Origin of the sequence: Pelagirhabdus alkalitolerans (genome assembly GCF_900096905.1) — a bacterium.
GTDB classification, from domain to species: domain Bacteria; phylum Bacillota; class Bacilli; order Bacillales; family Amphibacillaceae; genus Pelagirhabdus; species Pelagirhabdus alkalitolerans.
Window position 1 is genome coordinate 1 of sequence record NZ_FMYI01000001.1, and the last position, 57,671, is coordinate 57,671.

Annotated in this window: 46 protein-coding genes and 1 riboswitch (1 of these 47 running past the window's edge); of the genes, 14 read left to right on the forward strand and 32 right to left on the reverse strand. The window is 36.6% G+C overall.

Annotated elements, in window-relative coordinates; all coding sequences use genetic code 11:
* From BLR62_RS00005 to BLR62_RS00020, 4 genes are all read right to left on the reverse strand, one after another.
* Nucleotides 1-411, reverse strand: a 411-nt coding sequence (locus tag BLR62_RS00005) for a peptidoglycan-binding domain-containing protein (protein WP_143008332.1), incomplete at its 3' end; no start/stop codon positions are given.
* Nucleotides 412-619: 208 nt separating this feature from the next.
* A complete protein-coding gene (locus BLR62_RS00010; RefSeq protein WP_090791489.1) occupies nucleotides 620-3,586 on the reverse strand; it encodes a peptidoglycan-binding protein in 2,967 nt (988 codons plus the stop codon).
* Nucleotides 3,587-3,902: 316 nt separating this feature from the next.
* Entirely contained in the window at nucleotides 3,903-5,648 is a 1,746-nt protein-coding gene (locus BLR62_RS00015; RefSeq protein WP_090791491.1) for a methyl-accepting chemotaxis protein, read from the reverse strand.
* Nucleotides 5,649-5,678: 30 nt separating this feature from the next.
* A complete protein-coding gene (locus tag BLR62_RS00020) occupies nucleotides 5,679-6,662 on the reverse strand; it encodes an aldo/keto reductase (RefSeq protein WP_090791494.1) in 984 nt (327 codons plus the stop codon).
* A gap of 242 nt (nucleotides 6,663-6,904) precedes the next feature.
* On the opposite strand from BLR62_RS00020, the gene BLR62_RS00025 reads away from it, so the two are divergent.
* On the forward strand, nucleotides 6,905-8,125 hold the full coding sequence (locus tag BLR62_RS00025; RefSeq protein ID WP_090791497.1) for a dicarboxylate/amino acid:cation symporter: 1,221 nt from the start codon (nucleotides 6,905-6,907) through the stop codon (nucleotides 8,123-8,125).
* A gap of 42 nt (nucleotides 8,126-8,167) precedes the next feature.
* Here the strand turns inward: BLR62_RS00025 and BLR62_RS00030 are convergent, their stop codons facing one another.
* From BLR62_RS00030 to BLR62_RS00055, 6 genes are all read right to left on the reverse strand, one after another.
* Nucleotides 8,168-9,580 (reverse strand): sodium/glutamate symporter, encoded by a 1,413-nt coding sequence (locus BLR62_RS00030; RefSeq protein ID WP_090791500.1) that lies wholly within the window; start codon nucleotides 9,578-9,580, stop codon nucleotides 8,168-8,170.
* Between the two features lie 174 nt (nucleotides 9,581-9,754).
* Nucleotides 9,755-10,867 (reverse strand): glycerol dehydrogenase, encoded by a 1,113-nt coding sequence (locus BLR62_RS00035; protein ID WP_090791502.1) that lies wholly within the window; start codon nucleotides 10,865-10,867, stop codon nucleotides 9,755-9,757.
* Between the two features lie 87 nt (nucleotides 10,868-10,954).
* The gene (locus tag BLR62_RS00040; protein WP_090791505.1) at nucleotides 10,955-11,485 is read right to left on the reverse strand and encodes a DUF2628 domain-containing protein; all 531 of its coding nucleotides are present in this window, start codon (nucleotides 11,483-11,485) and stop codon (nucleotides 10,955-10,957) included.
* Between the two features lie 325 nt (nucleotides 11,486-11,810).
* Nucleotides 11,811-14,879 (reverse strand): efflux RND transporter permease subunit, encoded by a 3,069-nt coding sequence (locus BLR62_RS00045; protein ID WP_090791507.1) that lies wholly within the window; start codon nucleotides 14,877-14,879, stop codon nucleotides 11,811-11,813.
* Nucleotides 14,876-15,748 carry a biotin/lipoyl-containing protein gene (locus tag BLR62_RS00050; protein ID WP_090791509.1) on the reverse strand — a complete coding sequence of 291 codons (873 nt, stop codon included), beginning with the start codon at nucleotides 15,746-15,748 and terminating at the stop codon, nucleotides 14,876-14,878. Before BLR62_RS00050 ends, BLR62_RS00045 begins: the two co-directional genes overlap by 4 nt.
* Complete coding sequence (locus BLR62_RS00055; protein ID WP_090791512.1) at nucleotides 15,745-16,602, reverse strand: TetR/AcrR family transcriptional regulator; 858 nt, start codon at nucleotides 16,600-16,602, stop codon at nucleotides 15,745-15,747. Before BLR62_RS00055 ends, BLR62_RS00050 begins: the two co-directional genes overlap by 4 nt.
* 193 nt (nucleotides 16,603-16,795) lie before the next feature.
* Here BLR62_RS00055 and BLR62_RS00060 point away from each other — a divergent pair, with 193 nt between their 5' ends.
* The 4 genes from BLR62_RS00060 (at nucleotide 16,796) to BLR62_RS00075 (ending at nucleotide 22,006) form a co-directional block, all read left to right on the forward strand.
* The gene (locus tag BLR62_RS00060; protein ID WP_090791514.1) at nucleotides 16,796-17,275 is read left to right on the forward strand and encodes a competence protein ComK; all 480 of its coding nucleotides are present in this window, start codon (nucleotides 16,796-16,798) and stop codon (nucleotides 17,273-17,275) included.
* Nucleotides 17,276-17,377: 102 nt separating this feature from the next.
* Nucleotides 17,378-19,078: an ABC transporter ATP-binding protein gene (locus BLR62_RS00065; RefSeq protein WP_090791516.1), complete on the forward strand. Its 1,701-nt coding sequence runs from the start codon at nucleotides 17,378-17,380 to the stop codon at nucleotides 19,076-19,078.
* A gap of 11 nt (nucleotides 19,079-19,089) precedes the next feature.
* Nucleotides 19,090-20,871: an ABC transporter ATP-binding protein gene (locus BLR62_RS00070; protein WP_245719357.1), complete on the forward strand. Its 1,782-nt coding sequence runs from the start codon at nucleotides 19,090-19,092 to the stop codon at nucleotides 20,869-20,871.
* Nucleotides 20,872-20,932: 61 nt separating this feature from the next.
* Nucleotides 20,933-22,006: a hypothetical protein gene (locus BLR62_RS00075; RefSeq protein ID WP_090791519.1), complete on the forward strand. Its 1,074-nt coding sequence runs from the start codon at nucleotides 20,933-20,935 to the stop codon at nucleotides 22,004-22,006.
* A gap of 24 nt (nucleotides 22,007-22,030) precedes the next feature.
* Here the strand turns inward: BLR62_RS00075 and BLR62_RS00080 are convergent, their stop codons facing one another.
* The gene (locus tag BLR62_RS00080) at nucleotides 22,031-22,294 is read right to left on the reverse strand and encodes a hypothetical protein (RefSeq protein ID WP_090791522.1); all 264 of its coding nucleotides are present in this window, start codon (nucleotides 22,292-22,294) and stop codon (nucleotides 22,031-22,033) included.
* Between the two features lie 93 nt (nucleotides 22,295-22,387).
* Nucleotides 22,388-22,493: riboswitch (SAM riboswitch) on the reverse strand.
* A gap of 108 nt (nucleotides 22,494-22,601) precedes the next feature.
* Between BLR62_RS00080 and BLR62_RS00085 the strand changes: the two genes are divergently transcribed.
* The 4 genes from BLR62_RS00085 (at nucleotide 22,602) to BLR62_RS00100 (ending at nucleotide 25,108) form a co-directional block, all read left to right on the forward strand.
* Nucleotides 22,602-23,156, forward strand: a complete 555-nt coding sequence (locus BLR62_RS00085; protein WP_176759162.1) for a nuclease-related domain-containing protein — start codon at nucleotides 22,602-22,604, stop codon at nucleotides 23,154-23,156.
* Between the two features lie 97 nt (nucleotides 23,157-23,253).
* Nucleotides 23,254-23,979: a zinc ribbon domain-containing protein gene (locus tag BLR62_RS00090; RefSeq protein WP_090791526.1), complete on the forward strand. Its 726-nt coding sequence runs from the start codon at nucleotides 23,254-23,256 to the stop codon at nucleotides 23,977-23,979.
* A 53-nt stretch (nucleotides 23,980-24,032) separates the two neighbouring features.
* On the forward strand, nucleotides 24,033-24,776 hold the full coding sequence (locus BLR62_RS00095; protein WP_090791527.1) for a hypothetical protein: 744 nt from the start codon (nucleotides 24,033-24,035) through the stop codon (nucleotides 24,774-24,776).
* An 86-nt stretch (nucleotides 24,777-24,862) separates the two neighbouring features.
* Nucleotides 24,863-25,108: a hypothetical protein gene (locus tag BLR62_RS00100; RefSeq protein ID WP_090791530.1), complete on the forward strand. Its 246-nt coding sequence runs from the start codon at nucleotides 24,863-24,865 to the stop codon at nucleotides 25,106-25,108.
* 54 nt (nucleotides 25,109-25,162) lie between these two features.
* On the opposite strand, the gene BLR62_RS00105 is transcribed toward BLR62_RS00100, so the two are convergent.
* Together BLR62_RS00105 and BLR62_RS00110 are read right to left on the reverse strand one after the other, a co-directional pair.
* Nucleotides 25,163-25,996, reverse strand: coding sequence for an aldo/keto reductase (locus BLR62_RS00105; RefSeq protein WP_090791532.1), 834 nt, complete (start codon nucleotides 25,994-25,996; stop codon nucleotides 25,163-25,165).
* Nucleotides 25,997-26,065: 69 nt separating this feature from the next.
* Nucleotides 26,066-26,704: a hypothetical protein gene (locus BLR62_RS00110; protein ID WP_090791535.1), complete on the reverse strand. Its 639-nt coding sequence runs from the start codon at nucleotides 26,702-26,704 to the stop codon at nucleotides 26,066-26,068.
* Between the two features lie 220 nt (nucleotides 26,705-26,924).
* On the opposite strand from BLR62_RS00110, the gene BLR62_RS00115 reads away from it, so the two are divergent.
* Entirely contained in the window at nucleotides 26,925-27,674 is a 750-nt protein-coding gene (locus BLR62_RS00115) for an alpha/beta hydrolase (protein WP_090791537.1), read from the forward strand.
* A gap of 83 nt (nucleotides 27,675-27,757) precedes the next feature.
* Here BLR62_RS00115 and BLR62_RS00120 read toward each other — a convergent pair whose 3' ends face one another.
* The 3 genes from BLR62_RS00120 to BLR62_RS00130 all read right to left on the reverse strand — a co-directional run bounded on the left by BLR62_RS00120 (nucleotide 27,758) and on the right by BLR62_RS00130 (nucleotide 33,022).
* Nucleotides 27,758-28,084: a hypothetical protein gene (locus BLR62_RS00120; RefSeq protein ID WP_218119736.1), complete on the reverse strand. Its 327-nt coding sequence runs from the start codon at nucleotides 28,082-28,084 to the stop codon at nucleotides 27,758-27,760.
* A gap of 410 nt (nucleotides 28,085-28,494) precedes the next feature.
* Complete coding sequence (locus tag BLR62_RS00125) at nucleotides 28,495-32,595, reverse strand: leucine-rich repeat protein (RefSeq protein WP_245719373.1); 4,101 nt, start codon at nucleotides 32,593-32,595, stop codon at nucleotides 28,495-28,497.
* 28 nt (nucleotides 32,596-32,623) lie between these two features.
* The gene (locus BLR62_RS00130) at nucleotides 32,624-33,022 is read right to left on the reverse strand and encodes a DUF4870 domain-containing protein (protein WP_176759165.1); all 399 of its coding nucleotides are present in this window, start codon (nucleotides 33,020-33,022) and stop codon (nucleotides 32,624-32,626) included.
* A gap of 344 nt (nucleotides 33,023-33,366) precedes the next feature.
* Here BLR62_RS00130 and BLR62_RS00135 point away from each other — a divergent pair, with 344 nt between their 5' ends.
* Entirely contained in the window at nucleotides 33,367-34,056 is a 690-nt protein-coding gene (locus BLR62_RS00135) for a response regulator transcription factor (protein WP_245719358.1), read from the forward strand.
* 13 nt (nucleotides 34,057-34,069) lie between these two features.
* Entirely contained in the window at nucleotides 34,070-37,324 is a 3,255-nt protein-coding gene (locus tag BLR62_RS00140; RefSeq protein ID WP_176759166.1) for an ATP-binding protein, read from the forward strand.
* Between the two features lie 292 nt (nucleotides 37,325-37,616).
* Here BLR62_RS00140 and BLR62_RS00145 read toward each other — a convergent pair whose 3' ends face one another.
* The 4 genes from BLR62_RS00145 to BLR62_RS00160 are packed head-to-tail and all read right to left on the reverse strand — an operon-like array spanning nucleotide 37,617 to nucleotide 41,947.
* Nucleotides 37,617-38,312, reverse strand: coding sequence for a tryptophan synthase subunit alpha (locus BLR62_RS00145; RefSeq protein ID WP_090791546.1), 696 nt, complete (start codon nucleotides 38,310-38,312; stop codon nucleotides 37,617-37,619).
* Nucleotides 38,313-39,596: a PTS ascorbate transporter subunit IIC gene (locus tag BLR62_RS00150; RefSeq protein ID WP_090791548.1), complete on the reverse strand. Its 1,284-nt coding sequence runs from the start codon at nucleotides 39,594-39,596 to the stop codon at nucleotides 38,313-38,315.
* 4 nt (nucleotides 39,597-39,600) lie between these two features.
* Nucleotides 39,601-39,882 (reverse strand): PTS sugar transporter subunit IIB, encoded by a 282-nt coding sequence (locus BLR62_RS00155; RefSeq protein ID WP_090791550.1) that lies wholly within the window; start codon nucleotides 39,880-39,882, stop codon nucleotides 39,601-39,603.
* A gap of 1 nt (nucleotide 39,883) precedes the next feature.
* Nucleotides 39,884-41,947 carry a BglG family transcription antiterminator gene (locus tag BLR62_RS00160; protein ID WP_090791552.1) on the reverse strand — a complete coding sequence of 688 codons (2,064 nt, stop codon included), beginning with the start codon at nucleotides 41,945-41,947 and terminating at the stop codon, nucleotides 39,884-39,886.
* A 609-nt stretch (nucleotides 41,948-42,556) separates the two neighbouring features.
* Between BLR62_RS00160 and BLR62_RS00165 the strand changes: the two genes are divergently transcribed.
* Nucleotides 42,557-43,183 carry a response regulator transcription factor gene (locus BLR62_RS00165; protein ID WP_176759167.1) on the forward strand — a complete coding sequence of 209 codons (627 nt, stop codon included), beginning with the start codon at nucleotides 42,557-42,559 and terminating at the stop codon, nucleotides 43,181-43,183.
* A gap of 94 nt (nucleotides 43,184-43,277) precedes the next feature.
* Nucleotides 43,278-44,234: a glycosyltransferase family 2 protein gene (locus BLR62_RS00170; RefSeq protein WP_090791556.1), complete on the forward strand. Its 957-nt coding sequence runs from the start codon at nucleotides 43,278-43,280 to the stop codon at nucleotides 44,232-44,234.
* 61 nt (nucleotides 44,235-44,295) lie between these two features.
* On the opposite strand, the gene BLR62_RS00175 is transcribed toward BLR62_RS00170, so the two are convergent.
* From BLR62_RS00175 to BLR62_RS00230, 12 genes are all read right to left on the reverse strand, one after another.
* On the reverse strand, nucleotides 44,296-45,462 hold the full coding sequence (locus BLR62_RS00175) for a nucleotide sugar dehydrogenase (RefSeq protein ID WP_090791557.1): 1,167 nt from the start codon (nucleotides 45,460-45,462) through the stop codon (nucleotides 44,296-44,298).
* A gap of 15 nt (nucleotides 45,463-45,477) precedes the next feature.
* On the reverse strand, nucleotides 45,478-46,488 hold the full coding sequence (locus BLR62_RS00180) for an NAD-dependent epimerase (protein WP_090791560.1): 1,011 nt from the start codon (nucleotides 46,486-46,488) through the stop codon (nucleotides 45,478-45,480).
* Between the two features lie 31 nt (nucleotides 46,489-46,519).
* The gene (murB, locus tag BLR62_RS00185) at nucleotides 46,520-47,410 is read right to left on the reverse strand and encodes a UDP-N-acetylmuramate dehydrogenase (protein ID WP_090791563.1); all 891 of its coding nucleotides are present in this window, start codon (nucleotides 47,408-47,410) and stop codon (nucleotides 46,520-46,522) included.
* Nucleotides 47,411-47,435: 25 nt separating this feature from the next.
* Nucleotides 47,436-48,779, reverse strand: coding sequence for a UDP-N-acetylglucosamine 1-carboxyvinyltransferase (locus BLR62_RS00190; protein WP_090791565.1), 1,344 nt, complete (start codon nucleotides 48,777-48,779; stop codon nucleotides 47,436-47,438).
* 12 nt (nucleotides 48,780-48,791) lie between these two features.
* On the reverse strand, nucleotides 48,792-50,090 hold the full coding sequence (locus BLR62_RS00195; RefSeq protein WP_090791568.1) for a flippase: 1,299 nt from the start codon (nucleotides 50,088-50,090) through the stop codon (nucleotides 48,792-48,794).
* A complete protein-coding gene (locus BLR62_RS00200) occupies nucleotides 50,091-51,089 on the reverse strand; it encodes a glycosyltransferase (protein ID WP_090791571.1) in 999 nt (332 codons plus the stop codon). It lies immediately after the preceding gene.
* A 19-nt stretch (nucleotides 51,090-51,108) separates the two neighbouring features.
* Entirely contained in the window at nucleotides 51,109-52,149 is a 1,041-nt protein-coding gene (locus BLR62_RS00205; protein ID WP_090791573.1) for a glycosyltransferase family 2 protein, read from the reverse strand.
* 326 nt (nucleotides 52,150-52,475) lie between these two features.
* Nucleotides 52,476-53,738, reverse strand: a complete 1,263-nt coding sequence (locus tag BLR62_RS00210; RefSeq protein ID WP_090791577.1) for an O-antigen ligase family protein — start codon at nucleotides 53,736-53,738, stop codon at nucleotides 52,476-52,478.
* Between the two features lie 223 nt (nucleotides 53,739-53,961).
* A complete protein-coding gene (locus BLR62_RS00215; protein ID WP_090791580.1) occupies nucleotides 53,962-55,125 on the reverse strand; it encodes a glycosyltransferase family 4 protein in 1,164 nt (387 codons plus the stop codon).
* A 39-nt stretch (nucleotides 55,126-55,164) separates the two neighbouring features.
* Complete coding sequence (locus BLR62_RS00220; RefSeq protein WP_090791582.1) at nucleotides 55,165-56,250, reverse strand: glycosyltransferase family 4 protein; 1,086 nt, start codon at nucleotides 56,248-56,250, stop codon at nucleotides 55,165-55,167.
* Nucleotides 56,216-57,115: an NAD-dependent epimerase/dehydratase family protein gene (locus BLR62_RS00225; protein ID WP_090791584.1), complete on the reverse strand. Its 900-nt coding sequence runs from the start codon at nucleotides 57,113-57,115 to the stop codon at nucleotides 56,216-56,218. Before BLR62_RS00225 ends, BLR62_RS00220 begins: the two co-directional genes overlap by 35 nt.
* Nucleotides 57,112-57,671, reverse strand: partial view of a sugar transferase gene (locus BLR62_RS00230; protein WP_090791587.1) — the 3' portion only. It continues 73 nt past the right edge of the window; 560 of the gene's 633 nt are visible here — the last part of the coding sequence; its start codon lies off the right edge, out of view — the gene reads right to left on this strand; the stop codon is at nucleotides 57,112-57,114. Before BLR62_RS00230 ends, BLR62_RS00225 begins: the two co-directional genes overlap by 4 nt.

Sequence of the window (57,671 nt, forward strand, 5' to 3'; positions counted from 1 at the left end):
GCCATAGAACGAGTTGGGATTGGTAAAGTCCGTGTAACCTAAAATAGTTAACTGTTCCTTTAGTGCTATGGATTCTTCATGACGCTCACCATTTCTGAAAGGGGAGTTAATCAAAGCTTCTATTTTAGCCAGTGTATCCTCGTTCACAACTTCAGTATCTCCTATATTGAAAGTCTCATGAAAAGAATTAACTGCACTCTTTAAACTATCATCATAAGTTTCAGAATAATTATCAAAATTACCAAATCCTAAAGCTTCTAGATCTCTCTTTAGATCTACTACACTTTCATGTTCATCACCGGGTTTAATAGTAAATTCCTCTTCCGCAAACACCTTATCTGAACTAAAATGCATTGAGGTAAGTATAAAAATAATTAACACACTAATTATTAAGTTATATCTTTTATTCATTTTAGTTTCACCTCCCTTTTTTTACTAATACTATTCTATTATCTATAATTTTATAATTAATTTCAACACAATTATTAAAATATAATTATATTATCCCAAACAAAAAAGCTAGGTGAGAACCAATACTCCTAGCTTTTTGACTGGTATGAATACATACTCATCATCACATATAAATTAAACACTTCAATTTTTAGAAATGTCTGAGTTTTTATTTATTATTTTTTAAACCAAATGAATCAGCAATCGCTTCTGCTGTGATCTTACCTAGCCAATCACGATAAGAACGACTTTGCAGAAGTTCCGCATCCTCTGCATGATCAATAAATAAAAATTCTAATAGGATCGCAGGCATAGTTGTATTCCTTAAAACATTAAAATTGGCTTCCTTCATCCCACGATCATAAACATTCATTTGATCAATTAAATAACTATGAATGTTTTCTTGATGGCGTTTTGTCGCACTGGAAACATTTCCATTGAATATGAAACTTTCAAACCCGTGAGCTCGACCATTAAAAGCATTCGTATGAATACTAACAAAATAATCGGCTTCCCAATCATTTGCCATTTTAGATCTTTCAAGCAAATCCTCCGTTAAATCCTCTGCTAGTTCAACATCTGTTGTGCGTGACAGTTTAACATCTACACCACTATAATTATCAAGTAAATAATCTCTTGCACTCAATGATATATCTAACACAAGGTCTTTTTCTTTCATGCCATTTCCTACGCCACCCACAAAACGTCCTCCATGTCCGGGATCAATGAAGATTCGAAAAACATTATTTCCATACTCTTTTTCAAGTATATTAACCGTAGCTTCATCCAGAATACCACTAACAGGTAAGCCCATTTCTTCTTGGAAATCTCTAACGTTTTTTGTCGTGTTACTTCCAAAGTTAGGATTCCCCTTTCTGATACCTTCACCAAAGCCAAGATCAATTAACATATCTTTATAATCAGCAATTGCAGAACTTGACTCACCTTCTTGATATGGGCTATTTAAAATCTCTTCAATTTTATCCCACGTTGGTGAATCTGCAATACCATTAACAACTAAGCCAAAATGACCTTGAAATTCTTCGACAGCCTGCGTCGTACGAGAACCATAAAAACCATTAGGGTTTGAGAAAGATGAAAAACCAAGACGAGTCAAGTGTTCTTTTAATACTACAGATTCATCATGAGTCTCACCATTTCGAAATGGTGACTCAACCACTTCATCTAATTTCGCAAGAGTAGATTCACCTGCAATCCCATCTTCCGTTAGGCCATAGTAAGATTGAAATGCCTTTACTGTTGCCTCCGTTTGCGGACCAAAATAATTCGTTTTAGCAAATGAACCAAATCCTGCTGTTTCTAGTTTTTCCTTTAATAGCACTGCATCCTCTCGATACATTGGATTTCGTAACGGGCCTTCTGCTTTTTCTTGGATCAGCGATCGCGTTCTTTCATCTGCGATACCGGACTCTGGTAAGTCATGATCGCTTTGAAATTCTCGAACACCACGCTCAGTGCCTGATCCATAGAACGAATTGGGATTGGTAAAGTCCGTGTAACCTAAAATAGTTAACTGTTCCTTCAACACTACCGAGCCTTCATGACGCTCCCCATTTCTGAAAGGGGAGTTAACTAACGCTTCTATTTTAGCCAATGTCGCCTCGTCTGCCATGCCTGATTCATCTAAATCATAGTCACGTTGAAGCTTTAAAACACCTGCTTCAGTACCGGAACCATAAAAGTTATTCGGCGTCGTAAAATTAGTATAGCCTAGTAACGTTAAGTTTTCTTTTAGCTCTACTGCATCCTCTCGATACATTGGATTTCGTAACGGGCCTTCTGCTTTTTCTTGGATCAGCGACCGCGTTCTTTCGTCTGCGATACCAGACTCTGGTAAGTCATGATCGCTTTGAAATTCTCGAACGCCTCGCTCAGTGCCTGAGCCATAGAACGAGTTGGGATTGGTAAAGTCCGTGTAACCTAAAATAGTTAACTGTTCCTTTAATGCTATGGATTCTTCATGACGCTCACCATTTTGAAATGGCGACTCTATCACTTCATCTAATTTTGCAAGAGTGGATTCACCTGCGATGCCATCTTCCGTAAGACCATAGTAAGATTGAAATGCCTTTACTGTTGCCTCCGTTTGTGGACCAAAATAATTCGTTTTAGCAAATGAACCAAATCCTGCTGTTTCTAGTTTTTCCTTTAATAGCACTGCATCCTCTCGATACATTGGATTTCGTAACGGGCCTTCTGCTTTTTCTTGGATCAGCGATCGCGTTCTTTCATCTGCGATACCAGACTCTGGTAAGTCATGATCGCTTTGAAACTCTCGAACGCCTCGCTCAGTGCCTGAGCCATAGAACGAGTTGGGATTGGTAAAGTCCGTGTAACCTAAAATAGTTAACTGTTCCTTTAACGCTATGGATTCTTCATGACGCTCCCCATTTCTGAAAGGGGAGTTAACTAACGCTTCTATTTTAGCCAATGTCGCCTCGTCTGCCACGCCTGATTCATCTAAATCATAGTCACGTTGAAGCTTTAAAACACCTGCTTCAGTACCGGAACCATAAAAGTTATTCGGCGAGGTGAAATTAGTGTAGCCTAGTAACGTTAAGTTTTCTTTTAGCTCTACTGCATCCTCTCGATACATTGGATTTCGTAACGGGCCTTCTGCTTTTTCTTGGATCAGCGACCGCGTTCTTTCGTCTGCGATACCAGACTCTGGTAAGTCATGATCGCTTTGAAATTCTCGAACCCCTCGTTCAGTGCCTGAGCCATAGAACGAATTGGGGTTGGTAAAATCCGTGTAACCCAGAATAGTTAACTGTTCCTTCAGCGCTATCGAGCCTTCATGACGCTCACCATTTTGAAATGGCGACTCTACCACTTCATCTAATTTCGCAAGGGTGGATTCACCAGCAATTCCGTTTTCTTCTAATTGAAAATGTGCTTGAAATGCTTCAACTGCTTCCTCTGTTTGAGAATCAAAATAATCTGTCATTTCAAACGAATCAAAACCCAGATACTCTAAATTTTCTTTCAGTTCTATTACTTCATCATGATAAGTTCCATTGTCTAAAATATGATCTTGTTGATCATCGGCTAAGACAGAATTAGAACCTGAAACACTACCAAATGATAGAACTAATATTATAAAAAGATACTTCATTTTACTCTTTTCACCTCCTTAGTTCCTGTATTTGTAAGTATCTAAAATTCATTTGATTCACAAAAGATATTTTAGATATTTGATAAATAATGGTATCAAAAACAGCTATACTATTACTATCATTTATACATTGTATCAATTTTCCCTTGTAAGTAACATAGTTCAATAGTTCATTTTATCAAAATATATTCGTATAAAATTCATCTTTGTAAACATACCGTATGAAATTAAAAGTTAAAAAAATTCATACAGTATGTTTTGTTTTTACCAAAACTTATATATTTTTTGATTTGTGACTAATAAACTTTCATTTAAACTAAAGCTTAAATCGTTTCACGAGCTCATTCAATTCTTTAACTAAGCCAGATAATTCATTGGAACTTGTTGTAATCTCTTCCATTGAGCTATTAACCTCTTCACTAGAAGCAGACGTTTCTTCAACACCTGCCGCAGATTCTTGAGAAATCGATGCGATCTCTTCAACAGAATCTGAAAGTTTTTGACTATCAGTTAAAATCGTCGATAGAGATTCTGTCATTTGTGTTGCTTCTTTCGCCATGGATTCGATTGCTGATTCAATCGCATTAAACGTTTGACCGGTTGTTTCGATGTCCTCTGTTCCTTGCTTAACTTGAGCATAACCATCTTCTAAATCAGATGTTACTTGTTCTGAACCTTTTTGAATACCCGAAATAATCTTCGTAATATCTTGTACCGATGAACCGACTTGTTCTGCTAGTTTACGAACTTCATCCGCGACAACCGCAAAACCTTTCCCGTGTTCACCTGCTCTTGCAGCTTCAATTGATGCATTTAAAGCAAGTAGATTCGTTTGTTCAGAAATATCTTGAATGACATTCACAATATTTGAAATCTGTTTAGATTGGTCATTCAATTGGGTAACATTATCAACTGAACGCTTCACAACCTCATCAATATTATGCATTTGATTCACAGATTGATTCATTAGTTCTGCACCATCGGTTGATAGTTTACGAACATGATTCGATTCCCCAGCAACGGATTCACCCATTTTTTCAGCTTTTCCGACTGATTCAACGAATTCATTCATTCCTGTTGAAAGCGCACTTGCATGAGATGCTTGTTTTTCAGCACCCGTTGCAATTTCTTCCATTGTAACGGTAATCTGTTCAGCACCATCTGTCACTTCATCTGTGGTTGCTGTTAAGGACTGGGCGTGCGTACTAACCGTATCCGATACATTTTGAATTTCAACTAATAACTGTCGCATGTTTTCTGCCATTTGATGCGTCGCATTTGTTAACTGTCCAACTTCATCGCGGCGATTCGTTTCTTCTGTTTTTTCGGATAAATTACCTGAAGCAATCACATCAACTCGACGAGTTAAATCTTGTAATGGCTTCGAAATTTTTCTATTGGTAATAAAGGCAATTAAAATTCCAACGATTACAATAACAATCGAAGCAATTAAACTTATCATAAATACAGCATCACCAATTCCATATATTTCATGTGCTCGTCCATTCATATTCACTTCGCGCTCTCTTGACAGTGATTGAAAATCATCGACTAAAGAATTGCTAAGTGGCATAATCTGTTGTTCAAGTAGAATAAGCGCTTCTTCCTCATTGCCAGCACCATATGTAGAAAAGAATTCATTGGTTAATTCATGCCATTCTTGACGTTGTTCAACTAATGACTGCATTTCTTCCGATTCATCTAAGTCTAATGCTTCCCCTTCTAATGATTGACTGACATTAGCTCCGTCTGTAAACATAGCTTGATAAGCACCATTTCCAGTCAGACCATAAGCTTGGAGTAGATTTGTACGTTCTAGCATATCAGAAGCTAATTGATCACTTACTCGTAATACAGCTAAATCTTCTTCTATAATTTCTTCAGTATTATCATTAATCAAAGCAAGTGAGCTGATATTAAGTGCGCTTATACCCGTTGCAAGTAATAAAATAAGACCGAACCCAAGTATTAATCGGGTTCCGATTTTTTTCGTATTCAATAATTGTTTTTTCTGTGATTTATCCTTTTTTACCTTTTTAGGCTTTTGTTTCTTTTTCTTCATTATAATCCTCCTCCGGTAAAAGCGTTATGATCAATAAACGCCTCTAATGTAGTCGTGTACTTCTTGTTTATAAAACGTTTCTAACTGTTGTAATTCTTTTTCTGAGAATGGCTTAACATCAGTTGAACCTAAGTTGTTTTTAACTTGTTTAACATTTTTAAAGCCTGGAATAACGGTTGAAATACCTTCTTGTTGCATAATCCATTTTAATGCAGCTTGTGCCATGTCACCATGTTCTTCTGTGATCCATTTAAGCGCTTGGCTTAGTTCGACCCCTTTTTCAAAAGGTAATCCACCGAATGTTTCACCGACATTAAATGCTTCACCATCATGGTTAAATTGACGGTGATCATCTTCTTCAAATTGATGTGATTTATCAAACTTACCTGTTAAGAGCCCGCTCGCAAGTGGCACACGTGCAATCACACCGATATTTTGTTTTTTCGCTTCTGGTAAAAGTGTTTCAAGCGGTTTTTGGCGTAACATATTAAAGATGACTTGTAATGTACTCACATTGTCGTTTTCTAAGCAAAATAAACCTTCTTCAATTGTTTCAACACTCACACCGTAATGACGAATTTTTCCCTCTTGTTTTAAATCGTCAAGCACATTAAAGACATCACCTTGTTTTAAAATCTCAAGTGGTGGACAGTGGATTTGATATAAATCTAACGTGTTGCGTTCAAGTCTTTTTAAAGTATTATCTAAATAGTTCGTCACGGCTTCTTTTGAATAATTTTTAGGGTCGTGAATATCTCCAGCACGACAGAACTTAGATGCGATATAAATTTCGTCTTCTTTTCCTTTTGTCGCCTTAGCTAAAAGTTCTTCACTATGTCCATCACCGTAGACATCTGCTGTATCAAAAAAGTTAACCCCTTGATCCATTGCAACTTCAAGTGCTCGTAAGGATTCTTGATCATTCGTCTGCCCCCAAGCACCCCCAATGGCCCATGTACCAAAGCTTAATTCACTAATCTCATAACCCGTTTTTCCTAATGTTCTGTACTTCATGACGCACTCTCCTTTTTAAAAAATGATTGCGTTTTCAAAGACTATTTTACTATACTTAACCAAAAAACTCAGCCTAATTATTATAGACAATTCTCAAAAAAATTTGGCAATACATGTCGTCATATACTTAAATGGTTCGCTTCTGGATCGAAACAAGTCAATTGACAAATTGTTTTACAACACTTATTCTATGACTTATAATTCTTATTGATTTACTAAGCTTTAAACGAAAGGAAGATTAGATGAACCAAATTTGGACGCGTTACAAAGAGACATCTCTCGTCTTAAAAATAACGGTAGCACTCATTTTAGGTACACTTGTAGGGATCGTGTTTGATGAAAGAATTGAACCGATTCTGCAACCTTTTGGCGATTTAATGTTACGTCTATTAACATTTCTTATTTTACCGCTCATTTTATTTACATTGATCGTCGGCATTAATCAAACGAAAATGCGAGATATCGGTCGAATGGGCTCAAAAGTATTTGTCTATTACTTAATCACATCAGCCGTCGCAATCGTTGTCGGACTAGGTGTCAGTCAAATTTTCTCACCTGGTGAAGGAATGACACTCGACCAAGGCGAAACGATTGATGTTCCAGAAGACCCTGGCATCGTGAATGTAATTTTAGATATTGTGCCAGACAATATCGTCACAGCATTTAATGAGTTAAATTTACTTGGTATTATTTTTACAGCAATTGTGTTTGGTTTAGCGATTTTGGCACTGCGTTCGAGTGACGAGCACAAAGAAATTGGCGATCACTTGCACAAGGTCGTAGTCGGATTGAACGAAGCATCGTTTAAAATTATGGACATTATTTTACAATATGTTCCGATTGGTGTGTTTGCCATTATCGCGACAACTGTTGCTAATCAAGGGTTGGATACATTGATCTCACTCGGTGGATTTATTGGGGTCTTGTACATTGCTCTATTTGTACAATTTTTGCTTTACATGGTTTTTATGAAGTTAACGCGTGTTGACACAAAGCCATTCTTAAAAGCAGCGCGTGCACCGATGCTAACGGCGTTTGTTTCACAAAGCAGTACGGGGACTTTACCGCTAACGATCCATGCAGCTCAATCGTTAAATTTGAAGAAAAGCTTGTATAGTTTCAGCTTACCATTTGGTTCTACATTAAACATGGACGGTGCAGCGATTCGAATTGCTGTTTCGGCAGTATTTGCCGCGAATGTTGTGGGGGATCCTTTATCACTAACGCAAATGTTAACCGTCGTGATTATCGGAACACTCGCATCGGTTGGGACAGCTGGTGTACCAGGTGCAGGGATCGTGATGATCTCAACCGTATTCGTACAACTAGGGTTGCCTATGGAAGCCGTTGCTCTCTTAACAGCTGTTGATGCGCTTGTCGGTATGGGCTGTACAGCTCTAAATGTAACAGGTGACTTAACCGGAACGTGTGTCATCAATCAAACTGAAAAACGAGCAAGTTAATCTAAAAAGCGATACCCAGATCTTTCTGAGTATCGCTTTTGTTTATGATTTTTTTCGTCCGAAAAAGACGAGACCAAAAATTAAGAAGAAAACCTTTATAACACTTGAAATGACTAAAAACGTCACGGCTCCGAATTGATGAATAACAGGTAGAGAAGCCGCTGTTACTAAACCACCACCAACAAACGGTTCGAATAATAGTTGTTTATACCCGAAGCCTTCAAGGGCTGGTGTTTCATTATCAGGGTCTGCAATTTTCATTAATAATAACCCTGTTGCTGTCATACCTGTCGCTTGTCCTAAATCACCAACACCACGCTCAAACCAATACTCTGGAATCATACGAGGTGCAAGGACTAAGAAGGCAAACACATTCCAAAGAATAGCCACAATAGATAACAATAAAAACGGGACAATATTGTCACCAATTACGGCAAGTGATAAGGTTGATAACGCACTAACGAGCAAGACATCGAGTGCAAATCCCGAAATACGGTTAATAAGTCCACGATCGATATAGAGATCAATTTTTAAACGGTCAAATGCGAGCTGAATGAACATACCGCCGATCATCGCTAATGGGAAAAGCGGGACATATGGGAATAAGTAAGTCCCTGTCCAAGCGCCCCATGTAGAAGCTTCAAGACCAATCAACAATTGCTGGAGGATGTAACCAATACCAATCGCAAGACCGATTAAGGCTAAGTGGAAAGCTAAAGGCTCCATTGACGAGATTTCTTTCGTTTCTCGTTCAACATCATACCCATACGATTCACCAATTGCAGCACGTTCTTTATCCGAAAATTGAGCTTTTCCGCCGACATATTTTGCACGGTTCGTTCTGTGCCCCCAGTTAATGAGGATAATCCCAATCACAACACCTGAGAGAATACCGATTGTTGCCATACCTAAAGCTAAATCAGCACCTTCTGAGAATCCTAATTCGTTAAACGTACCAGATAAGCCAGCTGCCGTTCCGTGACCGCCAACAAAACTAATTTCAATTAGCGCACCCGATAGAGGACTCATACCAAATACCGGTCCTAAAACGAGCAATGCAAGCACAAGACCGACTACATACTGCCCCCATGATACCGTTTGACCCATCACAATTTGAGGGCCTGCGATCAACCAAATCTTCTTTAAATTTGGCACAACTTTTCCCAAGAAAAGCGCAGCGAACACAATATTAATAAACAAACTCGGTAATGTACTCCATACATCTAATACAAACTCAGGAATCAATCCTTGATGAAAAACTGAATCCGCATCAAGCCACTGACTCGTAAGTCGACCCAGGGCTTCAGGTCCAACAAACAAACCGATAAAACCTGCTATAATTGAACTCGGTAAAAATAAGTCCCGTAACGTTTTAACGTGCAAACGGACAACTTTACCAATCATTAAAAAGACACCAATTAATATAAAACTAAAACCAATCATTTCTGCTGACATAATAAATCCTCCATTTCCTAACCATCTAATGGTACCGACTGTTAAGTAGACGATGCCCACCTGATTATATAGAAAATGTGAAGGTTTCACAATACGAAACAATTAATTCCAAATTTTTAGATTATTTTCAATTTAAAAAGAGCAGCTATGCCTTAGCACAACTGCTCTTTACCTTTATGATACGTTGTATTTTTGTTTAAAACTTTTCACGTAAACATCGACTGCTTTAATCGCTTGAACAACATCATCTGCTGTCACATCAAATGGCATATTGGTCATCGTATCTTCAGGCTTGACCGCAGCTTCTGCCACTTTTCGTAAATCTTCATCACTTGCTTCATCTAAATGTAGATCCTTCATTGTAATTGGTAAGTCCAATTTCAACATGAAGTCTATATAGCGCTCGAGTTCTTCTTCAGAGCGATTTTCTAAAATTAACTGCGTCATGATGCCGTAAGCGACTTTTTGACCGTGCGTCATATTGTGGATTTCTCCATGTAAGGCTGTAAAACCGTTGTGGATTGCGTGCGCACCTGCAATACCACCATTTTCAAAGCCTAGGCCACTTAAAAGCGTATTTGCTTCAACCACCGCTTCTAAAGCAGGGGTCACGACTTTTTCTTTATTCGCTTCATAGGCTTGTACACCATGATCGAATAAAATTTGTTCACATTTTTCAGCAATCGCAAGACCTGCAATAGTGCCTTTTCCACCATGCATATTTTCACCATAGGCTTTGTGCGTTGCCGTGGCCTCGATGAGTGTCGCTAGCGCATCAGATATACCAGACGCCATCATATGCGGCGGCCCTTGTGAGATAACACGCGTATCATTTAAGACCATATCAGGGTTTTTATTATAGAACTGATACGTCTCGAATTCTCCGTCTTCTGTGTAAATAACAGATAGTGCAGATGTTGGCGCATCGGATGAAGCGAGTGTATTAAAGATGATCAACGACACGTCTAACTCAATCGCTACAGCTTTAGCCGTATCAATCGCTTTACCTGTCCCAACACCTAACACACCGTCAATATCATTCTCTTTTCCAATTTTCGTGATGCGCTCAATTTCTTTGAACGAACATTCACCACCAAAGGTTACTTTTTCTGTTTTATAATCATCATTTTCTAACTCAACGATTAAATCGTTAGCAACAATTTCCTGTACCGTTTCATCAGCCAACACAAGAAACTTAGTTCCATAAGGCTTAATATACTCACTGGTTCGACTAACGAGATCCTTACCTTGAACATAACGACTTGGACTTCCAAATACTTTATCCATTGCGTAATGCCTCCTTTAATTTTGGTAATATATTGAACCTAATTATGGTATACCCAGTGTGTGACATTTTAAACTAGTGGTGAAACGTTAAACAAAGGCACTAACAATCATCGTATGTAAAATAAGGTAGCCCATGAAGAGACCTAATGCGATCGCTATCCCTTTCGTACCTTGGTTATAATCGAACCTCTCATCGCGTTCGGCTAATTGCGATGCCTTTGACTTTGCTAATTGGTAATACAACCGATTCCCGTTCAATCCGATCCAAGCATAAATCCCAATCGTACTAACGTATTGGAGTGTTCCGGAAAAGTCATTTGGCCCGACGCCATAATCAATCAAATCAACGACTAAAAATAAGCCAAGTATAGCGATAATCGTTTTATATAACCCGCGATACCCGAGCCAAAAGACACCAAGGAAAAAAGCTGCCCAATTCCAGCTCAATGCTTTTTCAGGTTGATCCGTTTTAGACCATTGGTGTCGGTAATAGTTATAATTTTTTCCTACAAATCTTTTCATGGATGTGTCATCGGAACCTCTTTCAATCTGTGCACCGCAGTGCTTACAGAATGATGCGTTCGAATCAAGTTCGTATCCACATGATTCACAATACATGCGCCTCACCCTTTCGTGTTGATCGTTTTTTGTTCACTATATCATACAAAATATGTGTTTCGCGCGGTTATGATGATTTTTCGCGCAGTTAAGCATGATTTTCGCGCGCAAAATGAAAAAATCGCGCGCAGATTCCGTATTTCGAGCAGTCAGATTGGATTTTGCACACAAATTCACGATTTCGAACACAAATCTCATTTTTTGCACACAAATCTCATTTTTTTCACACAAATTCAAATTTTCGAACACAAACTCCAGATTTCGCACACAAACACAAAAAAGCCCACCAACTCTCACTTAAGTTGGTGGACTCTTCCTCATTCAATTATGCTTTTCTATTTTTCCATTTGGTTGAGACGTTATCTACGTACGTGTAAATAACCGGGATCAACACGAGTGTAAAGATACTTGCAATCGTTAGACCGAAGATCACGGTCACAGCCATTGGTTGCTGCATTTCTGCACCTTCACCTAATCCTAGGCCAAGTGGAATCATCGCAAGAACAGTTGTCAACGTCGTCATTAGAATCGGACGAAGTCGGCTTCTCCCTGCTTCAATAATCGCATCATAGCGATCGATCTCACGTCTTCTCAATATATTCGTATAGTCGACCAGCACGATCGCGTTGTTAACGACAATACCGGCAAGCATAATAATCCCGATAAACCCGACGATACTTAGTGGTGTACCTGTAATAAAGTAACCGAACAACACACCAATAATCGAAACGGGTAGCGAGAACATAATGATAAATGGCATCAAGAAGTTCTCAAATTGAACAGCCATGACAACATACACTAAGAATATGGAAAGAAGTAAGACGAGCGCGAGTTCACCGAACGCCTCTTCCATATCTTCTGCCTGACCACCAATTGAGTACGTATACTCATCTGGCCAATCCATTCCGTCGAGGCGTTCCTCGATTTCAGATGATACAGTACCAAGATCGGCACCCACCACATCAGACGAAATCGTCACAAGCGGCTGTTGATTACCACGCTGCAAGTTAGCAGGTGCTTGCGTATGCTCAAGCGATGCAATTTCATGAAGTGGTACTTGCATGCCCATTGGTGATTGAATCATCATATTGCGAATATCAGCAATCGTGTCGTAATCCTCTTCCGGATACTGCACGCGGACATCCATCTCATTTCCATCTTCTCGGTAGCGCATAACAGTTTGACTCGACATACGCGTTTCAACCTGATTCATCACGAGGGCATCAGCTAACCCGTATCGTGCGGCCACTTCTGAATCGACTTGGATATCAAGTTGTGGTTGCACTTCATCAATCGATGTTGATGGACTATAAATACCGTCAATTTCTTCAATTTCAGCTAATACATCCGTCGACAATTCATTTAACACATCATGCTCGGGTCCTTGTAATTCAATCGAGATCGGATCACCCATCTGCATATCATCCATCGCACTTACATTAATATCAGCACCTGCAATGTGCGTCGTGTTTTCCGATAACTCTTGAACGAGGTCTTCTGTTGTCATATCACGATCAGATGCGGGCACGAGTTCGAGCGTGAAGTTCGCGGAATTACCGCCTCCACCGCCCATGCCCATCATACCGGACATCATGTCACCGCCTGCGATGGAAAGGTTATTAATACGGATAATATCATCATACTCACTAATGACTTCATCCACTTCCATCGCAATCTCTTCGGTTCGTTCAGCTTGTGAACCTGCTGGCGTTTCAACATCTACACTAATTTGACCTTGATCCCCTTCAGGAATAAACTCAGAACCGATAAATGGTATAAGCAATAAACTTCCGACGAGTAAAAGCAAGGTGACGAATAACGTCGTCTTCCGTAGTCTAAGCGCTTGTTTTAACACTCGTTCATAACCATTTGCTAAACGTTCCAAGAACCGGTCAAACCAATAACGACGTTTGTTTGACTCTTGATTTACATCGACCAACAATTTAGACGACAACATCGGTACGAGTGTAATTGAAACAACAAGCGCTGCAATTAAAGCAAAGGCAACGGTTGTCGCAAGGGGAATAAACAACTCAGCAGCGATCCCTGACACAAATACCATCGGTAAAAATACAACTAATGTTGTCGTTGTCGATGCAATAACGGCTGGGGCAAGTTCAGATGCACCAAGTTTAGCCGCTTCAAATTTTGAATAGCCTCGTTGCCGGTAGGAGACAATATTTTCTAAAATAACAATCGAGCTATCAACCATCATCCCAATACCGAGGGCTAAACCACCCATTGTCAGAATGTTTAATGTCTCACCTGTAAAGTATATTAAGCTAAACGTTGCAATAATCGCAATTGGAATCGATACCCCAATAACAATCGTCGCACGTAAACTCTTTAAGAATAATAGCAAGACTAAAATTGCAAACAACCCACCTAAGAGAATGTTTTGTACAACGGAGTTAATCGATAGTCGAATAAACTCAGACGTATCATAAACAAGATCAAGCTCCACGTCTCCTGGTAAACTTGCTTCAATCTCATCCATGCTATCTAACACATTATCACTCACTTCAACCGTGTTCGTACCGGATTGACGCATAAGTGATAACACAACGGCATCTTGCCCGTTAACGAGTGTCGTATCAGGCGTTGTAAATGTATCCTCAACTGTTGCTAGATCAGACACATGCAATATAGAGCCTTGTTCGGTTTGAACAATCGTCTCTTCAATCTCTTCAACCGATTGATACGTCCCGTCAACACGCACTTGTAAGTTTTCATCACCACTTCTAACGGTACCTACAGATCCTGCTTGGTTCGCACCACCAAGTGATTCCATAACATCTTGAGCACTTACACCGTACTGCATCAACTTCGATTCATCTAATGTGACGTCAATAACGCGTGATTGCCCACCTTCCATCGTCACATCCGCAACACCGGATTGACGTTCTAAAGCTGGTATGACTTGATCATCAGCTAAATCTTGCAGTTGAACTAAATCCTCACCTGAAAGACTCACCGCCATAATCGGCATTTGGTTCGGGTTAAAACGCAGGACGTTCGCATCCCCTGCATCATCAGGTAACATCGGACGCACTTGATCAACCCGTTCTCTCACTTCAAGTAAAGCATTATCTAAATTCGTACCCATATCAAACATCATAATAACAGTTGATGAGCCGGTATTCGACTGTGTTTGAATTGAATCAATACCCTCAATCGTTCCAAGGGCTTGCTCTAGTGGTTCACTAATTTGGCGTTCCACATCTTCAGGCGCCGCTTCCTCATAACTGACCGATACAACAGCGACCGGTAAATCAATATCTGGCAGTAAATCAATGGCTAAGTTTTGAACAGATACAAATCCAGTCGCAATGATCGCCAGAACAATCATAATAACGCCGACTGGACGTTTAACGGATGTCTCGACTAACCTCACGATTCAACATCCTCCTCTTGGAATTCAACGGAATCCCCATCATCTAATGTTAATTGACCACTAGTCACGACCCACTCATCAACTTCAACGTCGCCATCAATTGCTGTGTAGTCAGACTGAATCAGTTCAGCTTCAACATCCACACGTTCTGCTACGTCATCTTCAATGCGGTAAACAAAATAACCTTCATCATCTTCATTTAAAGCTTGTGTTGGAATAAGGAGCGCATCTGTTAGTGTCTCTTCAGCTACATCAATGCGTGCGACAACGCCCACTTTCCAATCTGCTTCATTATCAATAGATAGACTGACTTCATACATCCCTGTCTCACCAGGTAAAACAGAGACATTTTCTACAGTTGCTGTTTGCACTTCATCATCATCTGAAATCGTGACATCGAATTCATCGTCTACTTCAAACAATTCACTTCTAAGTGCCGTCACTTCAACCGTCATATCTAATTCGGCTAAATCAACGATTAACATCGCTGGCTCTTCAGTTGAGGTAATATCGCCTTCTTCTAATTCTAAATCAGCGATACGCCCATCTTCATCAGCGGTTAATTCAACTTCCATCCCATTTTCCATCGATATCATTGTAATTAAAACATCATCTTCTTCAACAGAATCACCAACTGACACGTGCACTTCATCCACTTCACCAACAGCTGGTGCCATCACTGGCGTAACAGATACAGGCTCTGTTCGCCCGTAAAATGACTGATTAATCGTTAAATCGCCTTCTTCAACTTGCTCTGCTTCTACAGCTACGGTTTGATCTTCTTCCACTTGTTCTTCACTTCCATTGTCATCATTACAGGCAATGAGTACCATCATCATGACAATTAATAAACTAACGACCTTTTTCATTTGATTGTTCCCCCTAAATATCTATTTAATTTTTCAATTTTATCTTGCAATGAACCGATCGACTCTAACGACTGAATCAGTGAACGGATCATCACTTGATTCGGTTTATCTTTACTCAGTTCACACTTCAATAATTCTACAATTTCATATAATTCAACTTGTTTCTCTTCATCAATTTCTAAAGTGCTAATCGCTTCACTCAACTCATCAAATACATTTACACAACTTACTGACTGTTCGGTCAATTCAAGTTGATCCGGTGATAAAATCGGTGCTGGCAACTCTTTTAAAAGCGCGTCAATCATCGACTGAAAACGATGCACAATATAGTGAGATAAATCACCGACATCAATATCTGCTTCATAAAGGATAATCGTCTTCAAATAACCTTGCAAAATCCCATCATATAAAACAAAACAATCGGCTAAATACGGCCTGATTTGATCACCATACATTTCAAACAACCTAGATGTAATCGCTTGAAAGCTATGGTTATGTAAATCTTTGATCAAATGTTTAAACCCTTCACCGCCGTTTGTATGATCTCTAAGTGTCATAAACACATGCCCTTTGTGATCACTAACCGCCTGTAAAAAGAGCGCTGTTTGTTCAATCAATTTCGATTCTGGATCTTGATTCGATTGATTAATACGCGTCACTTCATCAAGCATTTGCTCAGCATAATATTGAACAATTTCTGAAGTGAGCGCCTGTTTCGATGAAAAATAAAGGTAAAAGGCGCCTTTTGATACACCACTACGCTCTGCAATGGCTTGAATTGATGTTTTGTGATAGCCTTTCTCAGCAAAAAGAGCGACACTACTTTCAATAATACGACGTTTTTTCTCTTCCATCTATGTCGCACCTCCAAATCTTTGACTGACCAGTCAGTCATTATCTACTTTCATAAATTAACACAATTTTAAGGAACCGACAACTGATTTGACTGCATCAAAATTAATTTCTAAGAATGATCATTTATGTCTAGTCATTTTGTCCTTTTTATGAGATATTTATTAAAAGACTGTAAATTGTTGACAAAAGGAGTTGAGTGAAATAGACAAACGTATCGCCTATTACCGAATAAACGACCTGACTTTGTATTTAGAAGATGCACGAAAGTTAGATGCTTCGACTCGTATAGAAGAACGTGATGCGACCTATGAATCGATCCACACATTAAAACAAATTATGGATCACAACTGCCTCATGAATGGTTCTTCTTTTGCAGGAAGAAAAGCAGCCATGCAAGCCATTTTTGACTTAAAACAAACCCCACCCATTGCCATTAACCCAGAAAAAGAATACTATGCGTTTTATGTTCAATTACCAAATGAATTTAAAGCGATTTGGATCTTAACGAAACAAATCAAAAACATTCAACAGCTCGATCACACAACGATCATTCACTTTCACCACGGTAAATCATACGCACTCAATATCTCACGTGCTCGTTCCAACCGCATTTTCGCCCATATGTATCGTTTACAAACCTATTTTACAAAACATAAGCATCCAATCGGCTAAACAGGTGACAACCGCCCCCTTTAATCTGTATACTTAAGAAACAGAAAAGTTCGAATAGAAAGATACATATTAAACAAAGTACAGAGAGAGGGGGATACTTCTATGAAAACATTACGTCCATACTTATCACGCTACCGGCTCATCATCGTACTTGCGCTTAGCTTGATGCTATTTGAACTCGTCGTTGAGCTCGCCTCTCCTTTATTACTCGCTCGATTAATAGATGATGGCATTTTAACCGAAGACTTAACAGTGATTACATACTATGGACTGATCATGATCGTTTTATCAGTTCTTGGGTTTATCGGTGGGATTATTAATTCCTTTTTATCGGCACATGTAGCACAAAGTGTCAGTTTTGACCTGAGACAAGATGCATTTCGGCAAATCATGAATTTTTCAAATAAAAATCACCACCGCTTCCCGGCATCATCACTCGTAACCCGGCTCACAAATGATATCCATCAATTCCATCGCTTTTTATTTATGTCGCTTCGGATTGCAGCACGTGCACCCCTTTTAATCATCGGGAGTGCTTTCATGGCAATTCGTGTCGATGGTGAATTAGCGCTGATTCTTGTAATTGCGATGCCGCTTCTCGTTTTATTTTTTATTTGGTTAATTAAAAAAGGGGTTCAATCGTTTAGAATCGTGCAACGTGCACTGGATCGTGTGAATTTAATTATGCGAGAGAATCTAGCACATATGCGACTCATTAAAGCCTTTTTAAGGCATTCGTTTGAAACATCGCGTTTTCATGATGCAAGTGACGTATTAAAAGACCGCACGATTCGTACGTTACGCTTTATGGAAATGGGCACGCCTGTCGTGCTATTCTTTATGAACTTATCGATCATTGTCATTCTTTTCTTAGCACGAGGACGCCTAGAGGCAGGTACAATTGAAGTCGGTGAGGTTGTTGCGATTGTGAATTATGCGACACGTATGATGTATGCAATATCGCTTCTTTCCTTTATTTTAATGGCCTTTAGTCGAGCGCGCGCATCGTATAGCCGTATGGAAGACGTCCTAACTGAACCGATTGATATCCTAAGTGGTGAAAAAGATATTCAAGTAACCGATGAGAATCTCATTCACTTTGATCACGTGTCGTTTTACTATCACGATCAAGATTATCCTGTGTTAAAAAATATTGAATTTACCATTCAGAAACACGAAACCGTCGCCTTAATTGGCTCAACGGGATCAGGGAAATCAACATTAATTGAGTTAATTTCACGACTTTATGATCCAACAGAAGGAACGATTTATTATGGCGATCAACCACTTCATACGTTAAAGCTTGACGAGCTACGATCACGAATCGGTTATGTCCCGCAAGAATCTCAGCTTTTTAGTGGCACGATTCGAGAAAACATCCGCTTCGCATCACCTGATGCAACAGATGAAATGATCAAAAAAGCATGCCGTGATGCCCAAATTGCTGAAACGATTGAAGCATTGCCTGATCAATATGATACCCATGTGACCCAGCGCGGGGTAAATCTCTCGGGCGGGCAAAAACAACGACTCGCCATTGCCCGTGCATTTATTTCAAATCCTGAATTACTCATTTTAGATGATGCGACCAGTGCGCTTGATTTAAAAACAGAGAAGAAACTGTTGGACGTCTTAGCATCGCTTGATGTGACCGTTCTTCTTGTCACTCAAAAGGTTTCCACCTTCACGTTGGCTGACCGGATTATTTTATTGGATAAGGGGGAAATAAAAGCGACAGGCACCCATCAATCATTACAAGAAGAAAGTAAGATCTATAGACAAATTGTTAAGTCCCAATCTTAATTTAAGAGGAGGTGGTTTCGATCGAACGACATAAACAAGAACCTGTAGATGTAAATAATATATGGCCGACGATTAAACGACTGATGCGCTACTTGAGTGCTTCACGTGTAAAAATCACACTTGTTATTTTTTTCGTTCTATCAAGCAGCGCGCTTTCTCTTTTGGCACCATTCTTATTAGGGTATGCGATTGATCAATTTTTAGAAGACTTACCTTTCGATCAGTTCACCTGGTTGTTAATTGGACTTGGTGTCGTGTATTTCTTCCATTCACTCACGATGTGGTTGCAGCATTTTGTCATGATTCAACTCGCACAAAACGCCGTTTATCAAATGCGACAAGATTTATTTGAAAAACTGCACCATTTACCGATTCCATTTTTTGATCGGAACACACATGGTGATTTGATGAGCCGGTTAACGAACGATTTAGAAAATGTTAGCCAAACGCTGAACACATCTGTGATTCAATTGTTATCGAGTGTCCTCACACTAACAGGGACGTTTATCTTTATGATTTACTTGAGTCCTCTCCTAACGCTTGTCACACTTTCTGTCGTTCCGATTTTGTATTTCGGGATGAACTGGATCACAAAGCGAACGCGTCTTTATTTTAAACAGCAACAACAAGAACTCGGTGAATTGAATGGTTATGTAGAAGAAATGATCACCAATCACACGGTCGTGTCTATTTTTACAAAAGAAGAAGAAGCGATTGATGAATTTACGACCATCAATCAACGGTTAAAAAAGGCTTCTTACTTAGCACAAAGTTATTCAGGTTTTATTCCTAAACTATTAAATGTCTTAAACAACTTAGGCTTTGCACTACTGGCATTAATTGGTGGTTTACTGGCGATCAATCAAATTGTTACGATTGGGTTAATTGTAACCTTTACTCAGTATTCACGACAGTTCACCCGCCCATTAAACGAATTGGCCAACCAATTTAACACCGTTCTATCCGCAGTTGCTGGTGCAAAGCGTGTCTTCGCCGTGTTAAATGAAGAAAACGAAGAAGATATAACAGACGATGACAGAACTTGGGATCGCATTGATGGACACTTAACGTTTGATCAGGTGAGCTTTAGTTATACACACGATCAACTGACACTGACTAATATCAATCTTGAAGCGAGTCCTGGTGAGATGATCGCATTTGTCGGGCCGACGGGGGCCGGCAAGACGACGATGATTAACTTGATCACCCGTTTTTACGACCCAGACGAAGGTGAAATACGAATAGATGGCACACCGATTCAATCCGTTAGTCGCCGCACATTAAGACAACACATTGGTTTTGTGTTGCAGGATCCATACCTATTTCAAGCAACGATTCGCGAAAATATTCGTTACGGGAAATTGGATGCAACCGATGAAGCGGTCGAACAAGCAGCGAAAGAAGCTAATGCTGACCCCTTTATTCGCACACTTCCACGTGGCTATGACACCGTCTTAGACCAAGATGGTGGCGGAATTAGTCAAGGTCAAAAACAACTCATCTCAATTGCACGAGCGATTCTTTCAGACCCTGATTTATTTATTTTAGATGAAGCTACAAGCAGTATTGATACAGTCACAGAAAGCTACATTCAAGATGCCTTAAACAACCTGATGAAAAATAGAACGAGTGTCGTGATCGCGCATAGACTAAATACAATTCAACAAGCCGATCAAATTTTCGTCTTTAATCACGGAGAAATTGTTGAATCCGGAAATCATGAAACACTTATTCATCAAGATGGTTTCTATAAAAGTATTTACCAATCACACTTTAAACCAAGCACCGCCTAGTTTAAAATGGAGCTCATTGTGGAAAATAATAAATAGACAGACCAAAAAGGGGTTTTTGGATATGAAACGACAAACAATTTTTGCGAGTATAGCAGGTGTTGTTCTACTCGTCGTTCTCGCTTTAATCACTGTACCGATGATGGATGATGACGCAACTTCACCTGCCGAAGACCATCCAGATGATCAAACAACTGAGCAAGAACAAGTAGAAGATGGCCCTGATTTAGCTAGAGAATTAGATGAAGAAACAGCCGATCAATTACTCTCAGATTACGAACAGGTCTTTCTTGACGTCGTGGACAATGTTGATGATGAGCAGTATGCAGTCGACTTCGATACTCAACAAGAAGTGCACGATCATTTCAAACAAGTGATGACACCATCTCAATCACAGACCATTTTTTTAAATTACTTTGAAGCTGATGACCAAGGTGTTTATGTCATCCCAATGGATGGGAAGACGTTTATTAACCCCGATGAGGATTATGAGTTGACTGAACGCGGTGATGAGCGTTACACGATCGAACAAACACAATCGAACCCCCAAATGGGAACCGTTACATTCCGTTATGACATTAGATATTCAAATGATCAAGAAGCTTGGCTAATCCGTGAAACAGAGAGTGAGCAAATTGAGGACACCGATGCTGAAGAAGTAGCCGAGAACGTCATTCACGCAATCGATGACCAGGATATGAGCGCCCTTGCCGATTGGACGCATACATCTCATGGCATTCTCTTCTCACCATATGTCAACGTCAGTGATGAGGATTTAATCTTTTCAGAAGCTGAGATTGCAAACTTTGATGAAGATGATGAGATTTATACGTGGGGTGTTTATGATGGCCGAGGCGACGACATCGACTTAACACCTGAAGATTATTTTGATGAATTCTTACCGACAAATCTCTTAATTGAACCAGATGACATTTATGTCAATGAATTCAGTCAACACGGAAATGTACTCAACAACATCGATGACTATTTCCCTGATGCGACAGTTGTTGAATACCATCACGAAGGTACCGACGAATACGACGGTATGGATTGGTTCAGTATTCACGTTGTTCTTGAAGAAAATGAGCATGGCCAATACCGCGTTGTCGCACTCGTATCCGATCAGTGGACCATTTAAAATCATTAGCTCCTGATCACTCGATCAGGAGCTTTTTTGCGCCTTAAATCTTTGCCTTCTAAATTGATCCCGAATATACCGTTCAATTGCGCCTTTCTTTCGTTTCATTAAGCGCTCCATTGTTCGTTTTTTCAAGACTAGAAAAATAAGTTCTCCCTGATCTGATCGAATCATAAGCTGATAAATCCCCTCTTTCTCGACTTGACGCAAATCAAAACGAACCCCTTCGTCAAACTCACCAATCAAGCGACTCGCAGCACTCAGTACTTCATGAAACACTAAATCCATATTGATCACTCCTATCAGACTGTCAACATACCTCAAAGAGTGAAAAAACCTCTCCCATCTAGAATGATGAAAGAGGTTTGTCGGTCTGTATCGACGTCATCATTCAAAGCATTTATAGCTTTGCTGGTTGGGGCACCTTACCAATAGCAGGTTGCCGTGGAGTCACTGAGCCAGATCTCTCGTCCACTCTTTATAGCGTATGTTGTTACCTAATAGTCTATCATAATGTTACAGATCTGTTAATGCATTATTTTCACAAATCTTTGTGTTAAAATAGACCTATTAACTGGATGTGAGGAGAATGAACATGTTTGAATTAGAAGGCTTTATCATCATCGCGGTCGTTGTCGGCTTAAGCATCTTATTAAATCGAATGCGTAACCGCGTGAGCCGTCAATATATTAAACAGATTTTAAGACACTTACCAAGTGATCATTACGAAGTTTTGACAAATGTTCCGCTAAAAGAAGGAACCGCGGATCACGTTGTCTTATCTGTCTATGGTGTTTTTGTCATTGACCAACAAAATGATACGGGAAAAGTCACCGGATCGCTAAAGGATGAAAACTGGACGCAACATTATAAAAAACGCACAAAACAGGTTCCTAACCCATTGTCCAAAACAAAGGCACAAGCAGAAACGATTCAAAAACATCTAAACCTAAAAAGTAAACATATCTTTCCCATTGTTGCGTTTAGTAATGCCACAACGATCAATGTAGACAAATCCTTAATCGACACGTATCAAGTCGTCAATTACGACGGAGTCATAGATGCGATTCAAGCCAAACAAACACCGCAATTATCAAAAGAAGCGGTGAAAAAATTAACCGAAAAACTCAATAATCTTTATGTAAAATAATCTTACGAACTCCTTTCGCCCTATTAAAAAAGATGTAGAAATAGATCAAAATGTGTCTTATAATGAGGACTGATATTTATAAAAAGGAGTGTTTTTATTGCAATGTCCAAATTGTAAGACAGTGATCAGTGAAGAAGCTTCGTTTTGCGGGGAGTGTGGTACCCCAGTTAACAAACAGGAAGCTTTCGACTCAAATGCTAAGTCTAATGAGTTCGTTGAACAAAGTAAGGCTATTAGTAAAGCTTACATAAGCTACTTGCCAAATGCGATCAAGCATCCTTACGCAAGTAGTAAACACATGACCGATAACAAAGGAGATATGATCAACAGCATCATTACGCTGCTCTTATTTTCGTTTTTAATTCCGTTCTTCTCTTATGTTGTCGCGCATTCATTTTACAGAGGCTTAACCCCATCGTTTTGGGATATGACGTTAAGACCCTTCATCTTAATTACTATTTCAATTGCGGTCATCACGGCGGTTATGTTCGGTGTCATCAAATTAATGAAACTCAATTATTCATTTATCCGTGTCATGACCACGTTTGGAACGTTGATGGTACTCCCAACACTGAGTGTAGCTGTATCAATCGTCCTATTTATAATCGGTTTGCAAGAATTTAGTATGGTTGTCCTCGGCTTTGCGCTCATTCTATTTACGCTATCATTTATCGCAACCATTATCTCACTTGCTGATGCATCCGACACAAAACCAGCAATCGATGGCTATTACGGTGTTATTCTCACCATCATTGGCGTCTTGATCGCGGGTCAAATTTTAGGAGAAGCACTTAGTGAGATCATGTTATTCAACTACTTATAAAAATGTGTAGCGCACCTAATTTGGTGCGCTATATTTACTAGGAGGTAATTGATATGCTTTTTAAATGGATGACGCTATTAAGCGTTAGTTTCGTTCTTTTAGGCTGTCAGTCAACAAACTTAGAGACCGCTACTGCGAGTCAATCAAAACAGACGACTTTAGAAGAAAAAGCACGGCCACTGACTGAACAATTTTTCGTTGAACACATCTTAGAAATCGAACAAGAAACAGTTGATATGATGTATGAACACTACGAATTTCATGATGACGGCTTTACTTTTACGATTGAATTTAACGCTATTAAAAATCAATTGACCGACTTCTATACGGTCGACCAAATTGAAACATACATAAAAGGTATTTACGATCAACCGAATGACTATAATGAATACTTATATGCTTTTCCCTTAGGCGCTTCAGTTGACATCTATGATGCTCACTTAATGCACCATACAAACCGAGTCGAACTGATCGTAGAAAGTGACTTTTATTATCAACCGAACCCGACTATTTATGAGCTTGTTTTAGAGGATGGAAAGTGGAAAATTAATGGTCAACGAAATATCACGCTGCCAGCTGATATTCGGTTTGCTTTAACAGAGGATCTAGCTAATCATGGTTATGAAGAAATTGATTCGATTGACGTCACTGAAGATCTGGATAGTTTTGAGGATCGCCTGCCTTATTATAAAGGTGAGAAAGATTATCCGTTTGAAGTCCAGCTTTCGAATCAAAATAAAACACTGACAGGTGAATTCGATCCGCTCACCGGTCGATTGTCACAATTAGAGGAATAAAGCCATCATTTGATTCAATGACGCGTTTCTATATGACGAAACATATGCTATGATAGACTCATCTTAAGCGAAGGGGTGTCACCCACTTGATTAAACAAAAATGCCATTTTATTATTGAACATATGTATGAGGATCATGATTTTAACGAACAGGTCGCGGTACTCTTTAACCCAATTGGTCTCTACACCATTACGATTCCGTCACGCCACCTTCAAACGGTTAAACATATTGACGATCAATTAATTGTCACCGAATTAACGAACGCATACTTAATTCCCAGTCAAACCGTTAAAGAAAAAAAGGATGAATGGCGAAAACGAAATGATTCCTAAATTTGTATAAACTAAACCAAAACCGAAGGGCAATATGTCCTTCGGCTTTTTAGTTTAAAACTCTTCATATTCAGCTGGATTTTGATTTTTACGACGGCCATCTGGTTCTGTCATTTGATTAATCCGATCTATATCATCCGCTGTCAATTCAAAATCAAAAATATCAAGATTTTGCTTTTGACGTTGCGGGTTTTGTGATTTTGGAATACTAATCGACCCGAGCTGATAATGCCACCTTAAAATAATTTGTGCACTCGACTTTTGATGCCGAGTTGCTATTGATTGAATCACGTCTTGATCAAGTAATTCTTGACTTCTTGCGAGTGGACTCCAAGACTGTGTCTGAATCCCTTTTTCTTGATGGTAAGCGCGTTGTTCTTCTTGATTAAAATACGGATGCAACTCGATTTGATTCATACTTGGCAATACACCCGTTTCTTTTTCTAAGACCTCTAGGTGCTCAGGTAAAAAATTACACACACCGACAGAGCGTATTAATCCCCATTTCTTTGCATCAAGTAATGCTTGCCACGCCTCGACATAATGCCCTTGTATTGGGTTTGGCCAATGGATCAAATAAAGGTCAAAATAATCGAGCTGACTACGAAACAATGACTCTTGAATCGCCTCAACAGCATCTTGATAATGGTGATAACGACCAGGTAGTTTTGATGTAACGACTAATTCTTCTCTTGGGACAGCAGTCTCACGGATCGCGCGTCCTAACGTCCCTTCATTTTCATAATTATAAGCAGAATCAAGTAATCGATAACCACTCTTGATTGCCGATTGAAGCGCATGGACACCGGCTTGTCCTTTAAGTTTATATGTACCAAAACCTGTCGCCAGTACTTCTAAACCATCGTTTAGCGTAATCGTTGGAATCATTTCCTCACCTTCCAGTCTATTTATTTCTACTTCTATTCCTGTTTTTATATCACATGAAACATAGAGACATCATTTTAATGTTTTAGTGACAAGCTCATCATTGACAATCAACCCACCACTATCATGTGGCAAAACCTCTAAAGTCTCAAGTTGTTCATCAAGAAACACTTCAACATCATGACTCATCACCATTTTGTAAGCATTTCTCGTTTCCTTTACTTCTATATCAGGATTAAGTGCATAGTCTTCAGGATCAACATATGATTTCCGTCCATTACTTGCTTCTTCATCCGATGTATAATGACTTTTCTTATATACAAAAACCGTTTGGACCGGTTCTGATGGATCCACAACATAGCGATCACGAGCTTGATCATATTCAAGCTGATACGATTGTTGCTGATACCATCCTTCTCTTTCACGGATACTCATGTCGACTTCATCTTCTTGATTAATCATGACAAACACTTCATGCTCAGCATTCAAAGAACGATAAGCACCAGCTATATCACTACTACTAGATAAATTAATAATCGCACCTATAAGGATTAAAGCTAACAAACTATAAATAACACGTTTATTCTTTACTACCACCCTTTTATTTGAGTGAGGTTTAGCATCAAAAGGTGACCCACATGTTGAACAAACCCTCGAATCTCCTGTTCTTTGCTGACCACAATTCGCACAGTACTTAATCGTTTCACTCATGTATTATGCACTCCTTGCACTTAGTTAAAAATAAATAATCAACCACACCCATTATAAAGTAAATATAACCATTTTTACATGAATTATGGAAATTCATCTCAACTCAATAATTATTTAGCTGAAAATTCACACTAAAATAACTCAACCCCTAGTTTCTATGAAATGGAATGATATGGTATGATAACGTTATCAAAATACATATTTGAGAGGATGATTAAAAATGGCAAGAATAACATGTGATTTCTTTTCTGAGGCACTAACATTAAATACATCAATGACGGTTATTTTACCAGAACACAAGACTAATAAGCTTCTCCCCACCCTGTATTTACTTCACGGTTTCAGTGATGATCATACGATTTGGACACGCCGTACATCCATTGAACGTTACGTCTCTGAACTTGGGATAGCGGTTGTCATGCCCAATGTTGATCACAGTTTCTATACAGATATGGCTTACGGTAAAAAGTACTGGACGTTTCTAACAGAAGAGTTGCCGCAAGTCGCAAGGTCTTTCTTTCCGTTATCGGACAAGCGAGAAGACAACTTTGTGGCCGGTTTATCAATGGGAGGTTATGGTGCTTTTAAGTGGGGATTAAACAAACCCGATCAATTCGCAGCGATCGCTTCCTTATCCGGGGTTCTAAACTTAGCCCAACACCCTCAAGAAAACACTGATCACCCAATGGCGCAAACACTTTATAATGTTTTCGGTGGTGACAATATTGAGGGAAGCATGCACGATATCTTCCATTTAACACGTAAGCTCGACCAATCAGACGAGCCAAAACCGATGCTTTACCAAGCTTGTGGTACCGAAGATTTCTTATTTGAAGAAAATATTGCATTTAAGGAATTAACAGACAGTCTATCATTAGATGTTAAAACTACATTTGATTCAGGGACGCATGAATGGGGATATTGGGATTATCATATTCAGGAAGTGCTGAACTGGCTACCTCTAAAGTGATGAGGTGTTTGAAATATGAGGGGCTTGTGATCAGTAAAATGAATTTTCCTTTTACCAATCACTGCCCCTTCTAATTAGACTTTTCAAATAAATGCTAAAAACGTGAAGATATACTGATTAGCTTTTGCTGCAGATCGACCTTGTACTCCATGTGACGAATACTCATTTGATAAGATCTGATCGTTGCCATGGTCAATTAATGCTCGTTTCAATAAGGTCACTAGAACAAACGCACCCATAACAACAAAAATACCAAGTACAATACCAAATCCAGTTATATTTTCTGGTAAAAAGTTCAAAAAAATATATACAAATAAAAACAAAGAGAACAAAACACCCATTGTCAACATTCCACCCAAAAACGCAAATGGCATTACCCCAAATAATAAATACTTCAACATCCTGATCATAAAAAATGGCATTGTCTTTTTTATCAATTCTATTATGGAAAGGTCTACTACTACACACCACTTATGGCGCTATGACCAAAACTTAAGAAGCTTTGATTCAAAGGTATTAAGAAATCAAACTTTTAATAAATGACATAAAAAAACCGGGTTTCGTATAGATTCGAGCAATGCATTGTTCTTCCAAGCAACACAACAATCTTATCTGAAACAAACTTCAGAATGAACACAATCTTGGAAAACAATGAATTCACACACAATCTATACGGTTAGACCCGGCTTTCTCTTTATTCTGAAAATAGAAATGATTCCTTCAGGATTTGCACTTATTCAAATGGTGATGATTTACTAACGTTACGAATTGATATTTTGAACTGTATACATCTTCAGAAAGAAAATCATCTATATCTCTTTTATTTATTCTTTAACTCTCTTAATTTTCTTCGCTTTAACCAATAAAGATAGATACCCGTTAGCATGAAGACCAAACCGATTAATAAAAGATTGAAGATGCTTGCATTAGTATCTGGTAATTGATCTGACTCATCAGATTCGGTTGTTTCAACTGTTTCTTCTTCAGAGACTTCATCTTCTGGGTCTTCTTCATCCGGATCATCTCCCTCTGGGTCTTCTCCCTCTGGATCGTCTCCTTCTGGGTCTTCTCCCTCTGGATCATCTCCTTCTGGGTCTTCTCCCTCTGGATCATCTCCTTCTGGGTCGTCTCCCTCTGGATCGTCTCCCTCTGGATCGTCTCCCTCTGGGTCGTCTCCCTCTGGGTCGTCTCCCTCTGGATCGTCTCCCTCTGGGTCGTCTCCTTCTGGATCATCTTCTTCTGGGTCGTCTCCCTCTGGATCATCTCCTTCTGGGTCTTCTCCTTCTGGGTCATCCTCAGTTTCTAACTGTTCAAAGACACCATAGGTTGAGAATCCATCAACATCAATCGAGATCGTCTGATCTGTTTCATTGACTTCTCCATCCCGAGCTTCCCATTCTTCGGTCGATTCATTGAGATAATAAATATCGATATCATCTGGGTTTGCTTCTTGATCATAGCCCATTGTTAAAACAAATGTGCCACCAAGAGGAACCTCTATAGATGAATTATCAAATGTAAATGTTAAAAGGTCCCCTACTTCTTTTAACCCTACTTGACTACTCTCGCTACCTTCATAAATCTCTACTACAAGTGTTGTGTGCGAAGGTAGGTTCTCAGGCATCGTTAATATAGTACTTGTTCCTTGTATTTCATACGTTTCACCGGCGACCACATATTGTGCTTCTTGACCGGGTTCAATCACAGTCGCTTCCTCTACAGTGACCATTATTGATGCTTCAATATCATCAGGATTTAACTGATCATTTGACAGCTCAAGTGCACCCGTGAATGTGTAATCCCCTGGAGTTGACGCATCGTATTCTGGATCTCCATCATCCCAAGTGACTGGCAACAAGTCTGTGCTACCATCATCAAATGTAACTTCTACTTCATCTGGTAGAGGAACGTCATCGTGTGGTGTTCCGACTGCTACCGTGATATCTGCAACAGTCACACTTTCGACTAACTGCTCAAATGACTTAAACGAATGATCAAAAGCTTCAGCATAATCTGCTGTCGTCGAGTCAAAATAGCCATTTAGCGTGATATCTTCTGGATTTGTTTGATTATCGCCAAACACATTACTCCCAAAGTACATCTCTTCATTGTGAACGAAAACATCTGTTAAAGCATTTCTTGTAAATACTGAAAAGCCAAGATGCTCAACGCTTTCAGGGATCTCTATACTTGTTAAATCATTCCCTGAAAATACTGCATTTTGAATATTCGTCACAGTATTTGGAATCTCCACACTTGTTAGACTTTTTTCATAAAATGCATTACTTGCAATGAACGTCACTTCTCTTCCAATTATATGAGACGGAATCGCAATTTCAGTATCACTTCCTAGATAGTCAGTGATGTAGAACAAATCATCATCATAACCTTGCCCTACATAGTAGCTAAATGTATGCTCATGATCAATTGCATAGTCTTCTGCTGTTGACTCACTATACCCGCTAATTAATAAATCTTCTGGGGCAGATTGATTACCAGTAAAAACATCTTCTCCAAATGTCACTTCTGAATTATAAACCGTAACGTATGATAATTGATTGTCTTTAAATGCCTTATCGTTAACCGCCGTAATACTTTCTGGAATATCGACATGTGTTAATGCATTGTCATAAAATGCACGATAAGCAATCTCCTCGAGTCCGTTTCCAATCGTTATTTCACTTAATTCATTAGAAACAAATGCTCGTGCGCTGATATTTTCGACACTGTCTGGGATGTCGACGCTTTCTAAATTGTTGCCATCAAAGGCCCTCGTTCCTATATGTGTCAAATTCTCTGGAAGATCAATACTTGTTAGTTCATTATCTAAAAATGCTGATTGACCTATTGTTGTGACCGTATCTGGAATTTGGACACTCGTTAGGTTTTCATAAGCAAATGCGCCTGTTGTAATAGTCGTTACTTCTATCCCACCAAGTTCAGCCGGAATGTCTACATCCGTATCACTACCGGTATAACCGTTAATTGTGATCGTTCCAACGGAATTCTCGAAATATGAAAAGTCCGTTTCCTCGGGTGAAACTTCCACAGTGACTGATGCCTCTATGTCATTAGGATTTGTAAAATCAGCTTGTGATTGAAGTGTCCCAGTGAAGACATAGCTTCCAGAACTCATGCCATCATAAACTGGTTCACCGTCATTCCAGTTGACCGCGATTTCCTCAGTAGAGTCATCCGAAAGCACAACGTCCACTTCTTCAGGCAGCGCTAAATCTGACATTGCAGTCCCATAATCCACTGTCATAGGATCCAGCTCGCCGACTTCTTGAACGATAAGCTCTGTTACAGTAACCGTAAGTGACAAACTCAACATCTCAGGATTTGCGATATCATCAGGCAAGTCTAAGATTCCTTCAAACGTATAATCGCCTTCGCTTTCTCCGTCGTAAACAGGATCAGCTTCATCCCATGTAACTGAAATAGCCTGTTGTTCATCATTATTCAGATCCACATCGACCTCTTCAGGTAGCGGCAGATCAACCAATGGCGTGCCGAAATCAACATCCACACTTTCTAGAGAAGGAACATCCACAACCATTAGATTAATAGGATCAAAAGAATAGCCTTCATTTTCTGCAAGTGTTTTGGCAGTTGATGGGTCATAACCTCTGATGACGAGCTCAGTTGGGTCTTCCTGATTATTAACAAACGCCTCTTCATCCAGGTCTGCCGACTGATTCTCAATTGTCACGTGTTCCAAAGCATTGTTTGTAAATGCCAAATTATTGATTTCTTCAACGTTTTCAGGAAGAATGACCTCTTCAAGTTGATTGTCACGAAATGCTTGGCTTCTAATCCGTTCAAGGCTTTCAGGCAAGTCGATGGTACTCAATTGATTACCTGAGAACGCATTATTTCCTATCGACCAGATGGTATCACTCATTGTCACACTGGTTAGTTGATTACCCTCGAAAACAGATGATTGAATGATACTGATGCTGTCAGGTATAACGATCTCTTCAATTTGATTACCTTGAAATGCCCCATTGAAAATTGCGTTGATGTTTTCTCCAAGATCAACTTCCGTGAGCTGGTTATTCTGAAAAGCATATCCTTCGATCTGAGTCAGATTTTCATTCAATTCAAGTGTTTCTAAATCATTATTAAAAAACGCATACATATAAATATGTTCCAGTGATTCCGGTAATTCTACAGAGGTCAGGTGATTATCTCGGAATGAATTCCTCTGAATCTCTTTCAGTGAATCGGGTAAATCAACACTTGTTAAGCCCTGTTCCCGAAATGCTCCGTTATTAATATTGGTCACCGTCATACCGTCAATCTCTTCCGGAATGATGAGATCTGTATCTGCTCCGGTGTAACCGGTAATCGTTACGGTTCCATCACTTTCTTCCCAATCAAAATCTTCTGCTGTATCGTCATCTGAGTCTGAAAAGGCACTGAACGTATGCCCATTAGCATCTGCATAGGCTTCTGCTGTCGATCCACTATGACCTTTAATCACTAGATCATCTGGATTCCCCTCGAACGTATTGCTTCCAAGGTCTACCTCATCATTATGAATCGTAACGGTTGATAATTGGTTATTTGCAAATGCGCTGTTACCAATCTGTTCAACACTCTCTGGGATGACTACACTTGTTAAATTCTCATCATCAAACGCATTCATTAAAATTGTTTCTACATTCTTTCCTTCGATTTGACTTGGAATCTCAATAGCCGTATCACTTCCCGAATAACCATTAATGGCAAACGTTTCACCTAATTGCATTCCTTCAAAGTCTTCTTCAGAGGTGCTTGTTGATGAAATACTTTCTGCTAATGCTAAATCTGTTAAATTAAAAAAAGGATTAAAGATTAATACGAAAGAAAATAATATCAATAGGTTTTGACGCAACCAAAACCTTGGCCGTTTACGTTGGACACTTCTTCGATTCATTTGATCCACAATCATTCTCCTTTATTTATTAATTATTTTTATTCACTTGGTCTCTAGCTATCTTACTGATCACTGGAAGTGTAAAGCGTTTGTTCTGATAAGCTTTCCACATTGTATAAATCCATAAAAACATAAATACCGGTGACAATAAGATACCAATTAACCAGCCGATAATCGGAATAACGGATAGAACGGTATTCAATATAATGATAAAGATCGTTAAGATAATCGATTGAATCGCATGATACCTAACAAAACTGTTATCCTTCTCGATTAATAAGAATATAATGCCCGTTATGGCACCCGCAAAGTAACAAAGCATTCCTGCTAAGTTTTGCTTCATCCCTGATGATGTTGTTTGATTCTCTTCTGTCCCTCCTTCTTCATCCTCTTCAAAAATAGTCTGTTTTTCCACATCTTCGCTCATCTTGTTCACTCTCCTTCAATTAGTTTTTTATTGACTACACATTTATTGTAAAAAAGGAATGTTAAAACGACGTTAAATAGTCAAAAATTTCTGTATTATTTTATGAAACATAGATTATAAATGATAAATTAGTACTCTGTTTAAACGAAATCTAACCTAGATTTAACCTTTGTTCGATATAATTTGGTAAACACAATCCAACTTTAGGCGTAATAAACGTTTTTGGAAGATTCTGAGTTTTGGTGTACTATATAACTATTAGGAATAGCGTTAATTTGGGTATTTTGTTAATAATAGGTTGGATCACTTGTGGACACGATAATTAAGAAAGGATGGCAATTGACGTGGAGAACAAGTTAATCATGATCGTTGAAGATGAAGCGGGCATTCGTGAAATGACGCATATGTTTTTATCAGAAGTAGGATACCAAGTGGTCGCAGCAACAAGTGGAGAAGAAGCGTTGAAAAAGCTAGAAACAGTGAACCCGCATTTGATTTTACTAGACATTCAAATGGAGGGAATGGATGGTTTTTCTGTCTGCCGACAAATACGAGAAAGTTTAACGGTACCTATTATATTTCTAACGGTTCGTCGAGAAATCACGGATAAAGTGAAGTGTTTTGAGTACGGTGGGGATGACTACGTCACGAAGCCGTTTGAATTTGAAGAATTACACGCACGAATCAAAGCGAATATTAGACGCTATTACACGTACCCAAAAGAGGAACGCGATATCTTAAAATATGATGATATAGAGATCCACTTACACAATTACAAATGCTTTTTAGATGGAGAGTTCGTTGAATTATCTACAAAGGAAATGGCGCTATTGGTCTTTCTAGCTAAGCACCCTAACCGTGTCTGGAGTCAAGAACAATTGTATGATCAAATTTGGCAAGAAGAGGCCGTAGGAAATATTGAAACGATCAAAGTTCATATTAATTATTTGCGTCGAAAAATCGAAAAAAATCCTTCAAAGCCTAAATATATAAAAACAGTTCGTGGATTTGGTTATGTATTCACCGGATCTTAAGGGAGGGAAGATGGTGATCAAACAGATTTATAGAATTACGATCCTCTTTGGCATGATCACGTTTATCACTTTAATAACAGCTCCTAACATCCATTCACAACGTAACGAACCGATCATCTTAGATGATGAAACGTCTATGATCGATCTATATACTGGGAGTGATTTACTTAAAGATCGTGACGGAGCATTTTCAATCGATGATGTGACAACAGGGAACTTATCTGAAGCATTTATGCCAGCAGATGATATTGAACAGCAAACAGGTTTTTTTGACACATCCACGTGGGTGCGTTTCGAAGTTGATAATCAGTCGAGCCAACAGGAGTGGATACTCGAGTTTGCCTTCCCGCTTATTTATGATTTACAACTTTTTGTTGAAGAGAACGATGAGATGGTGTTGCTCCACCATACAGGATCGGACTTCCCTCATCACCAAAGAGAGATTGATCACCGCCATTTTATTTTCGAATTATCTATTCAACCAGGCGAGTCCAAAACCTATTATGCCGTTGCTGCAGGTGGCGGCGATCTTCATCCTCCGATTAATATTTGGGATCACGACGCCTTTGTTGAAAAATCTCAAAATGAATTTACTTTGCTCGGCATCTTTTACGGCGCTATATTCGTCATGATCTTATATAATCTATTTGTTTTTTTTAGTTTGCGTATGAAGAGTTATCTCTATTATGTACTCGTCATCACCTGCACGTTATTTGCCAAAATGTCGATTAACGGTATTGCCTTTCAATATATTTGGCCCAATGCACCCGCATGGAATCGAACAGCCACACCTTTTTGGGTTGGTTTAGCATGTATTTTTATCCTCATCTTTACGAACGTATTTTTAGATGCGGAAAACTATCTTCCAACATTTAAAAAAGTATACGCGCCACTAATCGTATTAAACAGCTTAATTATTATATCGATTCCGTTTTCTCAGTATCTCTCTCTTTACTTTATGGTGATTGGTTCATTTTTCACTTTTATCACCGTCCTTTCAACTAGTTTGCTTTGTTTAAAACGTGGAGCAAGGCAGGCTCGGTTTTATGTTGTCGGTTGGTTTATCTTTTTAACCGGGGTTTTTATTACGATTTTAGAACGACTCGTAGTTCTCCCTTATTCCATTTTCACTGAATATGCAGGTCAAATCGCCATTACGATGGAAGTGGTGCTTCTTTCTTTCGCCTTAGCTGATAATATCAATATCATGCGAGAGGAAAAAGCAATCGCAGAGAAAAAAGCCCAAGAAAGCCAGCAACTTGCACTCGATAATTTGAAAAAAACCGACAAGTTAAAAGATGAATTCCTCGCGATCACATCACATGAATTAAGAACACCATTGTATGGGATCATTGGCATTGCAGAATCGCTTGATGAAGGGATTTCTGGAGAGTTATCCCCCGATATGAAAAAGCAATTATCCCTCATCATTTCAAGCGGTCATCGCTTAATGGATTTAGTGAATGAAATATTAGATTTTTCTGAGTTAAAATATAATGCTCTGAAATTACAACTTAAACCGGTCTCGATCAATGGCGTCGTCGATATTGTCATTGCCTTATCCAGACCCCTATTAAAAGAAAAACCGATTCACATCAATAATGACATTCATGAACAACTACCCGCCGTACGTGCTGATGAATACCGGCTCCAACAAATCTTTTATAACTTAGTCAATAATGCGATAAAATACACAGATGAAGGGACCATTACCCTATCGGCGACAGTCGACAAACATGACTTAACAGTCTTTATATCGGACACAGGCCAAGGTATTTCTGATGATGAGTTAGAGACCATCTTTCATCCTTTTAAACAAGGTGATGCCTCCACAACGAGAAAGATGGGAGGACTTGGGATCGGCCTTAATATTACGAAAGATCTCGTTACCTTACATGACGGGCATTTAGACGTTCAATCCGATAGGGGTGAAGGCACGACGATTTCGATTTCACTTCCATTATTTAAACAAGCCACTGAACCAATAGAAGAAACAAACACATTCAAAGAACACCACGTCATGGAAGAGCCTGAACTAATTGATATTGAACATGGCTCTAGTGAAAAGAAAGCTCGAATTCTGATCGTAGATGATGAAGTTGTGAACTTACAAGTCTTAACGAACCAGCTCACTTTAAACGGGTATGATGTTTTATCCGCCTACAAAGGAGAAGATGCGCTACGCATGATCAATGAACAAAACATCGATTTAGTTATTTTAGACATTATGATGCCAGACATGTCCGGGTTTGAAGTAAGTCAAACGATCAGAGAATCGTATTCACTAATGGATCTTCCCATTCTCATGTTAACAGCGAAAAATCAGTTAGATGATAAGTTTTTATCATTTGAAGCGGGAGCCAATGACTATTTAGCCAAACCTTGTAATAAACAAGAATTACTCTCTCGCGTTAAAACATTAATTCAAACGAAAAAACTTAATCAAGACCTCATCATGTTAAATCAAGAACTAGAGGAAAGAGTTAAAGCACGCACAAAAGAATTACAATTTGTGAACGATGATTTAAAAATAACGAATGAAAAATTAATCAAGATGGCTGATTCTAGACGTCAACTATTAGCAAATATTGCTCATGAACTTGGATCGCCAACTACGATCATTCATAATTATGTCCAATCGATTCAAAAAGGTTTAGTAACGATCGATGATCAGCGCTACCAAACATTAGTCTTCGATAAACTAAACGTTCTGAACCGGTTAATAAATGATCTGTTTGACCTTTCGAAACTGGAAGCGGGTAAATCTGATTTGACTATTCAAGATATCAGATTAGATGAGTGGATAAAACAGTTATATAATGAATCCCAAATGACTGTAGAACTCGAAAATAGAGTGTATCAAAAGGCTAACATCCCCCTATCTTTTAAAAATTACTATATTCAGATTGACATCGAACGGATGGATCAATTGTTTTCTAATTTAATTTCAAACGCCATTAAAAGTACCAATGAAGGATCTGGGAGAATTGGTCTCAAAGCCAAACTCCTAAGTGATCAACAGGTCACCATAAACGTGTGTGATGACGGAGAAGGGATTAGTGAAGATATTTTGCCCAATATATTTGATCGATTTTACGAAGGATCGACACGAGAATCGAGCCGGAGACAAAACGGAACAGGGTTAGGACTCGCCATCGTTAAGCAAATCGTAAAAAGTCATTACGGTGAAATTAGTGTCGAAAGCGAAAAACATGTTGGCACATGTTTTTCTATTACTCTTCCCATAACAAAAAAATCGGTGAAATAATACTTCTTTTTTAACAAAGCGTTAAATCTATTAGAAAAATCAAGGAATCGCAGAAAAATTTGAAGTGAAAACCGGCATTGTCTTCTCAACAGAAGATCAATGCCGGTTTCATTTTTGATAAAGATAGCATTTCATCAAAATGAGTGAAACACCATCTTTTTCTAGTTATTTATAGTTTTATCCACAACTTTTCAATTACCCTATTTAATTATATTTTAGGGAATAACCTATATTCTAAACTATTTTAATAGAGCACCATTAGTAATTGACTAAGTTTATGTCGCTATGTTATTTATACATTGTCTGACAATGTATCCAGATAGCTCTCCACATATTTTAGCCCTTTAGTATCACTGTTAATCTGATTTATAAATTCAGTACCGATGATAACTCCATCAGCTCCATTTTTTAATGCAGCCTCAATATCGTCTTTATTTTTAATTCCAAATCCTAAAAACAATGGTAAATCCGTTTGTTTTCGTAGTCTTTCAATCGTTGACTTATATGATGCATTATTTATATCAGATCCTGTTCTATCACTTGCTTTTACATAGCAAAAACTGATATTATCTTGTAATTTTCTATTCAATTCCTCTTCAGTATCCTTATTTTCATCATATACATTTATCTTAGGTATAGCTGGAAACTCGATTAAAGGATTGTCAACGCAAAGTACTGCATTGTATAAATTCATATCGACGGATTCTATATTAAATGCTTTAAATCCATCGTAATATGTCATTAATATAATCTCTAATTGTGTATTATTTTTTATCCATTTTAGAATATTTACTAGCGTCTCAGAATTGTAATCATTCACTAGATGTTCATGGATAGTAGTGATTGTATTCCCATCTACAAATGGATTGGTTGAAGGAACCCCTACCTCCAAATACTTTACGCCCTTTTCATCTAACATTTTGCAAATCGATTTAAATTTATCAATAGTTGGGTAGCCGAGTACATTATAAAAAACTATATTGTTCATTTAAGAACCTCCAGATAGAAGCCTTAATATATAGCCTAGAAGAGGACCCCAAAAAGTATAATCTGTCTCACTTAGCACTCTCATGACTGCTTCATAGGATCCTACCATTGGGAGTAGTAATGCCTGCCCAAATATAAGGATGAATCCATTTAGTGTTGAGCCTAATACAGCACCTCGACGACCACCATGAGCATTACCAAATATTGCTGTTATTGCTCCGGTAAAAAATGTCGGTATTAGTGCCGGAAACACAACTATTGGATATCCGACTAATCCAAGAATCCATGTTCCAACTAAACCTGCTAACAAGCTCATCAAGAACCCAAGTGGGACTGAATTAGGATAAGATGGGAACAGGACAGGTACATCTAACCCTGGCTTTGCATCTGGAATAATTCGATCTGCAATACCATTGAAAGCTTCTAAAACCTCAGACAACAACATACGTACTCCTGTTATAATGACAGTAATCCAAAGACCAAATAAAATACCACTTGTAATAGAGAATAAAAGTATACCTTGACCATCACTTAGGTTTTCCATGACCCAGGTTGGCCCAGCAAATATTGATAAAACTAAAAATAAAATGAACATAACTAACGTTAATGAGATGGACATCTCTCTAACAAAATTTAATGACTTCGGTAGTTTAATCTCTTCAAGATCTTTGGATTTATTTCCAAGATACTTACCAATAAGCGATGCAAATACAATACCGATCGAGCTTGAATGTCCTAAAGTAAAATCTTCTCCACCTTTGATAGCATACATAAACTTATCAACATACCAGGAAGAAACGGATAGATATACAGCTAATATTAATGATCCTATAATAACTAAAGGTATGGTACTCAGGTTGGTATTAAACATTAATAGCGCTGCTATTAATCCTGAGAAAAAGAAACTTACATGTGCTGATAAATGGACATACTTCATAGGCGAAATACGAGCTAATATTACATGGGCTATAAAACCGATAACAAATATTAAAGCCATTTCTGATCCAACATCCTGTAAACCAGCTGCTTGAGCTGCTCCTATATCGGTTGTTCCAACTTCAATCCCAAAAATTCTACCAAACATTGGTTGTAAAGGTAGAAGTGACATCCCGAGTTGCTGAGAGGATACATTAATCATTTGGAAACCAATCATTGCTTTAATTGTACTGGGAAGTGTTTGATGCCATTCATCTTTTTGAGCAATTGAACCAATTATTATAACTATGCCGATTAAAATCATTGGATCGCTTAAAACATTATTAATGATATACATTAATAAATCCATGTATTTATACCCCCATTTCTTTAATTTTTTCTAATAACTCTTCTCTTAAATAATCTTTATCTGTTAAATTATCAATTTTTAATACATTAACATTTTTGGAACGTATAACATTGGCAAAATCAGTTGTAGTAACAACTAAATCATAATTAGAACTATCTAATGAACCAATGTCACTTGAGTCGACTTCTGCTTCTATCCCCTTTTCTCTTAATATGTTCTTTGTATTCTTTTTTAACATCATACTCGTTCCTACGCCTGCACCACATACTGTAACTACACTTAGCATATTACTCACCCTTTACTATTTTTAGTATTGTCTCACTTGTGTTTGCTTCATTTATTTTCTCAATGGATTTTTCATCTGATAATATGTCCATAAGTTCTGATAGTGCTGTTAAGTGGGATTGGTGGTCAATTGCACATAATCCGATGACTATATTTACAGGATCATTTTTGGGATGACCAAATTTTACTGGCTTTTCCAAAGTTATGATGCTAATGCCAATATCGAGCGCCCCCTTTTCAGGTCTGGCATGAGGCATGGCGATCCCAGGTGCAATCACTATATAAGGTCCATTATCCGTAAATGTATTTACCATTGCATCAATGTACTGTTCTTCAATAAGCTTTTCTTTTAACAATAGTTTACCAGCTGCTATTACAGCTTCTTGAGCATTATCCACTTCTACATTAGTTTCAATCAATCTATCTGTGACTACATCTTTTAACAATATTTCACCCCCTACGGCATTGTCTTTGTTACCTTTAGAATTTAATAGCAAATTTAGTTTGTTTTCTAATCCGCTATAATTATCGATCGTTATATAAGGAGCAATTTCATAAATAAATTCGTGGATATCAACAGAAGTTTGTTTTATGTTAATATGCTCTGTTAATTTATTCTTATCATTGTTATTTAATAAAGGACTTACCTTTATATAATCTACTGGACTTTCGTTTAATTCTATTGTTGAAATAACAAAATCTACAATTAATTTAGGTTGTATTTTCAAAAAATAATCTTTTGAATACGTTCCAACAATAGTTAAATCGAAGTTTTTATTAAGCTCACTTTTCAATATTGAAGCCGTACTAACTCCTTCTTGGCATACAACGACAATACTTGGCTTTTTATGAAAAGTATTTAACTTCTTTTCGAATCCAGAAGCGAATAATAACACAATATAAGTTATCTCATCCTGATTAAACCTAACCTTATATATAGATTCAAATTTTGATAAATTTCTCTTAACTACAATATATAACTTTGGATATTTCTGAATTACATCATTCTTAATAGGATTTTCAAAGTATATATTGTTAAGTAATCTATAAATAGCTGGACGTAAGTGTTGGTATAACCCTTTATATAATTCTTCATCTGAGGATAGATTCATTCCTAGCTCATTTGAGATTTTATAAATCAATTCTTTAATTAAAAACTGATAGTAAATCCAATTATCTGATTGTAAGCTGACATCTTGAGTGTAATAAGATGATTTTTGAAATTTACTAGTTAAATAGATTGTTTCATTATCGATTACTTTTTCATTAATTAAAATAGGATAGTATTCAGTTAAGAAACGATTGACATGTTCATATTCCTTTGAAAAGATCTCTTTAAATACTTTTGGTTTATTAGTAATTAAATTTTTCTGAGATATTCGCATAAAGCTAATCGATAGTGAGACACGTATATAATTAAGGTACTTATCTACGTAGTTAATATTCATTGATTCCGAAACATCAGTTATTAAACGACCAGCATTTTTAGTGGATTCATTATCTAAATATTCAACATAAAAATCATCAATTTCGTTAAAATCACTTACTTCATAATCAGAAAATATCATTCTAATTAATAAATCCCGTACGTCTTCTTCATTACCTATAATTCTACTACCTTTAAATTTCTTTGTTTCTAATTTCAAATTATACTCGGATAATCTTTTGACTACTTTTGATCGATCACTTTTAATTGTAGAGAGTGATAGATTTAATTTACTTGCTATTTCTTCGGTAGTAATCCCCTGATTATTTATCATTACTAATATGAATATTTGGTAATCTACTCTTTTAATCGGGTCTATTTCATTTAACTCTGATGATTGATCTTCTATTTCTTTAAGAACCAAATAATAGGCATCTTTATTTGGTAACTCTATATAATAAATTCCTCCTCTCTTTTGTAACTCAATGCCTAATGTCCTTCCTAAATAAACCCTAACTTCATTCAAATCGTTATAAATTGTTCTTCTAGAAACATTAAAGTGTTCCGATAAGCTACTGAGCGTTACTTGTTCCTCTGGCGTTATTAACAAATTTAAAATATATAACGATCTCTTATTCATATTTACCTCCTACACTTATAATATCTCTTTGTATGCGCTTTCCAAAGTGTGAATCTGTTCATTAATTTTGAAAACAAATAACTAATAAAGAAAAAGGTTATACTTATTCAGATTCGATAATGTTCTATACACTTGCTTCAAATATAATGACACGATGTAAAAGAAGAACATTCTCCAAATGTTTTAAATTTAACTCCATACCATTGAGAAAACCAGAGATCTCGTAATCAATTATTAGGAGTTAACTTACTCCACTTATGATAACTGGTAAAAACACAACAGAGAACGTGTGTAAGCGAATAGCGAAAATGAATATGTTTTGCTAATTAATGCTGAACACTTTCTTCTTTAAATATGGTTATTCGATTCTCCATTCAATGACTATCTTCATCTTAAAATTGAATAGATTCTCTCGATTGCACTTATATTATTATTTCTATGATAATCCAATATTGCCAATCATTTTCTCGAGATTTTTGTCGAATTATGACTTTTCTCCCTGGTGATTTTACCATTTTAGTATGATAAAATTTAATGTGGATTATCAAACTAGGCTTTAGATGAAAACGTTTAAAGTTATCTTGTGTCATGAAAGAGGCGAATAGAAACATGAACATTTTGTTGTTGTTTAGACCATCCATATTATTTGAAGGAATTTATCATGCACTAGCCAGTGAGTTCCCTCAAGTCCATTTCCAATTACATGATGTAAATAAACCTATATCGATAGACAAAGACCAAACATATGATTATATTATGGTCGACTATGATAAATTAGAAAATGGTAATGATTACGTTAAACAGTGGCACTCAGAAGGTCAACAATTGATTCTTTGGATCGATCAACCGAGCCAAAAAAAGTGGAACAGTCTTAAAAATATCAATTTAGTTGGCTACCTTCATCCAAAAATGTCTCAAGAAGAAATGTTTAGTGGCATGCATCATATTTTAAAAGGTCGCACCTTTGTGACACCACTTCTTTGCCGTGATCTCTTACAATTACTTATGCAAGCAAAAAATAGAAACCCTGAAACACTACCAAGACTTACCAAAAGAGAATGGGATGTTTACAAATTACTCGTTGATGGATTCAGTAACGAAGAAATTGCCGATGAGCTTAATCTATCGCCCGCGACGATTAAAAATTACATCAGCTCCATTTTAAAGCAAATAGAAGCCAAGGATCGTACTAATGCAGTGTTAATAGCACTTAAAAACCGGTGGTATGTACTTTAACCCAATACGTATAACAGGAAGCATTCGCTCTATTCAAAGCGAGTGTTTTTTCGTATAATAAGATGAGACACAACGTATCGGAGGCTTTTTAACAATGGTTAAGCTTAGTATAATTATTCCTCATTACAATAGTATACATACTTTAAAACGTTTAATCCGATCGATTCCAATTACCCATCAAATTGAAGTCCTTATCATCGATGATCAATCACAATTACCCTTCGATCATCTAATCGATCATTTTAAATATTTCGAACACCCTTACCTCCACTTTTTTGAGAACGATACGCATCAAAAAGGTGCAGGTGCATGCCGGAATATAGGATTAGAAAAAGCACGTGGGCGCTTTGTTTTATTTGCAGATGCCGATGATTTCTTTGTTGATCAATTCTATAATATCGTAAGGCCTTACTTGACCTCCGATTATGATGTTATCTATTTCACGCCTACTAGTAAATATGAAGAATCTTCAGAAATAGCACCTCGTCACTTTGAATATGAAACTATTATTAAAAATTTTATAACTGTACCGAATCGGTATCATGAATTATGGTTACGTTACAAGTTCAAGCCACCTTGGTCTAAATTAATAGCCCTAGACTTTATTAAAAAACATAGCATCTCCTTTGACCCAGTCATCGCATCAAATGATGTCATGTTTTCTACCAAGGTTGGACACCATATGAAGCATTTCATTGCATTAGACCAAACGATCTATTGTGTGACACAAACTAAAGGAAGTTTAACAAAACGAACAAACATCGATGTATTCAATGCCCGAGTAGATGTCTTTATTGAGTATGCACAATTTCTTAAAACCAAATTATCATCCAAAGAATATGAAAACCTAAACATTCACGGACGTTATCATTTAACACAAGCATTACTGTTCAAACTGAGTCTTAAAACCATTTTTAAAACGTATATGAAACTCCAAAAAAATGGTATTAAAGTATTTGATTTTTGGTTATTGAATCCATTAAAGCTATTGAAAAAAGTGAGAGAAAAGAAACATGAACATCATGTTAATAAAGATTTGTATCAAAAGTAATATCGCCTATCTAAAAAACCATAACAACACCTCTATATGAGGCACTGTTATGGTTTATAACTTAATCACGACTAAATAAGTCGCGTGTATACACTTTGTCTGAGACGTCTTTTAAGTCTTCTGTCAGACGATTCGCCACAATCACGTCAGAAATATCTTTGAACTCATCAAAGGACTTCACAACGCGTGAATGATAGAATTCGTCTTCTTCTAAAACAGGCTCGTACACAACGACATCAATGCCTTTCGCTTTTAAGCGTTTCATAACACCTTGGATCGCTGACTGACGGAAGTTATCAGAGTCTGTCTTCATCGTGAGTCGGTAAATACCAACGACTTCAGGGTTTCGATTTAAAATCATGTCTGCCACATGGTCTTTACGTGTTCGGTTCGCATCAACAATCGCTGACATAATGTTTTGTGGCACATCTTCATAATTCGCAAGTAATTGCTTCGTATCTTTCGGTAAGCAGTAGCCACCGTATCCGAATGACGGGTTGTTGTAGTGATCGCCAATACGCGGATCAAGTCCCACACCTTCGATAATTTGTTTCGAGCTCAACCCACGCACTTCAGCATATGAATCAAGTTCATTAAAGTAAGCGACACGAAGTGCTAAATACGTATTCGCGAATAGCTTAATCGCTTCAGCTTCTGTTGAGTCGGTAAAGAGAATATCAATCTTCTCTTTTAAAGCCCCTTCAGCTAAGAGATTCGCAAACTCTTCTGCACGATCGGACTGTTCACCGACAACAATACGCGATGGATAAAGATTATCATACAGTGCTTTTCCTTCACGTAAAAACTCAGGTGAGAAGACAATGTTTTCTGATTTAAACTTCGCACGCAATTCTAACGTGTACCCAACTGGCACCGTCGATTTAATAATCATTGTGGCTTGTGGGTTAATATCGATCACATCTTGGATCACAGCTTCAACCGTTGATGTATCAAAGTAATTCTTCTCCGGATCATAATTCGTTGGCGTTGAAATAATAACAAAACTGGCATCACGATACGCTTCTTTTGGGTCAATTGTTGCAGTTAAATTCAAATCTTTTGTTGATAAATACTCTTCTAACTCCGGATCAACAATTGGTGACTTTTTGTTATTGATCAGTTTCACTTTTTCTTCTACGACATCTAATGCATAAACCTCATTATATTGAGCGAGTAATACCGCATTCGAGAGCCCAACATAACCCGTACCTGCTACAGCTATTTTCATTGTTTGGCACCTTCCTTATTCATTGTCATAATATGTTTTATACCACTCGACAAATTGTTTTAAGCCTTGATCAATCGTGGTTGTCGGTTTAAATCCTGTCGCTTCTTGCAAGTCATCAATATCCGCATACGTTGCTTTCACATCTCCTGGCTGCATCGGTAAAAATTCTTTATCAGCCTCTATCCCTAAATGCTTTTCAAGTGTTGTAATGAAATCCATCAGTTTGACAGGTTGATTATTACCTATATTATACACCTTATACGGTGCATAACTCGCACTTGGTGTTGGATTTTCACGATCATAATCATCATTACGTTTAGGCGGCTGATCTAATAACCGAACAATACCATCAACAATATCGTCAATATAAGTGAAGTCTCGCATCATCTCACCATTATTAAAGATTTGAATCGTCTCACCTGATAAAATTTTCTTAGTAAATGAAAAGTAGGCCATATCTGGTCGCCCCATCGGTCCATAGACGGTAAAGAAACGCAAGCCTGTTGTTGGAACGTCATATAAATGACTATATGTATGTGCCATTAATTCATTAGACTTTTTCGTCGCTGCATAAAGACTCACAGGGTGATTCACTTCATCTTCTGTTGAAAATGGCATCTTTACATTAGCACCATAAACAGAGCTTGATGATGCATAAATTAAGTGATCCACCTTAAAGTAACGTGCAGCTTCTAGTACATTAACAAACCCAACTACATTGGAATCCACATAAGCATGCGGGTTTTCTAAACTGTAACGAACACCCGCTTGTGCTGCGAGGTTGATAATGACATCGATTTTGTGGTCATTAAAGACTTGGTTCAACTTGTCACGATCCTCTAATCCAGCATGATAGAAAGTAAAATCGCCATACCTTTCTAGAATACTTAATCGATCTTTTTTCAACTGGACATCATAGTAATCATTGATATTATCATAACCAATGATCGTATGTCCTTCTTCTAATAAACGTTTTGATAGATGCATACCGATGAAACCGGCAGCGCCAGTGACGAAAATCTTCATATTTTAACCTCCTATTACCGGTTGATTTGATTTAGTGTATTTTCCATTCCAATTCTAAATCAATATCAAACTTTTCTTTTACTTTCTTCTGTGCCAGTTCAATGAGCGATAAGACCTGTTCTGAAGTCGCTTTTCCAGTATTAACAATAAAACCAGGGTGTTTATTGGAAATCATAGCATCACCTATCTTATACCCTCTAAGCCCTACTTCATCAAATAGTTTCCAAACGTAAAAATCTTCACCATTGTGTGTAGGTCTCTTGAACACACTACCGGCATTAGGATAGTTTCTTGGTTGCTTCATATATCTTTGGCGTTTTATCCTCAGTATTTCATCTAAAATAGACTCATAATTTTCACTTTTTTGTTCTTCTGATGTATTTTTGAAAACAGTTGTTAAAATAATATCCTTGCGAGTTCCCCATTTAGATGATCGTCTACCAAAATCTTTCTCAGTCACCTTGTCTGTTTTTATCTTATCTTCTTCTAAAGAATAATAAGTAATTTGATCTAATAATTGACCAATCGTATCTTTATATGTTCCAGCGTTCATAGTAACAGCTCCACCAATACTTCCAGGAACATCTTCTAAAAATTCATATCCGGAAATTCCTGCTTGTAAAGCAAACCAACTTAAAGATGATAACAGAACACCTGTTTCAGCTATTATCTGATCGTTTGATAGATACAAAGCATCCAAATGTTTAAAACTTACAAATACATACTCTTCAGCGTAAGTCTGTTTAGATAATAATATGTTTGATCCGTTACCTAAAATAATGATCTTTTGATTTTTAAAATCATTATAGATATCTTTGACGCCTTGCTCATTTAAAGGAAATAAAACTGTTTCGGCCATAGCATCCAAACGCAAAGTATTGTATTGTTTAAGAGAACAATTTTTCATAACCAAGTAATTCATGCAATAACTCCTTTAAAATAGGTATCTATTCTTTAACCTTTTTTATATTAGCTCCCAGCTCAGTAAATAATTCAACAAAATTGCCGTAACCACGTTCTAACTGATAAAGGTTTGTTATTACCGATTCTCCCTCTGCAGCTAAAGCAGCTACGGCTACCGCAGCCCCTCCTCGGATATCAGTTGCTTTAACATACGAAGCTGATAATTTTTCTACACCTTTCACCTTAGCAATTTGACCTTGAGCTCCATTAACGCACTTAAAATCACTTGATTCTACACTAATATTTGCACCCATTTTATTCAATTCATAACAATATTTGAACCGACCATCTAATATGGTCTCTTTAATTTTCGATTCACCCTCTGCAGTTGTCATTAGCAATGTGTGAAGAGGTTGAATGTCCGTATGAAATCCTGGATAAGCTTTTGTAGTTATATCAGTAGCTTTCAACTTATTTGTACCATCTATAAAAAGATTATTGGTTCTTTGTTCAATAGTTAAACCACTGTCACGCCAAGTTTTAATTTCGGAAGTTAGTAATTTCTCATCAAAATTTTTAATTATTACTTTTCCTCCGGTCAAACCTGTTGCTGCAACCACTGTTGCGCCAATAATACGGTCTGGCATAACTGAGTGATTAACTCCATTTAGCTTATTAACACCAACTATTTTAAGAGTCTCATCGTCTAGCCAATTAACTTCAGCACCCATTTTATTCAATAGATGTATAACGTCTATAACTTCCGGGTTTTTAGCAGCATTATGAATAAATGTGTGAATTCCTTCTTTTTTCACTGCTGCAAACAAAGCATTTAATGTACCACCAAATGTAGGATAATAGAAATCAATTGTTACATTATCCATTGAAGGTTGGTATTGTACTGATATGCCTTCATTCTCTTCCACTAAATTATTAAAACTACGTAAAGCATCAACATGCATATCGTGCTTTCGATTCCCTAAATCACAGCCGCCTGGCATGGGAAGTTCTAAATCTTTTTTCCAAGCAATTGAAAGTCCTAGTAATAATAATGAATGTCTTATTTTTCCTGCAACTTCTCCTTCAAGCTGACCTCCATGCCAGTTTGAACCAGAACACGTTACTTCTTTATTATTTTCATCAACCATTACATCTGCACCCATATCAATTAATAATTTAATTAATTGCTTAACATCATTTAATTCTGTAGGTACATTTCTTAATTTTACCACATCATCAGAAAGACATGCTGCTACAATAGAGGGTAATGCTGCATTTTTTGCACCATCGATTTCTACTTCCCCCATTAAAGAAGCTCCACCATTTATTTTTAAAATCGGATCAACTGTTTTTGCATTATTTATCTCATCCTTTAGAACATTTTCCATAAACTCACAACCTTACTTCATTTTTTTAAGTATATTTATGATTAAGATAAAATCCTCTTTCTTTACAATTAATAAGTCTCTCAGTTTCATATGCTCTTTTTTAGCGTATACGATTCCATATGTTAAACCACCAATTGTATAACTAATGGTTGAAGCAATAGCTGCTCCATTCACACTATAAAGTGGTATTAATATTAAATTTAAAACTACATTTATCATCAATGGAGCGATAAATACAGCTAACCCATAGAGAGGATACCCTCTTGCAGCTAATGATGGATGTAATATCTTTGATATCACAATCATCAGAACTCCTGGCAATAATAAATTTATAACTTGGGCTGATTGCTGATATTCGATTCCATAAATAAACGTTACGAAAAAATTCGAAGCTAATCCGAATATCATTACTACAAATAGTAAAGATACTAGTGACAACCTTAGTAATCTAGCTGACCTTAAAGAGGCTTCTCCGTCAGTTTTACTATTTGCACTTCGAGCAAACAACACCACTGATATAGCGGCTGGTAATTGCCATATCAACTCTGCTAAATGAGCTCCAACTGAATAAATTCCAACTTCAGATGCTGAAACCATATTTTCTAAAATGACAATATCTATCTTATAATTTAGCTGAAGAATAAATAATGCGAGCGCAAATGCAATTCCTTTTTTAAACATTTCTTTAGGTATTGGCTTGATATACTTAAATTCAATACGAGCTGTTTTTCTAATCACTGTTAAGAAATATATAAGACTTGAAAAAGCAACAAGAAATGTTACTGTTGCCGCTCCATAGACCCCAAAGTCTAAGATCCATACTAGCAACAATACACCCAATAAATTCGTTATAAATGAAAGTAATACTTTAATATTTATATTGCCAATTTTTTGTTGACCTTGAATAATTCCATTAAAATAAAAAACTAATATTTTTGTTGGCACATACATCAAGCCAATTAGTATAAGCCAATGATTATACTCACTAGTGAAAGGCATTAAATAGTATGATAATACGACAATAGTGGAAATAAATGATGTAATTATCCACAAAACTAAACTAGAAGACAGAACGTCTTGTACTGAGTATATATTTCGACCAATAAAATAAGCTGATGCTTGCCTTACACCCAAATCCGCGAGACTTATCATTACATTTGGAACTACAAACAGTGCTGTGACAACCCCTTTTCCATCAGGTCCTAATAATCTTGCCAAAAGAACCGAAATTATAAAACTTCCACCTAAAAATATAAGTTTTGTTCCAAAAGTTAATATGATGTCTATACCTGTATTTGATTTCTCTACCATTTAATCTTCCTCACGATTGCTATTTAAGCTTCGTTTAGTTTGTTTCAAAAATCTTATAATATTTGATGTGGTTTTATAAAACAACTTATTACGAATAGACATTACTATCATAAATTTAAGTAACGAATTTATCAGAGTGCGTTTTTCATTCATACTAAGATTTATAATGTTTTTTGCCATAACTAAATCATATTCAACATAATCATTTAATGATATTTTCATGAGTTCATGGGAAACGCTTTTTGATTTTCTCCTAAAAAACGGAGCATATATGCCGTATTTATCTATCAAATCCGGTTCACCTTTCACACGTAAATCTATACATTGTTTACTAATTTCATTGAAGTTTTTTTGCATTGCAATTTTTTCAGATGACGTACTTACCCCATCTGAAAGCATATACCTTTTATACAAAACCTCCGGAATGATATGAAAATCTGTGACTAAACTCATTCTCATCCACAGGTCTCTATCCTGGGAGTATTTGAAAAAATCTCGATATCCTCCTACTTGATTATATACACTTTTTCGAAACATAACCTCACCATGTGTGAAAAAATTTCTTTGCCTTATTGCTTGTGTTAAATCTAATTCTTTAGGAATAACTGGTTTCAATACATTAGATTGTTCTTTTATAGAATTGTAATTATTCACATAACAACCGACTAAACCTATTTTATCGTTATTCATTAATACGTCCTTCTGTTTTTCTATTCTTCTTGGATAAGAGATATCTCCAGAGCCATGTATTGCAACATAGTCACCTTTCGCTAATGCCACACCTTTAATCACTGATTTTACAAATCCCATATTTTTATGACTAATCACTGAATACCTTGGATCCTTGATTGACAATAGATTCTCATAAGTATTGTCAGTAGAACCATCATCTATAGCAATAACTTCTATAGATTCATATGTTTGACTTAATAAGCTCATAATCGAATCAATCACATGATCTTCTCGATTATAATAAACTGTAATAATTGAAACCAACAAATCAACTCACCTCTTTACTTTAAAACCTTGTAACTCTAAATTGATATATTACATTATAGTTTTTTATAAACAAGCCAAATTTCATAATAAGGTAAATAATCATATCTACTATTCCATATAGTCCCCAGATCGTTAATGCGCTTCTAACATCTTTTTTAAAGATCACATTTTTCAACCATACATAACCCAATTTCCGTTTTAATTGTTTATGATCCATTCTGGGTTTTATGTTTAATGTTTGAGAAATTTTAAATAAAGTCTTTTTTAGTAATTTCATATCGACTTCCTTATCTCGTGGTGCATAAATAGCATTAGTGTAATTAAGTATTTCCTGATCACTCAATGAAAAACCAAGTGAGGATAGCCATTTATTAAATATTTCTTTATGCCTTAAGGAGGATGATTCTTTGAAACTATTAGTTATATTTTCGTTACTAACTCTATAGTAAAGTAAAACATTCGATAAATTTTTTATAATAAGTTGTTTATTAATTATTTCAAGCCACAATCCATAATCTTGTGAAGCGATTAAAGATTCATCATATTTTATGTTATTATCCAGTAATGACTGCAATCTGATAAAAGCGGTGGGATGCATAATGGGATTGCTAACTAATAATCTAGCATTTATTTCTTTAGTGCTTAACTCTTTATATTTGAAATGTCCTTTTCTTTTATTGTTAAAAAAATGATAAACTTGTGCACCTAAAACATCTACATTTTGATTATTTTCCATATATTCGTACTGTTTTTTTAATCTATCCCTATGAGCTATATCATCAGAATCCATTCTTGCAATATATCTACTTTCAACAAGTTTCAACCCTTTATTTAAAGACTTTGTTAATCCAATATTGGACTCATTATTTATTAATTTAATTCGATTATCTTTAAAACTTTCAATGATCTCAAGGCTATGATCACTCGAAGCATCATTTATAATTAACAAACAAAAATCTTTAAATGTTTGATTTAAGATGCTTTTTATTGACTCTTCAAGATGCCCCTCACCATTGTACACTGACATAAGGACAGTGATAGGTATTTTGATTGCATTCACGAATTTTCACCTCATTATATCTTAAATCTGTCATACTACGGAGCGTTATTTTTGGTTTAAAAGTGTTCATTTTTATTGAGCAAATATTGTCTACTTTAGTTTGTCATTTAAAGATGCTTTAAAATTAAACAAGTTAATTAAAAAGCACTTATATTTCTGATGCCTAGTGAATTATTATAAAAATTATTTTCTTACATTTTATAAATAATACATCATCTAAGTACAGTACAGATTAAAATTTTCAACTTTTTTCCATCATTATAACCCTGAGTAGTTTGTCATATCTCCAATTATGTTTTTATAGTGATATATCAAAGGAACCTAATTTATATTTTTGGTGTTTCATAGTTACTATATTTATAATAATTAGCAAAAATAAGTGGAAGAATCACCCAAAGAATTCTATACTGTATGGCTGCAGCAGTTAATTGATATATCAATATATTCAAAATAATAAGTGATACTGATAGTGCGTGTGTTTTTCTTTCTTTAAATGCTTTCATTACATTAACTATACAAATATAAATCAATAATACGAAAATAATGGTAAAAATCATTATTCCAAAAATTCCATTCTCTACTAATATTTCTAAATATGAATTATGAGATGCATCACCAACAATCTCATTAAAATTACCTGAACCAACACCTAGAAATGGTGATGTTTCAAATGCTTCCATCCCAGATCGAATAATCCTTTCTCGCGGAGAAACTCCGGAGGTGACACCAACAGCTCCTTCTAAACCCAAGACTCTTCTAACTGCTAGAGAACTTAAAACAAAACTGTTAATGATATAATATACTGGAATTATAGACAACAGTAAAAAAAATATTTTTGAGATAGATAAACGAATTCCATTTTTAACCAATGGATTTAAAACAACTAATAATAACGAAGATGCGATAATTAATAAAAAGCTTCTTGAACCGGAGTAGAACCCTGAAATTAGTAATAAAATCATTATTAGAAGATTTAAATATTTTTTTTTGAAAATTACTTTTTCATTGTCTAACATAGTACCAATCATTAATGGGATAATTATACTTAAATAAAATATAAATACCCCTTGCCATCTAAATGTAGCCGCTATACGATGACCACCACCTCTAATATTCCCCCATAAGAATAGATCTCTAAAGATAGGTATGTCATTGATAGCTAGGATCTGAAATAACCCTACAATACTTACAACCACGCTTGAATAAAACCAAATATTTTTATACTGATTAATTAATTTGTTAGCTATAATATGATTTGTCATAAAAAACATAGCGATTAAATACATCAAATACTTAAATATCACGGAAGCCGTATTTGAATAAGATACTTCATCAATAGTTTGAAGTAGATAAAAACCTGAAATTGCTTGATAAAATATTAAAAAAAGCATCACTAAAAAAAATATGTTTAATAGTCGGTTATCTCGTATATATTTAAGTTTCAACATATTTATTAGAATGAAAATTATAATAAATACATCAAATATTACAATTCTACCAATTGGTGTATAAAAAGCTAAATTATCTAGATCTAACAAAATAGCTGAATAAACTAATAAACATATTGTTATCCACTTAATTTTATTCATATATTCACCTGCTAATCCTTTATAAATAAAACAATAATTAAATACATTAAATTTCTGAAGTTAGAAACTTGCATTAATAAGAAAATTATAATTATTCTATTATTAATAAATTACCTAAGTAATTCACATATATTAATCTACCAATTGTACAACCTAAAGATTTTCTATATTTTAAAATTTAGTAGTTCTTAAATAAAATCAATAGACAGATTTTCTGATACAATTAACTGTTATCAATTACAAACTGTTTTAAAAATTCATTTCGTCTTGACTCAATTATTTCTTTTCTATATTTTTTTGCTTCATTGAAATTTTTATCCGCTTGCTCCAGTTGCTTCTTTTTATCCAAACTTTTTATAATTTCTACAATTTCACTTGAGTTATTAAATTTATTTTCGAATATCATGTCTTTTTCTAATAATTCAGGTATCCCTGCTGTTTCCGCTCCAATTGAAGGTACTGCACGACTCATTGCTTCTATTAATGCTCTTGGAAGTCCCTCTTGCTTACTTGGTTGAGCATATAAATCAATTGTATCTAACCAATTAAATACTTCATCATGAGGCATCGCTCCCCAAAATTTAACTTGATTTACTACATTATATTTCTCTGCAATTTTTCTCAAATATGATTGGTCACCCTTCCCAACCAAATGGTATTCATAATTGCTTTTTCCTTGCTTTTTCAATTCACTTAATGCTTTTATCATGTATTGCTGACCTTTAAACTTAACATCTACAGCAGCTGTGGTTCCAATGATTGTTTTTTCATTTTGATTCTTATTTTTAATTTTTCGTTCTCTTTTTTCGATAACTTCTTTATCAAATTTAGTTAGTGATACATTTGAACAGCTTATATTCTTACCTTGTGTTGGATATCGTTTTTGTAAAAATTGATTTGTAACATAAATAGTATGACTCGCTACCTTTACATATCGCTTTAACTTAAAGTATTCCAATGGTGCAATTACCTTACCTTTCAAACTATGATTCCACAACCCATCCCAAGGGCATGCTACTACTTCAATTAAGTAAGGTATATTATGTTTTTTAGCAAACTTCACTGATAATAATCCTATACTACTATTCCTAGCAATAACATAGTCCGCCTTTTTCACTTCTTCCTCTATTAATTTATTAGCTCTTATGATTTTATAATATTTTTTTACTGACTTATAATCTGGAACTCTAATAAATTTAACTCTTTCAGCGGTCGCATTGGTCATGTCTTTTGGTCTGCAATCAATGTCAATTTGCCTGGATACAAAGTTAACTTCATCAAAAATCTCTGTGTACCTCTTTAAAGCTTCGGTAGAAAAACTACCATTACTAAAATATTCTTGTTTGAATTTATAAAATTTATGATCATGTGCGTACAATAATCGCATCCAATTTACCTCCTTCGACATGAACGATTAATTAAAAAATTAATTTATTCTTTTTAGATACTGTTCAACCACAATTTTCCTATCAAATTCTCTACTTACTTTTTCTCTTCCACTATTCCCCATACTTTTTTTCTCACTTGATACCGCACAGAGAAATTGCTCGATTTTTTCTATTAGGCTAGTGGTGTCTTTGGGTTTAACCAAATAACCATTTATACCGTCTTCAACTGCTTCTCGACATCCACTTCGATCAGTCGTTATGATGGGTCTAGCACAAGCTGCACTCTCCAGCAAAACATTTGAAAGGCCTTCAGGGTAATATGTAGGGTGCACTGTACAATGGACACTTTTCAAAACCTCTCGTATATCACGAATCATACCATGATAATGTATAATACCATCTTGATGTAACTGATTTAATTCACCTTCATATTCTTCTTCACAAAAACCACATACGTGAAAAATTGTGTTTGGGTACTTTTTCTTAATTACCTTAGCTGCTTCTAAATATTGATCAATCCCTTTTTGTTTCATAATTCTTGAGATAAAGGCAAATTCTACTGTTTCTCCGTCAGGATAAGGAAGTGGCTTGAAATGTTCTAAATTAACACCAGAACCTGGTAGAACATGATGCTTTTTAATCGCAATATTTCGATCGACAAAGAACTGTTTATTTTCTTCATTTTGAAAAAATACCGTGTTTACATTTCGAAATGCATAACGATAAAGTAGTGTGGTAATCCTTTGCATCACTCCACCATTTTCTACTGCCGTACCCAATCCTGTAATATTAGCTATATATGGGATACCTTGTGATTGTGCGGCAATTCCACCATAAATATTCGGTTTAATAGTGAATGTTAAGACAACATCTGGTTGAATTGATTTCATCATCCGTTTATATTCACGAATAAGTTTTAACTCACCAAAAATATTGGTACTATGCCTCCTCATGTCAGTTTCAACATAGTCACTACCCATTGCTATTAAATCATCAATTCGCTCCCCATAAGGCGAGGAAATAATTACATTATGACCTTGTTGAATAAGCTCTTCTACAATTTCTTTTCTAAAGTTGTATATAACTATATCATGGTTTACTAATATTAGTATCGTCTTCCCCATACTTCTGCCTACTCTCTGTTCTTTCAAGCGATCTGTATAAATCCACCATGTTATAAGACCCTTTATACTGACTTAAATGTTTATCATATACTAAATTCCCAAACACTTTGTTTACTGTATTCACACGATTTATAAATAGATAGATTAGAGGGTTAAACAATCTTGTTAACCACACTTTCTTTCCATGTACTTTTGAGATTTGTTTAACTAACTCACTTGTTTTGACATACTCTTTATTTTGCGGGAAAAATAATCCGTTATCTTGCTTATCAATGACTAATCGTAAAAATTCCGTTAGGTTATCCACATGTAGCATGCTTCTTTGGTTCTCTATATTAGGAAAAACCGGTGTTAACCGGGCTAATTTAGATAATTTAGGATAATTTCCTTTGGATCCTTTTCCATAAATCATCGGTGGGCGAATAATCGCAACCTTAAATTGATCATCACTAAGCGGCTCTATACCTCGTTCAGCTTGTAGCTTACTTTCACCATAAAAGTTGCTTGGATTGGGTTCAGTATCTCTTGTAATCACATCTAAATCTGATGAACCATCACCATAGACAATAATACTACTCATAAAAATGAATTGGGCGACGCCTTCTTTTTTCGCTTTTTTAGCGACATCTATTGTCAGGTCTCGATTCACTTGGTAGTATAGCTCTTCCATTTTAGGATCTGTTGACACATGCGCAATCCCAGCTACATGAAACACCACATCATATGTTGAAAAGTCAACTGATTTCCAGTCCTCACCTCTGACGCTAATCGTATCTACTTGATAAGCATCACCATAAGGTTCTAACCACTCTTCAAACTTATTCCCAATGTAACTATTTTCGCCTGTGATTAGAATTCTTTTCATGGTTGAGTGTACTCCTTTTTGTCCTGATAGGTGGTCTCATGGCTGCCTGTTCCACCTTCAACGACACCATCACTTCTAAGGACCGATAGGAATGTACCAAAGAAGCAACGCAGATCCATTCTTGCTCCATAATGCTTGATGTAATCACCGTCTAGTGCTGCTTTCACATCTATGGGTAATTCATCTCGACCATTTATTTGAGCCCATCCTGTTAAACCTGGTAACACGTTATGAACATGATAACGATCGCGTTCTTCAATTAAGTCATATTGGTTCCACAGGGCTGGTCTTGGACCAACAATTGCCATTTGCCCAACTAAAATATTGAAGATTTGGGGGAGCTCATCTAAACTTGTTTTACGTAAAAACTTTCCCATTCGTGTAATATATTGATCTGGATTGCTCAGCAAATGCGTTGGTGTATCTTTAGGTGTGTCGATTCGCATTGTTCGGAATTTCAATATATTAAAATAAGTTTTATTTAACCCAACACGTTTTTGCTTGAAAAAGATGGGTCCCTTTGAATCTAGTTTAATTAGAATAAATAATAAGATAA

What these genes read in the sequence shown, in the direction of transcription:
- BLR62_RS00010 (WP_090791489.1), bottom strand. Translation starts at nt 3,586, where the DNA reads ATGAAGTATCTTTTTATAATATTAGTTCTATCATTTGGTAGTGTTTCA.
- BLR62_RS00015 (WP_090791491.1), bottom strand. Translation starts at nt 5,648, where the DNA reads ATGAAGAAAAAGAAACAAAAGCCTAAAAAGGTAAAAAAGGATAAATCA.
- BLR62_RS00020 (WP_090791494.1), bottom strand. Translation starts at nt 6,662, where the DNA reads ATGAAGTACAGAACATTAGGAAAAACGGGTTATGAGATTAGTGAATTA.
- BLR62_RS00025 (WP_090791497.1), top strand. Translation starts at nt 6,905, where the DNA reads ATGAACCAAATTTGGACGCGTTACAAAGAGACATCTCTCGTCTTAAAA.
- BLR62_RS00030 (WP_090791500.1), bottom strand. Translation starts at nt 9,580, where the DNA reads ATGTCAGCAGAAATGATTGGTTTTAGTTTTATATTAATTGGTGTCTTT.
- BLR62_RS00035 (WP_090791502.1), bottom strand. Translation starts at nt 10,867, where the DNA reads ATGGATAAAGTATTTGGAAGTCCAAGTCGTTATGTTCAAGGTAAGGAT.
- BLR62_RS00040 (WP_090791505.1), bottom strand. Translation starts at nt 11,485, where the DNA reads ATGTATTGTGAATCATGTGGATACGAACTTGATTCGAACGCATCATTC.
- BLR62_RS00050 (WP_090791509.1), bottom strand. Translation starts at nt 15,748, where the DNA reads ATGAAAAAGGTCGTTAGTTTATTAATTGTCATGATGATGGTACTCATT.
- BLR62_RS00055 (WP_090791512.1), bottom strand. Translation starts at nt 16,602, where the DNA reads ATGGAAGAGAAAAAACGTCGTATTATTGAAAGTAGTGTCGCTCTTTTT.
- BLR62_RS00065 (WP_090791516.1), top strand. Translation starts at nt 17,378, where the DNA reads ATGAAAACATTACGTCCATACTTATCACGCTACCGGCTCATCATCGTA.
- BLR62_RS00075 (WP_090791519.1), top strand. Translation starts at nt 20,933, where the DNA reads ATGAAACGACAAACAATTTTTGCGAGTATAGCAGGTGTTGTTCTACTC.
- BLR62_RS00080 (WP_090791522.1), bottom strand. Translation starts at nt 22,294, where the DNA reads ATGGATTTAGTGTTTCATGAAGTACTGAGTGCTGCGAGTCGCTTGATT.
- BLR62_RS00085 (WP_176759162.1), top strand. Translation starts at nt 22,602, where the DNA reads ATGTTTGAATTAGAAGGCTTTATCATCATCGCGGTCGTTGTCGGCTTA.
- BLR62_RS00095 (WP_090791527.1), top strand. Translation starts at nt 24,033, where the DNA reads ATGCTTTTTAAATGGATGACGCTATTAAGCGTTAGTTTCGTTCTTTTA.
- BLR62_RS00105 (WP_090791532.1), bottom strand. Translation starts at nt 25,996, where the DNA reads ATGATTCCAACGATTACGCTAAACGATGGTTTAGAAGTACTGGCGACA.
- BLR62_RS00110 (WP_090791535.1), bottom strand. Translation starts at nt 26,704, where the DNA reads ATGAGTGAAACGATTAAGTACTGTGCGAATTGTGGTCAGCAAAGAACA.
- BLR62_RS00115 (WP_090791537.1), top strand. Translation starts at nt 26,925, where the DNA reads ATGGCAAGAATAACATGTGATTTCTTTTCTGAGGCACTAACATTAAAT.
- BLR62_RS00120 (WP_218119736.1), bottom strand. Translation starts at nt 28,084, where the DNA reads ATGATCAGGATGTTGAAGTATTTATTATTTGGGGTAATGCCATTTGCG.
- BLR62_RS00125 (WP_245719373.1), bottom strand. Translation starts at nt 32,595, where the DNA reads ATGAATCGAAGAAGTGTCCAACGTAAACGGCCAAGGTTTTGGTTGCGT.
- BLR62_RS00130 (WP_176759165.1), bottom strand. Translation starts at nt 33,022, where the DNA reads ATGAGCGAAGATGTGGAAAAACAGACTATTTTTGAAGAGGATGAAGAA.
- BLR62_RS00145 (WP_090791546.1), bottom strand. Translation starts at nt 38,312, where the DNA reads ATGAACAATATAGTTTTTTATAATGTACTCGGCTACCCAACTATTGAT.
- BLR62_RS00150 (WP_090791548.1), bottom strand. Translation starts at nt 39,596, where the DNA reads ATGGATTTATTAATGTATATCATTAATAATGTTTTAAGCGATCCAATG.
- BLR62_RS00155 (WP_090791550.1), bottom strand. Translation starts at nt 39,882, where the DNA reads ATGCTAAGTGTAGTTACAGTATGTGGTGCAGGCGTAGGAACGAGTATG.
- BLR62_RS00160 (WP_090791552.1), bottom strand. Translation starts at nt 41,947, where the DNA reads ATGAATAAGAGATCGTTATATATTTTAAATTTGTTAATAACGCCAGAG.
- BLR62_RS00165 (WP_176759167.1), top strand. Translation starts at nt 42,557, where the DNA reads ATGAACATTTTGTTGTTGTTTAGACCATCCATATTATTTGAAGGAATT.
- BLR62_RS00170 (WP_090791556.1), top strand. Translation starts at nt 43,278, where the DNA reads ATGGTTAAGCTTAGTATAATTATTCCTCATTACAATAGTATACATACT.
- BLR62_RS00175 (WP_090791557.1), bottom strand. Translation starts at nt 45,462, where the DNA reads ATGAAAATAGCTGTAGCAGGTACGGGTTATGTTGGGCTCTCGAATGCG.
- BLR62_RS00180 (WP_090791560.1), bottom strand. Translation starts at nt 46,488, where the DNA reads ATGAAGATTTTCGTCACTGGCGCTGCCGGTTTCATCGGTATGCATCTA.
- murB (WP_090791563.1), bottom strand. Translation starts at nt 47,410, where the DNA reads ATGAATTACTTGGTTATGAAAAATTGTTCTCTTAAACAATACAATACT.
- BLR62_RS00190 (WP_090791565.1), bottom strand. Translation starts at nt 48,779, where the DNA reads ATGGAAAATGTTCTAAAGGATGAGATAAATAATGCAAAAACAGTTGAT.
- BLR62_RS00195 (WP_090791568.1), bottom strand. Translation starts at nt 50,090, where the DNA reads ATGGTAGAGAAATCAAATACAGGTATAGACATCATATTAACTTTTGGA.
- BLR62_RS00210 (WP_090791577.1), bottom strand. Translation starts at nt 53,738, where the DNA reads ATGAATAAAATTAAGTGGATAACAATATGTTTATTAGTTTATTCAGCT.
- BLR62_RS00215 (WP_090791580.1), bottom strand. Translation starts at nt 55,125, where the DNA reads ATGCGATTATTGTACGCACATGATCATAAATTTTATAAATTCAAACAA.
- BLR62_RS00220 (WP_090791582.1), bottom strand. Translation starts at nt 56,250, where the DNA reads ATGGGGAAGACGATACTAATATTAGTAAACCATGATATAGTTATATAC.
- BLR62_RS00225 (WP_090791584.1), bottom strand. Translation starts at nt 57,115, where the DNA reads ATGAAAAGAATTCTAATCACAGGCGAAAATAGTTACATTGGGAATAAG.